Here is a 52337-nt window from a genome sequence, read left to right as displayed (position 1 = left end):
GACGGTCACCAACTCCCGCAGCGGGTACGCCGCGAGCACGGCATCGACCTCCGGCGTCAACGCCGCCGCGAGGCGGGTGGCGACCGGCAGTGAGTCGTCCCGGAGGGTCCGCGCGGCGGCCAGCACGACCTGGCGGGCCGCCCGTTCGGGGACGTCGTCGGCGGCCCGCTCGTACAGCCCGGCGCCCTCTTCGAGGACCAGTCCGGTGTCGATGCCCGCCGGAACCTTGATCCCGGCGACACGGCGCCAGGTGGTGATCGGGTCGCTCCACGCCTCGACGGAGTACGTCCACAGGCCCACGGCGTCCGGCGTGACATCGGCGCCCCAGCGATCGGTACCGGGGGCGAGTTCGCGCATCGGCGTCCAGGGGCCGGGGCGGCCCTGGGGATCCCTCAGCACGACATTGGCGGCGACCGCGTCATGGCCCTCACGGAACACAGTGGCCGTGACCTGGAACGTCTCTCCAGGGACGGCCTTCGCCGGACGCCTGCCGCAGTCCACCGCGGGATGGACGTCCCGGACCGGAATGCGGCCGATGGCCTCAGTCGTACTCATGGGTCTCACCTCCGTCGTACTCAAAGCCGGGCCCCTCGGCCCGGCTCGGGATCCTGCACCTGAAGGGGGCTAGCGCCCCGCCCGGGAACGCCGGCCCGCCGGGGGTCCCCGGCGGGGGACGCGGCCCGGACGTGGACGGCAGGTCTCGTCCCGCAGGTAGGTGGCCAGCGTGGTGCGCAAATAGCGCTCGGCCGCCTCGGCGGCCTCCCGTGCGCAGCGCTTCCCCATCAGCACGCAGAGGGTGTAGCCCGAGTCCTCGAAGCCGGTCCGCACCGCACTGTCGGCGGGGGCCGCGAGCATCGCGCGCTCCCAGGCCCGGTACCGCCGCAGCTGCCGGGTGACTTCGGCTCTGGCGGGTAGCAGCATGGCGCCGTTCACCTTCCGGGCGCTCGATGGGCACGTTCCCGACGGTCGGGCCGGCGGCCGTGCCCGCGAGGGAGCACGGATCCGTTACGGCGATCGAGGCCTTCACTCATGGTGCACGCACGACGACCCAGCGTCTTGTTAGAGCTTCAATCACCTCACCCGTTCGCTCGTGTTGCACGAATGGGCTAGCGCCCGCACTGTTGATGTGACTCAGAAGCGATAGGCATTCACGCTTCGTGTTCGGGGGGTCGGCCCGCTAGGGCGAGGGAGCAAGCGCCTCGTCGGTGAGGAGCCACGACGATGAAGACCGCAGTGCCCTGCTACTACCACCTCGACGTGGAAGTCAGCGCGGAACGCGTGGGACAGGTCAGCCGCATCCTCGCGGCCCACCTGAAGTACTGGGACCTGGAAACGCTCGTCACGCCCGTCTGCCGCAGCGCCGAGCTGCTGCTGAACGCCATCGACGAGCACGCGACGGACAAGCACACGTCGATCGAGATGTGGTGGAACGGCCAGCACCTGATCACCGCCGTCGGTGACAACGACCAGGACCTCCGCCCCGACCAGGATCTGCGGGCGTGCCTGGAGCACATTGCCGCGGTGAGCGACGGTTGGGGCTGCTGCGCCACTGACACCGGCAGCAAGGTCATCTGGTTCTCGCAGCGGGCCCGCGCCGGCCAGCGCGTCCCGCTGGTGCCGAAGGCGCCCGCGCCCAGCCTGCGCGAGGGGCTGCAGGTGCCCCGCGAGATCCCGGTCGCCGCCCTGGCCGCCCCGCCGAAGCCGGCCGACGGCGCCCTGGAGGACGCGCGGTGACGAAACAGCCGAACCGCAAGGACGGGGTGCCCGCGTGGAGCGGGCACCCCTACCCCTTGGGCGCCGCCTACGACGGCAAGGGCACGAACTTCGCGCTGTTCAGCGAGGTCGCCGAACGCGTCGATCTCGTCCTGGTCGACGACGGGGGCCGCCACCGTGACGTCCCCCTGACCGAGGTCGACGGCTTCGTCTGGCACGGCTATCTCCCCGACGTCGGTCCCGGCCAGCGCTACGGCTACCGGGTGCACGGACCCTGGCACCCGGCCGCCGGCCAGCGCTGCAACCCCGCGAAGCTGCTGCTCGACCCGTACGCCACCGCCGTGGACGGGCAGATCGACAACCACCCCTCGCTGTACGAACGCTCGGCGTCCGGCCCCGACCCGGCCGACAGCGCCGGGCACACCATGCTGGGCGTGGTCACCGACCCGGCGTTCGACTGGGGCGACGACCGCCCGATCCGACGGCCGTACGCCGACACCGTGATCTACGAGGCGCACGTCCGCGGACTCAGCCGTACGCACCCGGACGTGCCGCCCGAACTGCGCGGCACCTACGCCGGACTCGCCCACCCCGCGGTCGCCGACCACCTCACGTCGCTCGGCGTGACCGCCGTCGAGCTGATGCCGGTGCACCAGTTCGTGCAGGACGGCGTGCTCCAGGACCGCGGCCTGTCCAACTACTGGGGCTACAACACGATCGGCTACTTCGCACCGCACAACGCCTACGCCGCGCACGGCACCCGCGGCCGGCAGGTCGCCGAGTTCAAGTCGATGGTCAAGGCGCTGCACGCCGCCGGGCTCGAAGTGATCCTCGACGTGGTCTACAACCACACCGCCGAGGGCAACGAGAAGGGCCCCACGCTCTCCTTCCGGGGCATCGACAACTCCTCGTACTACCGCCTGGTCGACGGCGACTTCAGGCACTACTACGACACCACCGGCACCGGCAACAGCCTGCTCATGCGGCACCCCTACGTCCTGCAGCTGATCATGGACTCGCTGCGGTACTGGGTCACCGAGATGCATGTCGACGGCTTCCGCTTCGACCTCGCGGCCACGCTGGCCCGGCAGTTCCACGAGGTGGACCGGCTGTCGGCGTTCTTCGACCTGATCCAGCAGGACCCGGTCATCAGCAGGGTCAAGCTGATCGCCGAGCCGTGGGACGTCGGCGAGGGCGGCTACCAGGTGGGCAACTTCCCCCCGCTGTGGTCGGAGTGGAACGGCAAGTACCGCGACGCCGTACGGGACTTCTGGCGCGGTGAGGAGCACACGCTCGGCGAGTTCGCGTCCCGGCTGACCGGCTCCTCCGACCTGTACCAGCACAGCCGGCGCCGGCCGCGCGCCAGCGTCAACTTCGTCACCGCGCACGACGGATTCACCCTGCGCGACCTCGTGTCGTACAACGACAAGCACAACGACGCCAACGGCGAGGGCAACCGCGACGGCGAGAGCGACAACCGGTCCTGGAACTGCGGCGCCGAGGGCGACACCGACGACCCGGACGTGCTCGACCTGCGCGCCCGCCAGCAGCGCAACTTCCTCGCCACCCTGCTGCTGTCCCAGGGCATCCCGATGCTCTGCCACGGCGACGAACTCGGGCGCACCCAGGGCGGCAACAACAACGCCTACTGCCAGGACAACGAGGTCTCCTGGATCGACTGGCGGCTCACCGAGGAGCAGCGGGACCTGAGGGACTTCACGCGGTACGTCATCGCGCTGCGCGCCGCCCACCCGGTACTGCGCCGCCGGCGCTTCTTCCGCGGCGAGACCGTCACACACGCCGGGCAGCCGCTGCCCGACCTGGTCTGGCTGCAGCCGGACGCGACCGAGATGTCCGACGAGGACTGGCAGCGCTCCGACGCGCACTCCGTCGGCGTCTTCCTCAACGGCGACGCCATCGCCGAACCCGACGCCTACGGCCGACCCGTGACCGACGACTCCTTCCTGCTGCTGCTCAACAGCTACTGGGAGCCGGTGGACTTCTGGCTGCCGGACCGGACGTACGGGGAACGCTGGACCACCCTCATCGACACCGCCGACCCGCAGGGCCCGCCGGACGAGACCGAGCACAAGGCGGGCACCGGCCTCACGGTTGAGGCACGCAGCCTCGTCCTGCTGTCGCGCCCGTCGCGGAACCAGCCGCCCGCACGCAAGAGGGGCTGGGCGCGGGAACGCCGGTGAGGGCCGCCGCCCGGGACGCCCCTCACCGCTTCCGGCGCGCCGTCACCGTGAACTGCGCGCCGTCGGGATCCCGCAGCACCGCCTCGTCGGCGTCCAGACGCAGCACGCTGCCGCCGTGGTGCTCCGCCGCCCGCGCGCAGGCCGCCACATCGCCGACGGCGAAGTGGATCTGCCAGTGCGGCCGGATGGTCGGGTCGGGCGCCGCCCCCAGGGCGCCTGACTCGATGCGGGCCACCACATCGCCGCCACTGCGCAGGACGACCTCCTCGCCCTCGTAGTTGACCTCGCAGCAGCCGGGGCTCGCCGACGCCCACTCCAGGACCTCGCCGTAGAAGATCGCCGCGTCGAAGGCGTCTCTGGTGTGCAGCCGGATGAAGGCCGGCGAGGCACGGCGCCAGGTCTCCCAGTCGGTGACCAGCTCGCCCTCCCAGATGCCGAAGGTGGCTCCGTCCCGGTCGGCGAGCAGTGCCGCCCGGCCGGGCGGCAGGGCGATCGGCCCGACCGCCGCCGTACCGCCGCGCTCCTGCGCCCGGCCCACCGCCTCGTCCGCGCTGCGCACGGCGAAGTACGGCGTCCAGGCGACCGCCATGTGCCACATGGCGGCGACCGCGGCGATCCCGGCGACCGGCGCGCCGTTCGCCAGGGCGATCCGGAAGTGCTCGCCGAGCTTGGCCTTCCGCCACTCCCAGCCCAGTACGGCGGTGTAGAACTCCTCGGTGGCCCGCAGATCGCGGCTGGTGAGGCTCACCCAGCAGGGCGCACCGAAGACGGTGTGCGTGGAGACGACGTCCGTCGTACGGGTCGTGGGTGTCGTGTCGTGTTGCATGGCAGTCGTCCTGGTCTCGTCGACCGGCAGCCACCGGTTCGACACCAGTGTCCAACCGGAACCGGTCATGGCGCCTGCCGAGTACCCCGGTGGCACGCGTCAGTCGCGGTGGGAGGATGTAAGGGTGGCACGAGTACCGCACGAGCCCGCGGGCGACACGGACCGCCTCCGCGCGCTGGAGGACGAGGTCGCCCAGCTCAAGGAGGCCATCAGTTCGCATGCCGTGGTCGACCAGGCCATCGGCATGGTCGTGGCGCTCGGCAGGGTGACGCCGGATCAGGGGTGGGCGGTGCTGAAGGAGGTCTCCCAGCACACGAACATCAAGCTTCGCACGATCGCGGAGCTGATTCTGATCTGGGGCCGCGACGGGGAGATGCCCCCGGAGATCCGCGCCGAACTGGAGGACGCCCTCGACCGGTACGGTCCGACGCAGATCCCCGGTGCACCTGTGGAGTGACTCGGGGCCGTCCTCAGCGGGGCGTGCCGGCCAGCAGTTCCTCGCGCAGCCGGGCGAAGCAGGCGCTGAGGAGCCGGGAGACGTGCATCTGCGAGATGCCGAGCTGCTGCGCGATGCAGCTCTGCGTCATGCCCCGGAAGAAGCGCAGGTAGAGGATGGTCCGCTCGCGCTCGGGCAGGGCCTGGAGACAGGGCGCCACGGCCACCCGGTCGACGACCACGTCGTAGCTCGGGTCGAGCCCGCCGATCGCGTCCGCGAGGGCGTAACCGTCGGTCCCCGGCATCTCCGCCTCCAGGGACAGCGCGGTGAAGCACTCCAGGGCCTCCATCCCGGTGCGCACCTCGCTCTCGCTGAGCTCGGCGTACGCGGCGATCTCGGCGACGGTGGGGGGCCGCCCGGGTGTCGTCTGCGCGAGTTCCTTCGCGGCGCGCCGCACCCGGTTGCGCAGGTCCTGGACGCGGCGCGGGACGTGCAGCGTCCACATGTGGTCACGGAAGTGGCGCTTGATCTCGCCGGTGACGGTCGGCACGGCGTACGCCTCGAAGGCGCGGCCGCGTGCCGGGTCGTAGTGGTCGACGGCCTTGACCAGGCCGAGGGCGGCCACCTGATAGAGGTCCTCCAGGGCCTCGCCGCGGCCCCGGAACCGCACGGCGATCCGCTCCGCCATGGGCAGCCAGACCCGCACCAGCTCGTCGCGCAGGGCCTTGCGTTCCGGGCCGTCGGGGAGCTGCCGGAGGCGTTCGAAATCCGCGGCCGTGTCGGGGGCGTCGTCGTGGGGGTGTTGCTTCGTTCTGCTGGCGGTACGCATGAGGCGCGCCTCCCTCAGCAGGTGCCGGTTGGACAGACACCGTGGGCGGCGCGCCCGGACCGCTCGGAGGAGTCAGGCGGGCCCGGCGTGCCTTGACCCACGGACGTGCCTCCTGTCCGAAGCACTTAAATGGGGATTCCCTGAACAAATAGGTACGAAACACTCTTCAGGTCTCCCGTGCCGTCCTCCGACGGGCTTGACCCTCCCTTGGGTCATTTAGCTCTGACACAGAGGTAATCTCGCCCGTGTGGACCAGGAGACCTTCCCGGAAGAGCTGGCCGACGCGCTCGTCGGAGTCCAGCGGCTGATCCGGCGGCGGGTGCGCGCCGAGATGCCCCTCCCGCCCTTGCGTGGCGCCGAGGTGGAACTGCTGGGCCTGGTCGCGGCCCGCCCCGGCATCGGCATCTCCGACGCGGCCAGGGAGCTGTACCTGGCGAGCAACTCGGTGTCGACGCTGGTCAACCAGCTGGTCCGGCAGGGCTACCTGGTCCGCGAGACCGACCCCGCCGACCGCCGGGCCGCCCGCCTGCTGCCCACCCCGGCGGCCGAGGCCCGGCTCGGCGCATGGCGGCGACGCCGCGCCGACCTCGTACGCAGGCAGCTCGCCCTGCTCGACGAGGCGGACCGCGCCGCGCTGTACGCCGCCGTCCCGGCCCTGCGGAAGCTGGCCGCCACCCTGCGAGAGGAGGCCGATCAGTCATGACCGGCGATGCTGCCGATGCCCTCACCTGCACCGGGCTGGCCTATGCGTTCGGTGCCACGAACGCCGTCGACGGACTCGACCTCACGGTCCGGCAGGGCGAGGTCTTCGGCCTGCTCGGTCCCAACGGCGCCGGAAAGACCACCGCGATCCGGTGCGTCACCACCCTGCTGCCGGTGCCCGCCGGGATGGTCCGAGTCTTCGGCCATGACGCGGCGAGGGACCAGATGGCGGTACGGCGGCTGCTCGGCTACGTCCCGCAGCAGCTGTCCGCCGACGCCGCCCTCACCGGACGGCAGAACGTCGCCCTGTTCGCCCGCGTCTTCGACGTGCCCCGCCGCGAACGCGCCGAACGCGTCCGGCAGGCACTGGCCGCCGTCGGCCTCGCGGACGCCGCCGACCGGCTGGCCGGCACCTACTCCGGCGGCATGGTGCGCCGGCTGGAACTCGCCCAGGCGCTGGTCAGCGCCCCACGGCTGCTGATCCTCGACGAGCCGACGATCGGTCTCGACCCGATCGCCCGAACGGGGGTCTGGGAGCACATCAACGCGGTCCGCGCGGCCACCGGCATGACGGTGCTGGTCACCACGCACTACATGGACGAGGCCGACCAGTACTGCGACCGGGTCGGCCTGATGCACCGAGGGCGGGTCAGGGCCCTCGGCACTCCGGCCGAGCTGCGCCAGGGCCTGCGCGAGCGGCTGGGGGCCGACGCGCTGCCCACGCTGGAGGACGTCTTCCGTGCCGTGGCCGGCAGCGGCCTCGACGAGAAGTCAGGAGAATTCCGCGATGTCCGAAGCACCCGCCGCACCGCCCGCCGCGTCGGCTGACCGCGACCACGACCTCGGGCTGCTGCTGCGCCCGCCTGGAGCGAGGCCCGGCTGGCGGCTGCTGCCCGCCCGGATCGCGGCGCTGTGCGCGGTCGAACTGCAAAAGCTCAGCCACGACCGCACCGAGCTGTACACCCGCGCGGTCCAGCCCGCCCTCTGGCTGCTGATCTTCGGCCAGACCTTCACCCGCATCAAGGCGATCCCGACCGGTGGCACCCCCTACGTCGACTATCTGGCGCCCGGCATCATCGCCCAGTCGGCGATGTTCATCGCGATCTTCTACGGCATCCAGATCATCTGGGAACGCGACGCCGGCGTCCTCAACAAGCTGCTCGTCACCCCCACGCCACGCTCCGCCCTGATCACCGGCAAGGCGTTCGCGTCCGGAGTGAAGGCGCTGATCCAGGCCGTGGTCGTGATCGTCATCGCCGCCGTGCTGGGCGTTGCGCTGACCTGGAACCCGCTGCGGCTGCTCGGCGTCGCGGCCGCCGTCGTCCTCGGCTCCGCGTTCTTCTCCTGTCTGTCGATGACCATCGCGGGCATCGTGCTCAGCCGGGACCGGCTGATGGGCTTCGGCCAGGCGATCACCATGCCGCTGTTCTTCGGCTCCAACGCCCTCTACCCGCTGTCGGTCATGCCGGGCTGGCTCCAGGCGGTCAGCAAGGTGAACCCCCTCAGCTACCAGGTCGACGCGCTGCGCGGGCTGCTGCTCGGCACGCCCGCCCAGCTCGCGACGGACTTCGCGGTGCTGGCCGTGGCCGCCGCACTCGGCATCGCCGCCGCCTCCTCACTGCTGGGCCGGCTGGCCCGCTGATCACGGGCCCGGACGTGATGTGCGGCACGCCCGCGAAGCCGTCGGCGCGGATTCTCCCTGCGCACGGCTTGATCACCGATCAAGTCGGGGAAATCCCTGGCCACAGCCCATTCCGCTCATTTGACACTGCGCTCGGGCCACGGATAGGAAGCACCTTCGAGAGGTCGAGAGGTGGAGCGTGTACGAGCCGAACGTGGTCGGGGACTGGCAGGAGTACGACGAGCATGCCGGTCTGCGCGTTCGCGTCCACTGCCTCGAACGGGCCGAGCCCCCGCGCGGACGTGACGACGCCGCCGAGGGGCTGACGTACTTCCGGTTGCGGGTGACCGTCGAGAACCGCGGTGACCGGCGCTTCGGCATCCACCTGGAGGACGGCCAGATCGACGTGCGGATCGGCCCCGACGGCGAGAGCGCGTTCCTGGACTGGCGCAATTCGCAGTTCATCGAGGGCTACGACGTCTACCCGCTGCGCCGGGCCACCGCCGTGCTGTACGCGGCCGGACCGGAGGTCGCCCTGGGCCAGGTGGCCGTCCAGATCCAGTTGCGGGTGGACGACGACTGGACCGACCGCCGGCTGTGGGCGGGCGGCATCGGACTGCACGAGGGCCCCTCCTGCGCCCCCGCCGGAGCCGGCCGGGAGAGCCTGGCCCACCAGGTGAGCAACTTCCTGCGCGACCAGGCCGAGGAGGGCACCGCCTGACCCGGAGGGTCAGTGCGGGATGCCGTCGATGATCTCGCGGGCGCCCTGCCGCAGCAGCGCCACGGCGACCGACGTGCCCAGCGTGGCCGGATCGAGGCGGCCCGCCCACTCGTGGGCGTTGAGACGGGTCTTGCCGTCCGGGGTGAATACGCAGGCCCGCAGGGAGAGTTCGCCGTGGTTGAAGCGCGCGAACCCGGCGATCGGGCTGTTGCAGTGGCCCTGCAGCACATGCAGGAACATCCGCTCCGCCGTCGCCTCGCGGTGCGTGTCCGGGTCGCCGAGCGCGCTGACGGCGTCGATGAGGTCGGTGTCGCCCTCACGGCACTGCAGGGCGAGGATGCCTGCGCCGATGGGCGGCATCATCACCTCGGGGGAGAGGACGTCGCTGATCACGTCCCGGCGTCCGATGCGCTCCAGGCCGGAGACCGCCAGCAGCAGCGCGTCCGCCTCACCGGCGGCGAGCTTCGCCAGCCGACGGTTGGCGTTCCCGCGGAACGGCACACACTCCAGATGCGGGTGGGTGGCGGCCAGCTGGGCGACCCGGCGCACCGACGAGGTGCCGATCCGGGTCCCGGCCGGAAGGGCGTCCAGGGTGAGCCCGCCCGGGTGGACCAGGGCGTCGCGGATGTCGTCCCGCTTCAGGAACGCCGCGAACACCGTGCCCGCCGGGAGCGGCCGGTCGGCGGGCACGTCCTTGACGCAGTGCACCGCGAGATCGGCCTCCCCGGCCAGCAGCGCCGCGTCGACCTCCTTGGTGAACGCGCCCTTGCCCTCGACCTTGGCGAGATCGCCCAGCCACTTGTCGCCGGTGGTCTTCACCGGCACGACCTCGGTTCTCAGCTCGGGATACCGTGCGGCCAACTCGGCCTGCACCCGCGCCACTTGGGCGAGCGCCATGGGCGAGTCACGGGAGACGATGCGGATCAGTTCGGGGACCGGCATGCGGACACGATAGACCGTCGCCGGCCCCCGCTGTTCCCGACAGCGCCGGTCAGGCGTTCGGGTCGAACGCGATCCCCGACGGCTTCGCCGAGGCCAGGTGGGAGTTGAAGCTGCCGTCCTTCAGGCCGAAGTTGGCGCTGCCGAAGTTGTACGACGTCAGCTTGTCCCGCACGCCCGCCGGGTAGCCGTTCCAGCCGACCAGCGGCGGGTACTGCCAGGTCCCCTTGTGGTTCTCCGGCGGCTCGTCGTTCGAGTTCGCCGCGCGGAAGCAGTGCGTGCTGATGCCGTCCTTGTGGTACACGATCTTCGCGTGCGTGCCCTCGAAGCGGATCGCCGAGGCGTTGTGCACCGTGAACGAGCCGTGGTTCGACGTCGAGACGTACTTGACCTGGTTGTCCTGCACCCACACCACGACGTGCTCCCAGTCGTGGCGGTGCCCGCCGATGCTGCTGCCCGGCAGGGCCTGGTCCTTCTCGAAGTACAGGCCGTACACGATGCCGCACCAGCCGTTGTTGCACTTGTAGCGCGAGTAGCTATTGGTGTTGTCCAGGTCCGAGGCGTCCCGGCAGTTGCCGTTGAGCGCCCCGGTCGGGTTGAGGCCGCCATTGACGGTGCCGTCGGCGCTGATGGCGGGCGTCGAGTAGCAGCCGTCCGTGTCGTAGTCGAAGGCCGGCTGGTAGGTCCGCTCCAGGCTGTCGGCGTTGGCGGGCAGCGCCGGCGGCGGGGCGGCGAAGGCGGTGGCGGGGAAGGCGACGACGAGCGCGACGGCTCCACCGACGACGGTGAGCCATCTCCTGCGGTGTAGGGCGGACTTCTGCGACGACACTGCGTCCTCCTCCTGGTCCGGGCGCAGCCCAACGGCTGTGGGGGGAAAGGCAGTTCAGCTTCCCCGGGATCTGCGTCCAGGCCAAGAGGTCACAGGCGTCCCGTTGGTGAAGGACAGCCCAATAGTTGTCTCCTGAAATACCGTCAGGCGAGGTGGTCCGGCAGGTCGGCCGTGGACTCCTCGGGCGTGAGGTCGGGCCGCAGCCGCAGCCAGGACGGCTGGCGCAGCAGTCCGGCCCTGGTACGGGTGCTGTAGCGGACCTCGCCGACCAGCCGGGGCAGCACCCAGCGCGCGCCCGGCGCCGGCGGCACCGGATCGAAGGGACAGACGTCACTCGCGTGCTCCCGCAGCAGCGCCGCGAGGTCCGTGCGTTCGGCCTCGCTCCAGCCGGTGCCGACGCTGCCGACGTAGCGCAGCCGCCCGGCGGCGTCGCGCTGGCCGACCAGCACCGCGCCGGGCAGGCCGGTCAGCCGGCCCTTGCCGGGCTGCCAGCCGCCCACCACCACGTCCTCGCCGCGCATGTTGCGGATCTTGATCCAGGCGCGCGAGCGCACACCCGGCTCGTACACCGAGTCCAGCCGCTTGCAGACCAGGCCCTCCAGACCGTGGTCGAGGGTGGCCTGCAGGGCCCGGGCGCCATGGCCAACCAGCGCGCCCGGCGTGGACCAGAAGGGCCCGGCGAGGCCCAGCTCCTCCAGCTGGGCGCGCCGGCGGGCGTAGGACTGCTCGATCAGGGAGCGCCCCGCCAGATGCATCACGTCGAACAGCACCAGGTGCACCGGGACCTCCGCCGCCCGGCGCGCCGCCCGCACCGGCGCGTGGGCGAGGCCCATGCGCGACTGGAGCAACTGGAAGTTGGCGCGCCCCTGTTCGTCCAGGGCCAGCACCTCGCCGTCCAGCACGGCGGGCGTGGTGCCGAGGGCGCCGCCGAGGGGCCGCAGTTCGGGGTAGGCGGCGGTGATCTCCTCACCGGACCTGGCGCGCAGCACCACGCTGCCGTCCCCGGGGAGATACACCACCGCGCGCTGCCCGTCCTGCTTGGTCTCGTACGCCCACCGCGCGTCCTGGGAGGCGGGCGGCAGGGTGCCGGGCGTGGCGAGCATGGGGGCGATCAGCGGCAGGGTCACGGCTTGAGATGTCGACGGTGCGGGGAGGCGCCACGCGCCCCGCCCGCAGGTTTCCCCTGAACGGAGGGTGGGGTCGCAGCGCCCTGGACGGTGGTGGCAACGGAGGGTTGGGTCTCGGTGCCCTGGACGGCGGCGGCAACGGAGAGCGGGGTCACAGCACCCCGGACGGCGGCGGCACGGCCCGTACCAGCCCGGACTGGTAGGCGATGACGACCAGTTGGGCCCGGTCCCGGGCGCCCAGCTTCGTCATCGCCCGGTGCACGTGGGCGCGGACGTCCGGCGGGCTGACGCCGAGCTTCTCCGCGATCTCCTCGTTGGAGTGACCCTCGGCCACCCGGCCCAGCACCTCGCGCTCCTGCGCGGTCAGCGCGGCGAGGTCCTCGGGCGCCGCGAGCCGGGAGTCCTCGGCGGGCGTGACCAGGAAGCGCGTGATCAGGGCGCGGGTGGCGAGCGGGGAGAGCAGGGCCTCGCCGGCCGCCACGGTCCGGATGCCGTCGAGCAGCACATCGGCGGTGACCTCCTTGCCGAGAAACCCGCTCGCCCCGGCCCGCAGCGCCTCGGCGACGTCCTCGTCGATCTCGGAGGTGGCGAGGACCAGCACGCGCGTCGCGGACAGCTCCGGGTCCGCGCAGATGGCGGACGTCGCGGCCAGTCCGTCGCCGCCGGGCAGGCGGATGTCCATCAGGACGAGGTCGGGCCGGTGGGCCCGGGCGAGCTCGATCGCCTTGGCGCCGTCGGGGGCCTCGCCCGCCACCTCCATGTCGTCGCAGGATTCGATCAGGATCCGGAAGGCGGCCCGTAGCAGGGCCTGGTCGTCGGCGAGCAGCACGCGGATGGTCATGAGGTGCGTTCTTCCCTTGCCTGGCAGGTGGGGTACGGCGGCAGTCGGGTGGTGACCTCTTACGGTGATCGTCGGGTGGTCGGAGTCCCCGGTGGGGGCCTGGTCCCATGGTGGGCGATCTCCACCGGGAAAGACCGGCGGTGGCGGCCCGTGTCACGCGACGGCGGCCGCACCCTGCTCGCCCGGGCGGCATGGCCTGAACACGCCGGGCGTTAAGTCAGTCGCTTGACTTAGTACGCCGTCCGGGTTTGCACTGGCAGTGCAGCGAACGCCTGACCCCAGGAGGGCCCATGAGCCCCAGTGACCCCGAGCAGCCGCTGACCTACCCGATGCACGGCCGTACGGCCCTGGCCGCCCCCGAGGAGTGGGAACGGCTCCGGCAGCAGTGCCCCGTCGCCCGCGTCACCCTGCCCAGCGGGGACGAGGCCGCCCTGCTCACCCGCTACGACGACGTCCGCCAGGTCCTCGCCGACCCCCGGTTCGGTCGGCAGCTGACCGCGGACGATGCCGCCCGGATCGCCGAGAACGAGTCCGGCGGCGTCTTCAACAGCGAGATGGCGACGGCCATCCCGCAACAGGGCGAACCCCACCAGCGGTGGCGGCGGATGGTGGGCCGGTGGTTCACCGCCCGGCGCATGGCCGCGCTGCGCCCCGGCATCGAGGCGATGACGGGGCGGCTCGTCGACGAGATGCGCGAGCACGGCCACCCCGCCGACCTGAAGGCGCACCTCGCCTTCCCCCTCCCGGTCCGGGTGATCTGCACACTGCTCGGCGTCCCCGACGCCGACCGCGACCGCTTCGCCCACTGGTCCGACACCCTGCTCAACCTGACCCGGTACACGCAGGACGAGATCGACACCGCGCAGACCGAGTTCACCGCGTACATGACCGCGCACATCGCCGAGAAGCGGAAACACCCCGGCGACGACCTGCTGGGCGAGCTGATCACCGCCGAGGACGCCGACGGCCACCGGATGTCCGAACGGGAGCTCGTCTACACCGGCCAGGCGCTGCTGGTCGCCGGGCACGAGACCACCGCCAACATGATCGGCAAGATGGTGGCGATGCTGCTCGCCGACCGGCGGCGCTGGGAACGCCTGCTCGCCGAACCGGCGCTGGTGCGCTCCGCCGTCGAGGAGGCGCTCCGCTTCGACGCCAACGCCGGCATCGGCATGCCCCGCTACATCGACGAACCCGCCGAGGTCGGCGGCACCGTACTGCCGCCCGGCACCACCGTGGTGTGCAGCATGGCCGCCGCCAACCGCGACGAGAGCGCCTTCGAGGCGGCCGACGAGATGGCCCTCGACCGAAGCCCCAACCCGCATCTCGCCTTCGGCGCCGGACCCCACTCCTGCCTCGGCCAGGCACTGGCCCGCACCGAGCTGACCACGGTCCTCGACGTGCTGTTGCGTAGGCTTCCGACCCTGGAACTCGCCGTCCCGGCGGCGGACCTGCGGCGGCTTCAGGGGCTGGCCGTCGGAGGGCTGAGCGAAGTCCCGGTACGGTGGTGATCATGACCGGCAGGACGGTACGGGCACAGCAGGCCGGCGCGACGCGGGAGCTGATCCTCACCGCGGCCGAGCGGCTCTTCGCCGAGCGCGGGGTCTACGCCGTGTCCAACCGTCAGGTCAGCGAGGCCGCGGGCCAGGGCAACAACGCCGCCGTCGGCTACCACTTCGGCACCAAGGCCGACCTGGTCCGCGCCATCGCCGCCAAGCACACCGCGCAGATCGAGGCGGACCGCGCCCGGATGCTCGCCGAGGCGGGCGAGTCCACCGACGTACGCGACTGGGTGGCCTGTCTGGTGCGGCCGGTCACCGGGCATCTGGCGGCGCTGCGCAGCCCCACCTGGTTCGCGCGGTTCTGCGCCCAGGTGATGACCGACCCCGCGCTGTACCGGATCATGGTCGAGGAGTCGCTGGCCTCGCCGTCGGTGCGGGAGATCCGCGACGGGCTGAACCGCTGCCTGCCCGAACTGCCCGCCGACGTGGGCGCCGAGCGCGCCGCCATGGCGCGCCACCTGATCGTGCACACCTGCGCCGAACGGGAGCGTGCCCTCGCCGAGAACGCCCCCACACCAAGGGCCAGTTGGCACGACGCGGCGACCGGTCTGATCGACGCGATCGTCGCCATGTGGGTGGCCCCCGTCACTCTCGAACTGCCAGGAGAACGACCGTGAAGGTCACCGTCCACGAGAACAAGTGCTGCGGAGCCGGCCAGTGCGTCCTGCTCGCGCCCGAGGTGTTCGACCAGCGGGAGGACGACGGGATCGTCCTCCTGCTCGACGCCGCACCCCCGGACGACCTGCTCCCGGCGGTCCGCGAGGCGGCGGCCGTGTGCCCGGCCGCGGCCATCGCCCTCGACGAGGAAGCGCGCGCAGCAAATTACTTGAGTTAGGCAACAAGATGGTAAAGTGGGTGCATGCCCACACCGCCGCTCCCCACGGGCCCCGTGTCCCCCGAGATCGTCGAGATCGAGCGGGCCCTGACCCGTATCACCTACCTCAACACCCGCGCCCGGCAGCACGACCGCCTGATGGCCCTGGCCGAGGTGCCCCTGGACCGCGCCGCCGTGGCGCTGCTGCGGCAGGTCGCGGACTCCGAGCCGCTGCGCCCGGGCGAGCTCGCCCACCGCCTCGGCGTGGAGGCCTCCCACGTCACGCGTACGGTGCAGCAGTTGCAGCGCGCCGGGTACGTCACGCGCGTTCCCGACCCCGACGACCGGCGCGCCCAGCGCATCGAGCTCACCGAGGCCGGGCGCAAGGCCATCGAGCGGATCCGCGACGTCGGGGCGCGCGGCATGCAGCTGGCCCTGGCCGACTGGTCGCCCGAGGAGCTGGTTCAGCTCGCGACGCTGTTCCACCGTATGGTCGACGACTTCCTCGCGATGGCGATCGACGACGACTCCGAACAGCGGGCCACCGCCCAGGCGGGCACCTCCTGAAGGCACCGGGTGCAGCCCCCGATGCGCCGCCGAGTAGGATCGCGCGGGCAGGCGACCCGAGGAGGAACCGTGGCCCCGTCCCAGCCGCTGGTCGGCGACAAAATCGAGGACTTCGAGCTGCCGGACGAGACGGGAACACCCCGCCGGTTGTCCGAACTGCTCGCCGACGGACCGGTCGTGCTGTTCTTCTACCCCGCCGCCCTCACCCCCGGCTGCACCGCCGAGGCCTGCCACTTCCGTGATCTGGCCGCTGAGTTCGCCGCGGTCGGGGCACGGCCCGTCGGTATCAGCGGTGACCCGGTCGAGCGGCAGGCGGAGTTCGTCGGACGGCACACGCTGGGCATGCCGCTGCTGTCGGACGTGGACGGCGCGATCCGTGAACTGTTCGGGGTGAAGCGGGGTTTCCAGATGGCCCCCACCAAGCGGGTCACCTTCGTCATCGCCCAGGACCGCACGGTCCTGGAGGTCGTGCGCAGCGAACTGCGCATGAACACCCACGCCGACCGGGCCCTGGCCGCCCTGCGCGCACACGGGGGCGCGGAAGCCGCTGACTGACGCCGGCCGCGTCCGCGATACTGAGCCCATGCGGCTGCGAGGCAAGGCCTGTGTCACCGTCTGTCTGGTACTGGCGGCCGCCGTCGGCTGCACGAACGGCGACGGCGACGCCACCCGTACCGACCCGCCCACTTCGGCCCCGGCCCGCACCGAGCGGCCGAGCCCCAGTGCGCCGACGTCGAAGCCACCCCACCCCGTGTCCCTCCCGGGCCTCATCGCCCGCGAGCACCGCGGCTCCGACCTCCGCCTGGGCGCCGTACGGACCCGGACCGACGCCTACACCCAGTACGCCGTCACCTACGAGGCCAACGGCCTGACCATCTCCGGCCTCATGAACGTGCCCGAGGGCAAGGGCCCCTTCCCGGCGCTGGTGCTCGCGCACGGCTACATCGACCCTGCCGTCTACACCACCGGCCGTGGCCTCGCCCGCGAGCAGGACCTCCTCGCCCGGAGCGGCTACGTCGTCCTGCACACCGACTACCGCAACCACGCCGGTTCCGACGACGACCCCGACAACGACGTCAACCTCCGCCTCGGCTACACCGAGGACGTCATCGCCGCCGTCAAGGCCCTGCGTGCCTCCGGCCGCCCGGAGATCGACGGCGACCGGATCGGCCTGCTGGGCCGCTCGATGGGCGGCGGCGTCGTGTACAACACGCTGGTGGTCGCGCCGGGCCTGGTGGACGCGGCCGTGGTCTACGCCCCGGTCAGCTCACGTCCCGAGGAGAACATCGACCAGTTCCAGCGCCCCGAACGCGACCCCATCGTCGCCGAGATCGAGGCCGAGCACGGCACCCCCGAGGACAACCCCGCCTTCTGGCGGGACGTCTCACCGATCACCTACGTCGACCGCGTGACCGAGCCGCTCCTCATCCAGCACGGCACCGCCGACGACACCTGCCCCCTGAAGTGGTCCGAGCAGACCACGGCCGCGTTCGAGGCGGCGGGCAAGGACGTCCGGCTCGTGAAGCAGCCGGGGGAGGGCCACACGTTCTACGCCCGGTGGCGGACCTCCATGGACACCACCATGGACTTCTTCGACCGCCACCTGCGCTGACGCCCACCCTCGCGGGTCAGTCCGGGCCGTCCGCCGCGACCTGGGCGAGCGTACGGCCGCTGCGCACCGAGCGGGCCCGTCGCGGATCCGGCGTACCCCGGCCGGCCCGCCGGTGCCCGGCCTTCACCAGCAGCCACGCCTCTGCCTCGCCCTGACCACCGCGGAACCGGGTGAGCGCGTACTCGCCGTGCAGCTTCGACCCGTTGAGCCGGAACGTGGCGTGCCCCCGCTCCAGCGACTCCCCGAAGTCGACCGGCCGCCCCTTGCGGTCATGGCTGAGCGGCTCGTACGTGCCGTGATCCCAGACGATCACCGTGCCGCCGCCGTACTCGCCCGCCGGGATGACGCCCTCGAACTCCTCGTACTCCAGCGGATGGTCCTCCGTCGGCACGGCGAGCCGCTTGTCCTTCGGGTCGGCGGACGGCCCCTTCGGGACCGACCAGGACTTCAGTACGTCGTCGACCTGCAGCCGGAAGTCGAAGTGCAGGGTGCTCGCGTCATGGATCTGCACCACGAACCGGGGTTGGTCGCCCGAGGTGCCCGCACGCCCCTCGGGTTCGCCGGTCCGCCCGAAATCGCGTTTGCCGCGGTAGGTCCGCAGCCGGTCGTCGTCACCCACCCCGCGACTCCTTCCGTGCGCCCGGCGCTCCGGGTACCCCGGGCCGCCGGGGTCAGAACTCCTCGTGGACCTCGGGGTCACCGCCGGTGCGCTGGGGGACACGGTCGGCGATGGCCATCATCTGCGCGGAGCCGAGGGTGAACCCGAAGATGTCGAGGTTCTGCCGCTGCCGCTCGGCGTCGGCCGACTTGGGAATGGGCAGCGCGCCCAGCTGGGTGTGCCAGCGCAGCACGACCTGACCGGGCGTCACACCGTGGGCCTCGGCGATGGTGACGACGACCGGGTCCTGGAGCAGCCCCGTGCCACGGCCGAGCGGCGTCCAGCTCTCGGTGACGATGTTCTTCTCGGCGTGGAAGGCCCGCAGCTCCTCCTGCGGGAGGTACGGGTGCATCTCGATCTGGTTCACGGCGGGCAGCACGCCCGTCTCCGTCCCCAGCCGCTCGATGTGCTCGACCGTGAAGTTGGAGACCCCGATCGACCGGACCAGGCCCTCCTCGCGGAGTTTGATCATGGCCCGCCAGGAGTCGACGTACTTGTCGACGCGGGGGAGCGGCCAGTGGATCAGATACAGGTCCACCTGCTCCAGCCCCAGTCGGCGCCGGGACTCCTCGAAGGAGGCGAGGGTCTCCTCGTAGCCGTGGTGCCGGCCCGGCAGCTTCGTCGTCACCACGATCTCCTCGCGCGGCACGCCGCTGCGGGCGATCGCGCGGCCCACGCCCGTCTCGTTGCGGTAGTTCGTCGCTGTGTCGATCAGTCGATAGCCCAGATCCAGGGCGGTGAGCACCGCCCGCTCCGCGTGCGCGTCGTCCAGCGGCCAGGTGCCGAGGCCAATGGCGGGGAGCGTCGTGCCGTCGTTGAGCGTGTGCGCCGGAATGCCGCTCACGGTCCACCCTTCCGCTCGTCTGTGCCGTACCGACAGTATGGGCGGGCCCGGTCATGCCCGCCGCCGCGGATAGGCTGAGGAGTGATCAACCGGACCGGCGGGGGAAGAGGGCAGCGGACGCCATGGCCAGGGCCGAGGACCAGCACACGACGGGACGACCCACGTCGCGGGACGTCGCCCGGCTCGCCGGTGTGTCGCACACCGCCGTCTCCTTCGTCTTCAACGGACGCGCCGAGGGCAACCTCTCGCCCGCCACCCAGGAACGCATCCGCCAGGCCGCCGCCCAGCTCGGCTACCGGCCCGACCCCGTCGCCCGCGGCCTGCGCCGCCGCCGTACCGCCGTCATCGGCCTGGTCACGGACGAGATCGCCTCCTCGCCGTTCGCGGGCCGGCTGCTGCGCGGCGCCATGGAGACCGCCTGGGACCAGGAGCACCTCGTCCTCACCGTCGACTCCGGCGGCGACCCGGCCAAGGAGGACGCGGCCGTCGCCGAACTCCTCGACCGGCGTGTCGACGGCATCATCTACGCGGCCATGTCCCTGCGCCGCGTCCGCGTCCCCGAGGGCCTGCACCGCACCCACTCCGTCCTCGCCAACTGCCTGCCCGAGGACGACTCCCTGCCCGCCGTCATCCCCGCCGAGCGCGCGGGCGGCCGTACGGCGGCCCGGTTGCTCCTCGATCAGGGGCACCGCCGGGTCGCGCACATCGGCGGCATGACCGACATCGCGTCGGTCGAACGGCTGCGCGGCTTCCGCGACGCGCTGCGCGCCGAGGGGATCACCGTGCCCAAGGAGTGGGTGGTGCGCGTGGGGGGCGAGATCTCCGGCGGGTACCAGGGCGCGCTGCGGCTGCTGGAGGGCGTCGCCCCGGACCGCCGCCCCACCGGGGTCTTCTGCTACAACGACCGGGTCGCGGCGGGCGTCCTGCATGCCGCGACCCGGCTCGGCATCGCCGTACCCGGCGACCTGTCGGTGGTCGGCTACGACGACCAGGAGCACATGGCGGCGTTCCTCGCCCCGCCGCTGACCTCGGTCGCCCTGCCGCACCGTGCGATGGGCGAGGCCGCGGCCCGGCTGCTCCTGGACGCCATCGACACCGGCCGCACCCCTGCGGCGACCACCAGGCGCCTGGCCTGCCCGGTCGTCAGCCGCGCGTCGGTGGGACCAGCTCCCACCCGGTGACGACGGCCCTGGCGTCCGTCACGATCGGTTCCGAAGTGTCCTCCGGGCGCCGGTGGACCGGCCGGGTCGCCGACGGCGGTCGTCAGGCGCGCGTGGGTGGGACCGGTTCCCACCCGGTGACGAGCGTTTCGCCTGCCACGTCCAGCTCCGTAGCGTCCCTCGGACGCCGGTGGACCGGCCGGGTCGCCGACGGCGGTCGTCAGCCGCGCGTGGGTGGGACCAGTTCCCACCCGGTGACGAGCGCCCCGTCGCCCGTCACGATCAGATCCGGAACGTCCCCAGGACGCCGGTAGACCCGCTGGGTCACCGTGGCCCGGTCCCCGACGAACACCTCGTACAACGAGCCGTCGACGAGGACCCGGACGGTCGGCTCCTCGCCGTGCGGCAACGGCACCACGACCGGGTCGGAATCCTCGTAACGCACGGTGGCCGTACGACCGTCCGGGTCCAGACCGATCGTCAGCCGCTCGCCGGACACGCTCACGGTCGTAAGCCCATGTGCCGCCGTGACCAGCAGGTCGTACGCCTCCGGCAGCCGCGTCCGGCCGGGTGCGGTGACGAACGGCTCGGCAGCGCGCAGCAGTTCGAGCTCCGGGGCGGGTACGACGCGCAGGGTGCCGTCGGGGCGGACGTCGACGACCCTCGGTGCGGTGAGGACACCGGCCCAGCCGGCCGGACGCGGGTCGCGTGCCTCCCAGGACCAGCCCCACATCAGCGTGCGGTCCGCCTCCTGGAGCAGGGCGGGGGCGTAGAAGTCACGGCCGTGGTCGAGTCGACCGCCGACGCGGGCCTCGAAGGTCAGGCCGTCGTCGTCGACGGACACCAGGCGACCCGTCAGATACCCCGTGGAACAGGGATCCCCGTCCCACAGCGACACCACCAGCATCCACTCCCCGCCGGGCGTCACACACAGCTGCGGGCACTCCCAGCCGACCGCCTTGTCACCGAACGCGTCCGCCGCCACCGGGTCGTCGCCGTTCACGAGCACCCCGGTGAACCGCCAGTCGGTCAGGTCCTGGCAGTCGTACAGCAGCACCGACGGCGTACCGTCGGCGTGTGCCGCGCCCACCAGCGCCCAGCGGCGGCCCGCGTGCCGGAAGACGAACGGGTCGCGGAACATCGTCACGTCCAGACCGGCGGGCGGACCGGACACCACCGGCGTGGGCAGCGGCTGCCACCCGATCAGGCCGGGGTCCGTGGCCCTGGCCAGGCAGATGCTGCCGAGGCCGGTGTGGTGGCGGTCGACCCCGGTGTAGACGGCGGTCGGCACGCCGTCGTCGTCGACCACACAGCCGGACCAGCACCCGGCCTCGTCCGGGCCGCCCGGCGTCGGCGTCAGCACGATCGGATGGTGCTCCCAGTGCACGAGGTCGGGGCTGGAGACATGGCCCCAGTGGACGTTGGCGTGCACGGGCGCGTCGGGGTTGTGCTGGTAGAAGAGGTGGTAGCGGCCCCGCCAACGGAACGGGCCGTTGGGGTCGTTGATCCAGTTGGCGGGCGGGCGGACCCGGAAGCGGGGGGCGTCGGGGTCCTGGACGGGAGCGGCGAGGCTCAACGGTTGACTCCTGCGGAGGTGATGCCCTCGCGGAGAGGGCGCTGGCCGACGACGAACACGGCGACGGCGGGGATCATGGACAGCACGACACCGGCGAGGACCACGGAGATGGAGCCGGTGCCGAGGTTGCCCTGGAGCGAGACCAGGCCCAGCGGCAGCGTGTAGTTCTGGCCGGAGGTCTCCAGGATCAGCGGGCGGAAGAACTCGTTCCAGTGGTAGTTGAAGGCCAGCACGCCGACGATCGCGAGCCCGGGCGCGGCCAGCGGGGCGTACACGGACCGGAAGATCCGCCACGGCCCGGCCCCGTCCAGCATCGCGGCCTCGCCCAGGTCCTTCGGCATGCCGAGGAAGTACTGGCGCATCAGGAAGGTGCCGAACGCGGTCGGGAAAGCCGGGATGATCAGGCCGAGCAGGGTGTCGGTGAGGCTCATCGACTTCAGCACCAGGAACACCGGCACGATGGTGACCTGCAACGGCACCATCATGGTTGCCAGGACGAGCGCGAACAGGGGCTTCTTGAACCGGAACTCCAGGCGCGCGAAGGCGTACCCGGCCAGCCCCGCGGTGATCATCTGGCCGACCGCGATCAGCGCGGTCACCAGCGTGGAGTTGAGTGCGAGCAGCCATACGTCGATCTGGTCGAAGACCCCGCGGTACGCCTCGGCGGTCGGGTTCGTCGGGATGATCCTCGGCGGCAGTTCGAAGGACTCGGCGGGGGTGCGCAGCGAGGTGGAGACCGTCCAGATGACCGGGCCGAGGGTCAGCAGGGCACAGACGGCCAGGGCGCTGATCCGCGCCCACGGTCCCAGGGAGTACCGCAGGCGGCTGGGGGAGAGGGTCGCTTGGCTCATGGGACTTCCCGGCTCACTGGTAGTGGACGAAACGCCGGCTGAGCCGGAACTGGAGGGCGGTGACCGCCATGATCAGCACGAACAGCAGCACGCCCACCGCGGAGGCGGTGCCGAAGCGGAGCTGCTCGAAGGCGGTCTCGTAGATGACCATCACGACCGTGCGGGTGGAGTCGCCGGGGCCGCCGTCGGTGAGGACGTACGGCTGCTCGAACACCTGGAGCGCGTTGATGATGCCGACCACCGACGCCACCAGCAGGGTGGGCGACAGCAGCGGCAGTGTGATGTGCAGGTGCTTGCGCAGGCCGGTGGCGCCGTCGAGGGCGGCGGCCTCGTGGACCTCCTTGGGGACGTTGTTCAGCCCGCCGACGAACAGCAGGAACGAGAAGCCGAACTGCTGCCAGACATAGACCAGGATCACCGTGGCCATGGCCCCGTTCTCCGAGGTCAGCCACGGCACCGGGGCGATGCCGACCAGGCCGATCAGCCAGTTCACGACGCCGAAGTCCTGGTTGAACAGGTACTTCATCACCACCGAGATGGACGCGGCGGACAGCACCAGCGGGAAGAAGAACGCCGAGCGGAACACCGACCGCAGCCACACCGGCATCCGCCCGTTCACCGCGAGCGCCAGCACCAGGGCGACGAGCAGTTGCAGCGCGACCGCGAGCACCATGAAGACCAGGGTGTTGCGGAAGGACACGAGGACGGTCGAATCGCCCACCAGCTCGCGGTAGTTGGCGGCTCCGGCGAAACGCGGGGAGTCGATCACGTTCCAGTGGAACAGGCTCAGCACCACCGACCCGACGATCGGCACGACCGTGAACACGACGATGCCGACGACGGTCGGGGCCAGGAACAGGGCCGCCAGCAGCCGGGTACCGCGGTCGCGGGTGGCGGGCCGCGGAGCGGGCACGGGCGACGGCGCCGGGCGCGGTCGTACGGCGGGTATCTGGGTGTTCGTCATACGTCACGCTCCATGGCCTGTTCCAGGTCGCCCTGCATCCGGCGCAGCGCGGGGCGCACCGAGCGCGGCGAGGACAGCGCGGTGCCGGTGTGCTTGAGCAGCACCTGCTCGACCTCGGCGACCTGCGGCGGCGCCGGGATCGGCGCGGTGTCGGGGAACCGGTCGAGGGTGTCGTAGAAGACCCGCCAGTGCGCCGGACCGGACTCGGCGTAGCGGGCGGCGTTGAGCATCGAGCGGCGGGCCGGGGTCGTCTGGTTGGTCTCGAACAGCCGGGTCAGGGTGTCCCGGCGGGCGGCGTACTTGATGAACTCCCAGGCCTCGTCCTGTCTTCTGGACGTGCGCAGCAGCGCGTAGCCCGCCGCGCCGAACTGCATGCGCTGGGTGCGCCAGCGCGGGAAGAACTGCACGTCGAAGCTCCCGGCCCGCATGCCCGCCAGATGCAGGCCGCCCGCCCAGAAGCCGCCCGCGGGGGTGACGCCGACTCGGCCGGTGGAGAACACGCCGATGAGGTTCTGCCCGTTGCCGCCCTCGGGCCGGGTGCACAGGCCCTCCTCGATGAGGGCGGCGAGATAGTCGTACGCCTCCTCCACGCGGGGCTGGCCGGCCTGCGGGGTGGTCCACCGGAAGCCGCCGCCACGTCCGGCCCGCTGGGCCGCCGGGTAGAAGGTGTCCCACAGCCAGGAGCCGCCGGGGGCCTTGGACTCGGCGAGCAGGTTGGTGTCGTTGGCGAACAGCCACGGGACTACGCCGCCCCAGAGCCGGTTGGTCCAGAAGTACGGCGTGAACCGGGAGCCGCTCGACCTCTTCATGTCCCGCAGCAGCGTGGTGAAGTCGTCGCGGGTCCAGTCGGCCGCCGGGAAGCCCGCGCCGGCCCGATCGAGCACCTGGTTGTTGAGGTAGATGTCGGCCGCGTTGAACTCGACCGGCAGCTGGTACAGGCTCCCCTCGTACATCATCGACTCCACCAGCGCCGGGTGGACGTCGGCGAAGTACTCGCGCAGCTCGGCCGCGTCCCGCTTGACCCACCGGTCCAGCGGCACGCCGAGCCGCCGCGCGAACAACTGCACGCCCTCGGTGGCCACATAGACGAGGTCGGGGGCGGTGCCCGCCGCGATCTGGGTGAGGATCTTCGCGAAGAAGTCCGACCAGTCGACGGCCTGAACCGCGTTGATCCGGACCTTGATGTCGGGGTGCAGCCGCTGAAACCCCTCGGTGAGGGTGCGCACGGCGGCGGGGCCGTACGCGGGTCCGAGGGTGGCGACGACGAGGGAGCCGTCGTCGCGGCCGGGGATGTCGGCTCCGGTGAGCCGGTCCCAGCTCGCGGCGGTACCGGCCAGCGCGGCGGCTCCCGCGCCATAGGCGCCGTACCGCAACAGCGCGCGGCGGGTGAGGTGCGAGTCGGTCATCGATGGGCCTAACTCGTGTTAGATCAGGGTGGATGCCCCAGATGATGGAAACCGCCCAACGTCCCTGTCAAGAGACGCGACGCCTTGACCTTTAACGAGTTAGGTCTACAGTCCTGGTCCACATGAGCCGCCGTTCTCGCGAGAGGAACGATGTGTGATGCGTGGAATGTCCAGGAGAGCGCTGTTCGCCGGTACGGCCGTGGGGGCGACGGCCGCGCTGCTGCCCGCGCCGCCCGCCGCAGCTTCCGCGCGGGCCGCGGCCTGCGCCCGGTACCGCGCGGCGTACCACTTCACGGTCCCCGACCAGTGGAAGAACGACCCGCAGCGCCCGGTCTGGATCGACGGCGAGTACCACTACTACTACCTCTACAACCCGGACTACTTCACCGGCGGCACCACCGCGGGCACCGCCTGGCGCCTGGCCACCAGCACCGACCTGGTCCACTTCCGGGACCGGGGGATCGCCGTACCCAAGGACACCACGCCCAACGGTGACGTCTGGTCGGGCTGCGCGGTGGTCGACACGGACGGCACGGCCGGGTTCGGCAGGGGCGCGGTCGTCGTGCTGGCCACCATGGAGCCGGTGGAGGGTGCCAACACCCAGGCCCAGTACCTGTACTACTCCACCGACGGCGGCCGCACCTTCACCCACCACGGCACCGACCCGGTCCTGCCCAACCCCGGTGTGCGCGACTTCCGCGACCCCAAGGTGATCCGCGACGAGGAACGCGGCCGGTGGGTGATGGTGCTCGCCGAGAACAACAAGGTCGGCTTCTACCACTCCGCCGACCTCAAGTCCTGGACGTACGTGGGCGGTTTCGTCAAGGACGGCATCGGGGTGCTGGAGTGTCCCGACCTGTTCCGCATCAGGGCCGACGACGGGACCGTCAAGTGGGTGCTTGGTGTGAGCGCCAATGGCAAGGGCTCCGGGCTGCCCAACACGTACGCGTACTGGACCGGCGCCTTCGACGGCACCACCTTCACGCCGGACGCGGCCGAGCCGCAGTGGCTGGACCACGGCTGGGACTGGTACGGGGCGGTGACCTTCGAGAAGCGGGACAGCAGCGGACGGCTCGACGAGGGGACGCGGTACGCGATCGGCTGGCTGAACAACTGGGACTATCCCAACACCACGCCCACGATCGACAGCGACGGCTTCAACGGCACCGACTCGATCGTCCGCGAGGTCACGCTGAAACGGGCGACGTCAGGCACGTACTACCTCGCCTCACGGCCCGTCGCCGCCCTGGACTCGTACGTCTCCCGGACGGTGCGGCTGGGTGACCTGGAAGTCGACGGGACCCACGTCCTCGACTACCGGGGCCTGTCCTACGAGGTCAGCTGCGAGATCACCTGGGAGGCGCTCACCGGCGCGGGTCTCCAGTTGCGCCGGTCCCCGGACGGGGTCCGCCACATCGACGCCGGTGTCTACGGCGACTACGCCTTCCTCAACCGCCGGACCACCGTGAACCCGGACGCCTCGGGCCGGTGGCAGGAGAGCAAGAGCCCGTTCGACCCGTCCGCGCGGCGCGTGCGGCTGCGGATCCTGGTCGACCGGACGTCGGTGGAGATGTTCGTGGACGACGGCCGGTACGTGCACTCGTCGGAGGTGTTCCCGTACCTCATCGACGACCGGCTCGCGCTGTTCACGATCGGGGGGCGGGCGGTGTTCCGGGACACGGTGATCCGGGAGTTCGCGATCTGAGAGGCGGTCACGTCGGGTTGTTCCGTGCCGACTCGGCGGCCAGTGCGGCCGCGATCCGCCGGTGTGTTTCCCGCTGTTGCGGTAGGGGCTCTTCCCGCGACGGCAGGACAATGCCGCGCAGTTGCAGCAGCCCGGCCGGCCGGCCGGGCGAGCAGCCAGAAGTGCAGCTGCGCGCTCGTGTCGCACCACCGGTTGATGTGGACGCGGGCGACGCCGTTCACCGCGCGCACGGCCCGCTCCGCCCGCAGAGCATCGGGCCCGGCTCGGCGGGCCGCTCCGCGGGCAGATCGGCGAGGTCGTGGTGGCCGCGCGGCTGGAGCGGCACGGCGGCGGGCAGGCCCGAGTCGGTGCCGATCGGGGTCGACCCGCCAGTGCTCGTCGGCCCACAGCGACTCCGTGCGGGCGAGGCGCTGTCGCCACAGCGGCGGATCGCTGTCACGATCTTCATGGAGCAGTTGGCGGAGCGACCAGGACGACCATCGGAGCGCGCATGACGACGGACAGGGCGATGGCGGGGGAGCGGACCTCGGGTCTTGAGGTGAACCCCGTCGCCGGGTACATCGGAGCCGAGATCACGGGTGTCGACCTGGCCGGTGAGCTGGACGACGCCCAGGTGGCCGCGATTCGGGAGGCGGTGCTGCGCTGGAAGGTGGTGTTCTTCCGGGGGCAGCGGCTGGACCACGCCGCGCATGTGGCGTTCGCACGGCGGTTCGGTGAGCCGGTCGTGCCGGCGCGGCGGGGGAGCGCCTCGCCGGCCGACTTCCCGGAGATCGAGACGACCGCCGACCGGCTGGAGCTGGGCGGGCGGTTCGGCATGGAGCACGAGGAGTGGTTGCAGCGCCGTCGGCACACCCTGCTGCGCGGCTGGCACTGCGACCACGGCGCCCGCGTCGACCCGCCGGCCGCGACCATCCTGCGCGCGGAGACCGTACCGCCGTACGGCGGCGACACCACCTGGTCGAATCTGGCGGCGGCTTACGCCGGACTGTCCGCGCCCGTAAAGGAGTTCGTGGCCGGACTGCGGGCCGAGCACCGGCTAGGCGTCGGCTACCAGCCCCGCCCCGGCGACGACGCCTACCTCCGCCACCTGCTGGACCACCAGGTCGCCTCGGTGCACCCGCTCGTGCGTGTCCACCCGGAGACGGGCGAGCGGGTGCTGTACGTCAACGGCTACTACGTCGAGCAGATCACCGACATCTCCCGGGCCGAGAGCCGGGCGATCCTGGAGATGCTGCTGGAGCAGGCCGTCCGTCCCGAGTACACGGTCCGTTTCCGCTGGGAGCCCGGCAGCGTGGCCTTCTGGGACAACCGCGCCACCATCCACCTGGCCCCCAGCGACAACGCCCACCTCGGCCACCCCCGGATCATGCACCGGGTGATGCTCGCCGGGGACGTGCCGGTCGGCGTGGACGGCAAGCCGTCGGAGCCGATCACCGGCACCGAGCCCGGACGCTGGTGACGGCCCTGGCTCACCTCAGCTGAAGCGTCAGTTGAACGGATCCAGCGTCAGATACGCCTGCTGCGGATTGCCGTCGTGGACGAGGGACTCGTGGTGGCCGACGTCGTCGAAGGCGAACGCGTACGCCTTTCCGTCGGCCATCCGGTCATGGATGATCCGGGCGTAGTGGTTGGTCACCGCGTCCTTGTAGAAGTTGGCCGACGAGGTGTCCGGCTGGTTCGGGTTGGTGAGCAGCGTCGAGCGGTTGAAACCCGCGCACAGGGTGCGGGAGATCGGGCCGCGCACCTGGTCGTTGGGGGCGTCGAGCAGCCGGTGGCAGCCGAAGACGCTGCTGGCGTCGGGCTTCTGGAAGCTGGTGACGACCGCGCCGGAGCCGTTGGTGAAGTTCATGACGCCGCCGGAGACACGCCCGTAGTACTTCGTGTTGGGCTGGTCGGCGAACGGCGTGACGGTGAGCGTCGTCGTGGCGTACTTCTGCCAGACCCGGTCGGTGTAGTCGTTCATGACCGACGCCGGAAGGGCCCCGGTCTCCAGTCCGTACAGCGGTGACAACGCGCGCAGCACGGTGCCGTCCGGACGCGTCTGGATCAGCCCGCCCCAGCCGCCCGACTGGGCCCGCAGCGCGTTGAACACCCCGTTGTAGCCGCCCGACTTGAGCCGCCCGGTGCTGCTCACGCTGCCGTCGGCGCGCTGTACCCCGACCGCGTACGGCGCCGAGAACATGTCGACCTGCGTGCTGTTGAGCCACAGACCGGAGTCGTTGAGGGTGTACTCGGACCAGTTGAAGAGGATGTTGCGGTTCGGGTCGCTCGGGTTCTGCACGGCCGGTTGCACCAGGCCGCCCGTGGTGAGGCGGAAGTCGAGCTTCTGGCCGTAGGAGAAGTAGATCCGGCCGGAGAGCTTGGGGATCCGGATCGTCTTGGACTGCCCGGCGGCCGGGCCGGGGATCGACGCGTCCGGCGCGGGGGTCGGTGGGTTGCCGCCGGCGGGCCAGGCGTGGAAGGTGCCGCCCGCATCGGCCCAGCCCTGCTGACCTGTCGTCAGCGAGGTGCCGAGCGTGTAGACGTAGACCGGTTCGCCGCGGCCGGAGTTGTTGGTGATCTTCAGGGGGATGGTGGCGGGCACCGCGGCGTCCGCGGGCGGTGACGAGCCGAATGTGAGCAGGGCGCCGAGCAGGCCGGCCGCCGCGGCGGCCGTGAGGAGCCGGTGTTTGAGGCTGGTGAGCACTCTCCACCTCCGTACGGTGTGGGGGGAGTTGGTCCGTACCTGTTTTTGAGAGCGCTCTCAGCGTTGCGCCGGGGCGCGTGCATGTCAATGCGTGTGCGCCGACGACCTATTCGTCTTCGGCCCCGCCGAGCCGCATGTTCCTTTAAATTAGTAATTAATATTGACAGCGTTTCGGCCACGAGACACAGTCTTCGCCGTGACGCCGTCGCCCCCGGCACCCGCACGGACGCGTCACTTCCTCCTGCTTCCCAACCTCCGGGAGAGGTACGTGACTTCACGCCCACCCGCACCAGGAATCCGACACCGACAGGCAGCCCGGCTCGCCCTCGCGGCCGCGATCGCCGTGGTCCTGACCGCGTCGGCCGTCCCGGCCGCGAGCGCGGAAACCGCCGTGGACCAGGGAGCGCCCGCGTACTACGACAGCGGCCTCGCACCGACGCCGTACATGGGCTGGAACACCTACTACGGGCTCGGCGCGCCCACCGAGAAGGAGGTCCGCTCGGTCGCCGACAAGCTCGTCAGCAGCGGTCTGCGCGACAGCGGCTACGACATCGTGTGGCTCGACGGCGGCTGGCAGGCCGACAACCCCCGTGACGCGCAGGGCCGGTTGGTGGCCCACCCGGACCGCTTCCCGTCGGGCATTCCCGCTCTGGTCTCCTACCTCCACAAGCGCGGACTGCGCGCCGGGATCTACACCGACGCCGGCACCTACGACGGCGGCAAGAGCTGCGGCCTGGGCAGCCGTGGCCACTACGAGGACGACGCGCGGCAGTTCGCCGGCTGGAAGATCGACGCCATCAAGGTCGACTTCCTGTGCGGCATCGGCGCGAAGCTCGATCCGGGGCCCGCGTTCAAGGAGTTCAGCGATGCCGTCGCCAAGTCCGGCCGCCGGATGCTGCTGAACCTGTGCAACCCGCTCACCGACGACTGGGGCCTGCCGCACACCCCCGAGCAGGACGCCCACAACACATACGCCTACGCGCCCACGATCGCGGACTCCTGGCGCACCGGCACCGACATCGCCTGGGGCACACCGAGCCCCGGCCAGTGGCCCAACGTGCTGCGCAACATGGACGCCAACGCCTGGCATCCCGAGGCGCAGGGCCCCGGACACTACAACGACCCCGACTACCTCATCCCCATGCGCCGCATGGCCGACGGCTCCCTGGAGCTGACCGAGGAGGAGTCCACCACCCAGTTCGTGATGTGGGCCGAGATGGCCTCGCCGCTCGTCCTCGGCTCGGACCCCCGCACCCTGTCCGCGTCGATGATCGCCACCCTGCGCAACCCGGAGATCATCGCCGTCAACCAGGACCCGCTCGCCGTCCAGGGCGTACGCGTGGCCACCGACTCCGTCGGTGACGTCTACAGCAAGGTCCTCACCGGGCACGGCCGACGCGCGGTCGTCCTGCTCAACCGCTCCGACCGGCCCGCCCAACGCACCGTGAACTTCTCCGACGTGGCGCTGGGCGGAGCGGTCAAGGTGCGCGACCTCAGGGCGCGCGCCGACCGCGGCACGCACACCGGCTCGTACACCGTGGAAGTCCCCGCCCACGGAACCGCGTTCCTCAAGCTCACCGCCGAGGACGCCCTGCCCGGCGTGAACCTGGGCCAGAAGGCCACGGCGAGCCCGGCCGTGGTGCGCGACGGCGACACGCTGACCACCTTCTTCCGCGGACCGGGCGGGACCCTGGTCCAGCACGTCGCCGACGGCGGCGGGACCCCGCGCAAGCAGGACCTCGGGGGCCCGGCCAAGGGCAGGATCCTCGGCCAGCCTTCCGCCTACGCCTCCGCCGGCGGCCGCATCGACGTCTTCGTACGCGGCGCCGACTCCCGGGCCTATCGGCGGGTCTTCTCGGGCGGGCGCTGGGGCGAGTGGCAGAGCCTGGGCGGGCGGTTGACCGACGCGCCGTCCGTGGCGTTCACCGACCCGGCGCACTGGACCCTCGTCGCCCGCGGCACGGACGGGCGGATCGTGCAGCGCGGCCCCTCCGCGAACTGGTCGTCGCTCGGCGTGCCCGGCGGGCGCACGACGTACGGCAGACCGGCTGCCACCGTCGACGCCCAGGGGCGCGTCCACGTGGCCGTGCGCACCGCGGCGGACGACGTGTGGACGCGGTCCCGCGACGCCTCCGGGGAGTGGTCGGAGTGGACATCGCTCGGCGGGACCGTGGGCGGCAGCCCGACCCTCGTCGCCGTGGGGGACGCCGTGGTGCTGTACGCGCGGGCGGGCGACTACACCCTCTGGCAGCAGCGGTACTCCGCCGGTGCCTGGCAGGGGTGGACCAAGCGGCATGAGTTCCCCAGCGCCGCCTTCGAGGGCGCTCTCGGTGCCGTCGCGGGCCCGGACGGCACGGTCGACGCGGTGTACCGCGGGGTCGACGGGCGCGTCCACCGAACCCAGTTCAAATAAATTAGTAATTAATCTTGACGTGGCGGAAGCGCCACGCGAACCTGGATCCGCCGCGAGCGGGGCCCGGCCGTCACGCGGTCCGGCCCCGCCGCGCGGATCCACAGGGAGCCCTCCATGACGAACCATCAGCCCGGCCGACGGCGCTTCCTCGCCGGACTCGGCGCCGCCGGGACGACGGCACTGCTCAGCGGCTGCGTCACGTCCACCTCGTCCTCCACAGGCGCGGTCACCCTCCAGTCCAACCTGTCCGCACCGCAGGCCAAGGCCGCCATGGAGGATCTGGTGGCCGCCTACGCCAAGAAGGGGTCCGGACGCGTCAGCCTGAACACCATCGCCGCGGAGACCTTCCGCACCCAGCTGCCGACCTACCTGACCTCCGCCAACCCGCCGGACGTGTACACCTGGTACCCCGGCTCGGTGGCCGAGGCCTACGCGAAGAAGAACCTGCTGCTCGACCTCGACGAGGTCTGGCAGACATCCCCCGACCTCAAGCGGTACTCCAAGGCCCTGCAGAGCCTGTGCACCGCCGGCTCGGGCAAGAAGGACTTCGTGCCCACCACCTACTACTGGTGGGGCATGTTCTACCGGAAGTCGAACTTCGCCAAGTGGGGCGTGAGCGAGCCGAAGAGCTGGGACGACTTCCTCGACCTGTGCGACAAACTCAAGAGCAGGGGTGTCGCCCCGATCGGTCTGGGCGCCGGCGGCAACACGGCCTGGGTGGCCTCCGCCTGGTTCGACTACCTCGACATCCGCATCAACGGCGCCGAGTACCACCGCCAACTGCTCGCCGGGCAGCACCGCTTCGACGACCCCGAGGTACGCAAGGTCTTCGACCGCTGGCAGGAGGTGCTGCCGTACTTCGACCCCGACGGCACCGCCGTCGCCTTCCAGGACGCCACGACCGCCCTGCTCAACGGCCGCAGCGGCATGATGCTGATCGGCACCTTCTTCGCCGACGCCGCCCCCAAGGACGCCCTCGACGACATCGACTTCTTCCGCTTCCCGGTCATCGACCCCAAGGTCCCGCTCGCCGAGGAAGCCCCCACGGACGGCTACTTCGCCAGTGCCCGCACCGGGCGCCGCGACCAGGTGCACGACCTGCTGAGCTACCTCGCCACCGCCGAGGCGCAGGAGATCTACATCAAGGGCTCCTCCGGCACCGCCCTGCCGTGCCACCCCGACGCGCAGGACGCCGGCACCCCGCTGGTGCGAAAGGGCCGCAAGCACATCGAAGAAGCAGTGGAGATCACCCAGTTCTTCAACCGGGACTCCAGCGACGCCCTCCAGCCCACCGCCGACACCGCGCTGATCAAGTTCATCGCCGAGCCGAAGAACATCTCCGGCATCCTCACCGACTGGCAGCGCGAGGCCGAGAAGATCTGGAAGGCCTGACGTGGCCGTCCTGACCCAACCCGCACAGAAGTCCCCCGCCCCGCAACTGCCCCGCAACCGGCGGGTCCGGGGCCCCCGCCGCACCCCTGCGCTGGTGCTCGCCTTCGTCCTCGTCCCGCTGCTCGTCGAGGCGCTGTGGGTGTTCTGGCCCGCGCTGCAGGGCTTCTACCTCGCCTTCACCAGCTGGGACGGCGTCTCGGCGCCCACGTTCATCGGCCTGGACAACTTCCGGGAGATGGCGCACGACGACGTCTTCCGCACCGCCGCCCTCGACACCGTGCTGTGGCTGGTGCTGTTCGGCGGCCTGTCCGCGGTCCTCGGCCTGGCCACCGCGCTGCTGCTCCAGCAGGAGCGCCGCGGCGTCGGCTTCTACCGGGCCGCACTGTTCCTGCCCGTCGTCTTCTCCCTGGTCGCCACCGCCCTCGTCTGGCAGGCCATCTACCAGCCCGACGGAGTCCTCAACCGCCTCCTGGAAGCGGTGGGCCTCGGCAGCCTGCGGCACGCCTGGCTCGCCGACCAGGACACCGCGCTGTACGCCGTGATCGTGCCCGCGCTGTGGCGGCAGATCGGCTACGTGATGGTGCTGTACCTCGCCGGACTCAAAGGCATCGACCCGGCCCTGTACGAGGCCGCCAAGGTCGACGGCGCCGGACCCTGGCAGCGCTTCCGCCATGTGACGCTGCCTCAGCTGCGCAGCGTCAACGCCGTTGTTGTGTCGGTCATCATCATCGACTCGCTGCGCTCCTTCGACGTCGTGTGGTCACTCACCCGCGGTGGCCCCTACCACTCGTCCGAGCTGCTGAGCACCTACATGTACTCCACCGCCTTCCAGTCCCTGCGCCTGGGATACGGCTCCGCCCTGGCCGTCGTGATCTTCGTGCTGGCCTTCGGCGTCATCGCCTCCTACCTCGTGCGCGCCTTCCGGGAGGCCGACTGATGGCAGCCCTGCGTACCTCCGCCGCGCTGCGGCGCCGACGTGCCGCCACGGCCGGATTCCACCTGGGCGCGGGCACGCTCGCCCTGCTGTGGCTGCTGCCCATCGCCCTGGTGGTGGTGACCAGCCTGCGCTCCTTCAACGACATCGCCGCCCACGGCCTGGGCAGTTGGCCGCGATCCTTCACCCTGGACAACTTCCGGCAGGCCTGGGTCGACGGCGGCCAGCAGCGCGCCCTGATCAACAGCCTGATCGTCACCGTTCCGTGCGTGCTGGTGACCCTCGCGCTGGCCGCCATGGCCGCGTTCGCACTCAGCCGCTACGAGATGCCCCTCAGGCGTTCCCTGCTGCTGCTCATGCTCGGCGGCAACCTGCTCCCGCCGCAGATCCTGCTCATCCCCGTCTCCAAACTCAGCGAGCTGATGGGCGTCCACGACACCCTGCCCGCCCTGATCGGCGTGCAGATCGGCTTCGGCGTCGGCTTCTACGTCTTCGTCCTGCACGGCTTCATGCGGGCCATCCCCGCCGAGATCCAGCAGGCCGCCGTCGTCGACGGAGCGGGGCCCTGGCAGATCTTCTGGCGGATCATCCTCCCGCTCACCCGGCCCGCCCTCGCCGCGCTCAGCGCACTGTCGCTCACCTGGGTCTTCAACGACCTGCTGTGGGCGATCACCGTGCTGCGCAGCGACACCAAGATGCCGATCACCGCGGCCCTCATCGGACTCCAGGGACAGTATGTGTCGATGTGGAACGTGATCGCCGCCGGTTCCGTCATCGCCGCCGCGCCCACGGTGGCCGTGTTCCTCCGTTTCCAGCGCCACTTCGTGGCGGGCCTCAACCTCGGAGCAGTGAAGTGACGTCGCACCAGCGCTGGACCCTGCGCACCCAGCACACCAGCTACACCGTCCGCCTGTCCCCGGACGGCCCCTGGGCGGAACTGGACGCCTGGGGACCGCACGGCGTCGAGACCGGGCCGTCGGCGCTGGACTGGTCGCACCGCACCCACTTCATCACGCCCGCCGACGCCGCCCCCGCGGAGTATCTCCCGCACGGAATACGGCCGTTCACCGGCGCCGACCTCGTCGCGAGCCGCCCGGGCCACGAACGCGGTACCTGGTGGACCTTCGAGGAAGCGGACCCGGACGAACACAGCCTGAAGCTGACCTTCACCGACGACCTCCTCGGCCTGCGCACCACCCTGTGCTACGCCACCGTGCCCGGCACCGACGTCCTGCACCGCTGGACCGAGCTCACCTGCACGGGCGACGAGGAACTGCGCCTGGAACGGCTCGACTCGGCCGCCGTGAACGTCCCCGTCACCGCCGGGGCCCGCCTGACGTACCTGTCCGGACAGTGGTCGCAGGAGTTCCAGCGCACCCAACTCCACCTGACCAGAGGCACCTTCACCATCGGCAGCACCCAGGGCGTGCCCGGGCACGCGTACGCACCCTGGCTCGCCGTCCAGGACGCGGCGGCACCGCCCGACGCACCCGCCCCCACCTACGGCGTGGCCCTGGAGTGGCCCGGCAACTGGCACATCACCACCGAGGCCGAACCCGGCGCCGCGGTGCGCGTGAGAGCGGGCCGCGTACCGCACGAAGGCGCCGTCCACCTGGCACCCGGCGACACCCTGACCACCCCCCGCCTCGCCTGCGCCTTCAGCGCGGACGGACTCGACGGGCTGTCCCGCGTCTGGCACCACTACGAGCGCCACCTCGCCGGCGAGCGGCTGCACCGCACCCGCAAGGTCCTCTACAACTCCTGGGAGGCCACCGGATTCGACGTCGACGCGGCGGACCAGCTGCAACTCGCGAAGACGGCCGCGGACCTCGGCGTCGAGCTGTTCGTCGTCGACGACGGCTGGTTCACCGGCCGCGCCGACGACACCGGGGGACTGGGCGACTGGTATCCCGACCCGGAGGCATTCCCGCAGGGCTTCGACCGGTTCGTCGCGGACGTCCGCGCCCTGGGCCTGGACTTCGGCCTGTGGGTCGAACCCGAAGCCGTCAGCCCCGGCAGCCGCCTGCACGCCGAGCACCCCGACTGGATCTACCGGATCGACGGCCGCCCCGCGCGCCTGGTGCGCAACCAGCTGCTGCTGGACCTGGGACGTACCGACGTGCAGGAGTTCGTGATCGCCACGCTCGACCGGCTTCTCACCGACCACGACATCGGCTATCTCAAGTGGGACATGAACCGGCCACCGACCGAACGCGGCCGACCGGACGCCGGACCCGCCGACCACCTCGACCTCGACGCCGGTCACGTCGCCGGATACCTGCGCGTCCTGGACCACCTGCGCCACGCCCACCCGGCGGTCACCATCGAGGGCTGCGCGGGCGGCGGCGGCCGTATCGACCACGCCACCCTCGCCCGCACCGACGTCGTCTGGCCCAGCGACAACACCGCACCTCTGGACCGGCTGCGCATCCAGTACGGCTTCCTGCACGCCCACGCACCGCACACCATGAGCTCCTGGGTCACCGACGCCCCCGGCGTGTTCGACCCGCGCCCGCGCAGCCTCGCCTTCCGCTTCGTCACCGCGCTGTGCGGCGTCCTCGGCGTCGGCGCCGATCTGCGCGCCTGGACCGGGGAGCAGCGCACCGAGGCGGCCGAGTGGATCGCCCGCTACAAACGGGTCCGCGACGTCGTCCACCACGGTGAGGTCCGGCTGCTCGGCACGCCGGACGACGCCACCTGCGCGGTGCAGTACGACGCCGAGGACGGACGCCGTGTCGTGGTGGCCGCGTTCAGCACCGGACGCCTGGACGGCGCTCCGCTCGTCCCCGGCCGCGCCGTCCGGCTGCGGCTGCGCGGCCTCGACCCGGCCGCCACCTACCGGGACACCGCGACCGCGACCACGTACAGCGGCGCCCACCTGCTCCACTACGGGCTGCCGTGTGCATGGAGCGCCGACCACGACGCCGAACTGGTCGTCCTGACACGCCAGTAGATCCACGACCCGCATATGTTCATACCGCGCCCGTCGCACCGCGGGCCACCCACACGAAGGAGCCGAACGCCACGATGGACCAGTCACGACGGTACGGTGCCCGCTTCACCGGCCGCACGGCCGTGGTCACCGGCGCCGCCTCCGGCATCGGAGCCGCCACGGCCGAACGTCTCGCGCGGGAGGGAGCCGCCGTGGTGCTCGCCGACATCGCCGCGGACCGCGGCGAGACGGTGGCCGAGCGGATCACCAAGGACGGCGGCCGGGCCTCGTTCGTGACCGCGGACGTCGCCGCGGAGGACGACTGGCGCCGCATCGTCGCCGCCGCCCACGCGTTCGGACCCGTGGACGTGCTCGTCAGCAACGCCTACACCGTCGACGTCACCCCGGCCCACGCCATGCCCCTGGAATCCTGGCAGCGGCAGCTCGCCGTCAACGTCACCGGCAGCTTCCTCGGCTTCCGGGCCGTACTGCCCGACCTGCGCAGCCGCCGCGGAGCGGTCGTCCTCACCTCCTCCGTCCACGCCCACAAGGGCATACCCGGACATCCCGCCTACGCGGCGTCCAAAGGAGCCCTGCTGTCCCTGTGCGGCCAACTCGCCGTCGAGTACGGGCCCGAGGTCCGCGTCAACGCCGTCCTGCCGGGCCCGATCCTCACCGCCGCCTGGGACAGGGTGCCGCCCGAGGAGCGGCAGCGCAGCATCGCCGAGACCGCGGCCCGCCGCTTCGGCACCCCCGAGGAGGTGGCCGCGGCCATCGCGTTCCTCAGCGCCGACGAAGCCTCCTTCATCACCGGCTCCAGCCTCCTCGTCGACGGCGGCTGGAGCGTCGTGAAGGCGTCCGCATGACCAGCGCGGCGCCCCCTCACCGGCGGCGGCTGGACCGTCGTAAAGGCCTCTGCATGACCACAGCGGCGTCCGCTCACCAGCGAGGGCGGCCGGAGTGTCGTAACGGCCTCCGCACGACCGCCACCGCGCTCTCTCACGACCAGAAAGGCTGTACGACATGACGCCCTACGCCCGCCGCGGCGTGCACGGCCAGACCGTGGAAGCCCTCGCCCGCCGCATCCTCGGCGGCGAGATTCCCGAAGGGACCACGCTCGACCTGGTGGCGCTGCAGAGCGAACTGGACGTCAGCCTCACCGCCCTGCGCGAGTCCCTCAAGGTACTGGCCGCCAAGGGCATGGTCGACGCCCGCCAGAAGCGCGGCACCTTCGTCCGGGCCCGCGCCGACTGGAACCTGCTCGACGCCGACGTGCTGCGCTGGCAGTTCGAGGGCGACCGCACCACCGAGACCGACCGCGCACTGCTGCGCAACCTCGCCGAGGTGCGCGCCATCATCGAACCGGCCGCCGTACGCCTGGCCGCCGAGCGCCGCACCGACGCCGACCTCGCGGCGCTGGAGAGTGCCGTGGACGCGATGCGGGACCAGGGCACCGACCCGGCCCACGCCGTGGAGGCCGACCTCGCCTTCCACCGTGCCCTGCTCGCCGCCACCCACAACGAACTGCTCCAGCGCATGGAGATGGTCATCGAGCCCGGCCTGGCCCACCGCGACCGCATCGTGCACAGCCACCCCCACCCCGAGGACCCCGTACCGGCCCACCGCGCCGTCCTGGACGCCGTGCGCGACCAGGACCCGCAGGCCGCCGAGGCCGCCATGCGCGCCCTGCTCGACCAGGCCGGCCGCGACCTGGACCGGATCGAGGGCCCCGACGACCCGAAAGGCGGCAAGTGAAGATCGCCCGCATCGAAACCTTCCTCGTCCCGCCGCGCTGGCTGTTCTGCCGGATCGAGACCGACGACGGCGTGGCCGGCTGGGGCGAACCCGTCGTCGAGGGACGCGCGGAGGTCGTCCGCGCCGCCGTCGACGTCCTCGCCGAGTACCTGATCGGCCAGGACCCACTGCGCATCCAGGACCACTGGCAGGTGCTGACCAAGGGCGGCTTCTACCGCGGCGGCCCCGTCCTGTCCAGCGCCGTCGCCGGCCTCGACCAGGCCCTGTGGGACATCGCGGGCAAGACCTACGGCGCCCCGGTGCACGCCCTGCTGGGCGGCCCCGTGCGCGACCGCGTCCGCGTCTACGCCTGGGTCGGCGGCGACGAACCCACCGAGCTGACAGAGCAGATAACCGCCCAGGTGGAGGCCGGTTTCACCGCGGTGAAGATGAACGCCGCCGGCGCCACCTCACCGGTCACCACCCCGGCCGAGACGGCGCAGATCGTCGCCCGCGTGGCCGCCGCCCGGGACGTCCTCGGCCCGCACCGCGACGTCGCCGTCGACTTCCACGGCCGCCTCACCGTCGCGAGCGCCCGCCGCGTCCTCACCGAACTCGCCCCGCTGCACCCGCTGTTCGTGGAGGAGCCCGTCGTTCCCGACCACGACCACCTGCTGCCCGGCCTGGTCGCCACGAGCCCGATACCCCTGGCCACCGGCGAACGCCTCTACTCCCGCACCGACTTCCTGCCCGCGCTCACCGCCGGCATCGCCGTCGCCCAACCCGACCTCTCCCACGCCGGCGGCATCACCGAGGTGCACCGCATCGCCTCGCTCGCCGACACCTACGGCGCCCAACTCGCCCCGCACTGCCCGCTCGGCCCCATCGCCCTGGCGGCCAGCCTGCAGATCGCGTTCGCGACGCCGAACTTCCTGATCCAGGAACAGAGCCGCGGCATCCACTACAACAAGGACGCCGACCTGCTGTCCTACGTCGTCGACCCCGAGCCGTTCCGGTTCGTGGCCGGGCACGCGCACCGAGGCGACGCCCCCGGCCTGGGCGTCACCGTCGACGAGGCCGCCGTACGCGCGGCCGACCGCACCGGCCACGCCTGGCGCAACCCCGTCTGGCGGCACGCCGACGGCTCCTTCGCGGAGTGGTGACGGGCGTGCTGGACATCGTCACCGACGCCACACATGGCGGACGCTGGACCTCCCTGCGCTCACCCGGCCGCGAATGGCTCTGGCACCGTCCGGCGCCGGACCGGGAACAGGCCGGACTCGGAGACGCGTTCGTCGACGCGGGCGGGCTGGAGGAGTGCATCCCCACCGTCCGCGGCCACCCCGACCACGGAGACGCCTGGGCCCGCGCGTGGACCCGCGAGGGCGCCGTCGAGCGGGTCCGGTGCGACCGCTTCACGCTCAGCCGCACCATACGCGGCACGGCCGCCGGAGCCGAGGCCGACTACACCCTGACGGCCGAGCCCGGCTTCCGCTTCGTCTGGGCGGCGCACGCCCTGCTCGACCTGTCCCCGGACGCGACCCTCGGCATGCCCTCCGGCGCGACCACCCGCCTCTTCCCGGAGGCCGCCGCCCTCCTCGACCAGGACTGGCCCACCGGGGCGCGCTGGATCACCGGCCCCTGGCCCACGCCGCACGGACTGCCCCTCGACCGGCTCGGCCCCGACGACGGCACCGCGGTGGGAGCCGTCGTCGACACGGAGGGGTGCTGTGTCCACGACGGCCACGACCGGCTGGCCCTGGCACTGCGCGCGGATGGCCAACCCGTGTCGATCGCCCTGTGGCGCAACCTCGGCGGCTTCCCCCAGCCGCATCCCTACCGCAGCACGGGCGTGGAGCCGATGCTCGGCCGCGTCTTCGACCTGGCCGAGGCCGGCCCCGACGACGCCGCCCGCGTACCGGCCTCGGGCGAGGTCCGCTGGCGACTCACCCTCACCGCGGCCTGCCGCTGCCCCTCAACTCCTGCCACAACCCCCGCGTAAAAGGAGCTCGTTCATGGATCTCCCCGCCGCCCTGGCAGCCCACCGGCTGCTCGCCATCGTGCGCGGCAGCGACGCCGACGCCGCGCTGCGCACCGTGCTCACCCTGGCGGAGGAGGGCGTGGAACTGATCGAGGTCTCGCTCACCGGTGCCGACGCCCTCACGGTGATCGCGCGAGCCCGGCAACGGCTCGGCCCCGAGCAGTTCCTCGGCGCAGGCACCGTACTCACCGCCGACGACGCCCGCGCCGCCCACCGCGCGGGCGCCACCTTCGCCGTCACCCCCGGGCTGGGCGACGGAGTCGGCGCCGCGCGCGACCTGGGTCTGCCGGTGCTCGCCGGTGTGATGACGCCGACGGACATCATCACCGCCCGGGCCCTCGGTGCGGCGGCAATGAAGCTCTTCCCCGCCGCGCAGGCCGGGGGAGCGGGGTATCTGAAGGCCCTGCGCGGCCCCTTTCCCGACGTGCCGTTCGTCCCGGTGGGCGGCGTCGACGAGGCGGTCGCCCGGGACTGCCTCGCGGCTGGAGCCGTCGCGGTCGGTGTCGGCACCCCGCTGGTCGGCGATGCCGCCGACGGAGGGAGCCTCACCGCCCTCAGGGAGCGCGCCCGCGCCTTCCGCACCGTCGTACGAGAGGCGGCACCGTGACCGCAGACCTCCGCCCCACCCGCCCCGACCGCCTGGAACTCGGCGAAGGCATCCGCTGGACCGGCACGCAGGTGGTCCTCGTGGACCTCCTCGCCGGGCGCCTGCTCACCGCCCCCGACGATCCGACGGCACCCCTGAAGACACTGGCCCGACTCCCCGTCCCCTTGGGCGCGGTGGCACCGGTGGCCGACCACCCCGGCGCCTGGATCGCGGCCGCCGGCACCGGCATCTGCCTCCTGAGCGCCGACGGCACCCTCGACTGGCTGGCACGCCCGGAGGACGACGCCGCGCTTCCCATGCGCATGAACGACGCCGTCGCCGACCCGACGGGCCGGTTCTGGGCAGGCAGCATGGCCTACGACGCCGACGAGTCGGCCGGCTCCCTCTACCGGGTCGACCACGACGGCACGGTCGTGCGTGTCCTGGACGGCATCACCGTGCCCAACGGGCCCGCGTTCACCGCCGACGGCCGCCTCATGTACCTGGCCGACAGCGCGCGAGGCGTCGTACGGCGCTACCCGGTCGACCCGGTGACGGGCGTCCTCGGCACACCGGAGACCTTCGTCACCGTGGACGAAGGGAGCCCCGACGGCATGGTGGTCGACGTCGAAGGCGCCGTCTGGATCGCCGTCTGGGGGACGGGAACCGTACGCCGCCATCTGCCGGACGGCCGCCTGGACCGCCTCGTACGACTGCCCGCGAGCAGGCCCGCCGGGGTGTGCCTGGAGGGCGACACCCTCCACATCACCACCGCCCACGTCGGCCTCACACCGCCAGGCCGCTACGACGGGGCCCTGTTCACGGCCCGCGTCGACGTGCCGGGCACACCGACACCCCCGTACCGGCTCACCGCGCCCCGCCGTCCCGCGGCCGCGGGGGAACCGTCATGACCACCTCGTGGCGCCCCGCTCCGGGCCCGGTCGTCTGCATCGGCGAGACGATGGCGGCACTGGCCCCCGACCCACCGAGTCCCCTCCAAAACGCCGCGCATCTGCGGCTCTCGGTGGCGGGAGCCGAATCGAACGTCGCCATGTACCTGGCCGACCACGGCGTCCGCGCCACCTGGCTCTCCGCCGTCGGAGACGATCCGCTGGGCCGCCGCGTCCGAGCGACCGTCGCCGCCGCCGGGGTGGACGTCTCACACGTACGCACCGACCCGCACCGCCCGACCGGCCTGCTGGTGAAGGACCCGGGCCCCGCGGGGACCCGCGTCCACTACTACCGCAGCGGCTCGGCCGCCTCCGCCCTCGGCCCCGACGCGCTGGACAGCCCGCCCATGCGCACGGCAGCGCTCGTGCACCTCACCGGCATCACCCCGGCCCTGTCGCAGTCGTGCCGGGAGCTGGTGACGCGTGCGCTGGCCACCGCGGACGGTGAACGGCGGTACGCGGTGAGCTTCGACGTCAACCACCGCCCGGCCCTGTGGCCGGACGGCACGGCCCCGGCCGTACTGCGCGAGCTGGCCGACCAGGCGGACATCGTCTTCGTCGGCCTCGACGAGGCACAGGGACTGTGGGGCGCGGACCTGACGGCAGCGGACATACGGGCGCTGCTTCCGCGTCCACGCATCCTCGTCGTCAAGGACGGCGCGAGCACCGCGACCGCCGTTACCGACGACGGCCAGTGCACCGTGCCGGCTCTGCGCACGACGGTGGTGGAGGCCGTCGGCGCCGGTGACGCCTTCGCGGCGGGGTTCCTCGCGGGCCTGCTGAAGGGCGCGACCACGGAACGCGCCCTGCGGCTGGGCCACATCACCGCCGTCTCCGCCCTCGAAGTCACCAGGGACCACGGCCCATTGCCCGACGAGAAGGAGACGGAGCGCCTCCTCGGCCTTTCGGCTCAGGAGTGGGCGAAGCGGGAGCGCTCCGTCGCAGTGTCGGAAGGGGCTGGTCAGAGCGTGCGGTGAAGGAGATCCAGCAGTGCCGCCCAGTGCCGCTTGTCGCCCTCCGCGTCGTACGACGCGGTGTCGGCCTGCGTGAAACCGTGCGGCGCGTCCGGGTAGACCTCGCAGCGGTGCCGTACCCCCGCCGCCGACAGCGCGGCCTCAAGGCGCTGAATCTGCTCGGGCGGCATGGACGGGTCCTGGTCGGCGTGACCGAAGTACAGTTCCGCGGTGACCCGGTCGGCCACCAGGTGCGGACTGTCCGGCGCGTCCGTCGCCAACTGCGCGCCGTGGAAACCGGCCGCCGCCGCGACCCGCTCCGGATACGTCCCTGCGGTGAGCAGGGACAGCCGCGCGCCGAAGCAGTAGCCGGTCACCGCGACCGGGCCGTCCGCCACCTCGGGGCGCTCCGCCAGCCAGCGCAGATACGCGCCGGCGTCGCGCATCGCGAGCTCGGGCGTCAGCGCCTGCCCCATCGGGAGGATCTGCTGGAACAGCCCGCCGCGGGACTCGTCGTCGATGAACTCGGGCAACTCCACGACCGGGGCGGGCCCGTGACGGTAGAAGACGTTCGGCACCAGGACGGTGTACCCCGCCTCGGCCAGCCGGTCGGCCATCGACCTCAGCTGCGGCCGCAGCCCGAAGGCGTCCATGTAGAACAGGACCGCCGGACGCGGGCCTCCGTCGCCCGGGCGGGTCAGATAGGCGTCGGCGGTGCCGTCCTCGGTGGGGATGTCAACGTCCGTTCCCTGTACGGCTGTCATGGCTGGGCTGCCTCTCTGCGTGGTCGACGACGAGGGGCCCGGCGGCTCGACGGGCCCGACGGCGGCCATCGTGACACGCGCGGGTAAGAGCCCTGTTGAGCGCCGCGCCCCGCCGACCCGGCTACTCGAACCGCGTGGTGTCACCCGCCCCGCGCCGTACGATCTCGGCCTCGCCCCCGGAGAAGTCGATCACCGTCGTCGGTTCCGTCCCGCAGTCCCCGGAGTCGACCACCCCGTCCAGGACGTGGTCGAGCCGGTCCTTGATCTCCCAGCCCTGCGTCATCGGCTCCTCTTCGTCGGGCAGGAGCAGCGTGCTGGACAGCAGGGGTTCACCGAGCTCGGTGAGCAGCGCCTGGGTGACGACGTGGTCGGGGATGCGCACGCCGACCGTCTTCTTCTTGGGGTGCTGGAGCATCCGCGGCACCTCCTTCGTCGCCGGCAGGATGAACGTGTAGCTGCCCGGCGTCGACGCCTTGACCGCGCGGAACACGTCGTTGTCGACCCGTACGAACTGGCCGAGCTGCGCGAAGTCCTGGCACACGAGGGTGAAGTGGTGCCGGTCGTCCAGCCGGCGGATGGACCGGATCCGGTCGATGCCGTCCTTGCTGCCCAGTCGGCAGCCGAGCGCGTAGCAGGAGTCGGTGGGGTATGCGATGAGCGCCCCCGACCGGACACTGTCGGCGATCTGGGCGATGGTGCGCGGCTGGGGGTTGTCGGGGTGCACGTCGTAGTACTTCGCCATCTGCCGAGCTTATGCCTGGGGACGGGGGTGGCCGAGCCGACGGGGCGGCCACCTGCCCGTTTCCCGCCCGTTTCGCACCCCCACCGCCCGGTCCACCTCGTGAAAGTCGCAGCGCACCCCGGCTGCCCTTGGGGTAACGTCCCCGACCGACGTGTCCGACCCGGGCGCGGAGTGCGGCGCAGGAGGGAGGGAGACGACGTGGCCGGCCGAGAGGGCGAGGGCCGTCGCGCGGACGGAGCCGACGGCGTGGACGCGACGTGGGCGCAGGAGTTGCTCGACCATCTGCGGCCGTCCGGGCGCGACGTCCGCAAGGTCGTCGCCTGGCTCGCCGACGCCGCACACGCCGACGTGGCGCTCCAGGACGACACCGGCGCCCTCCTCGCCGGTACCCGCACCCCCCTCGACGAGGCCCTGGTCGCCGACATCACCAACGGCCGGATCGCCTCCGCCGCACTCCAGGACCACGGACGCCACCTGAGGCTGGTCAGGGTCGACCTCCCGCACCCCGCGACGGCGGGCGTCCTCGCCGTCACCCGCCCCGCCCCCTTCGACCGGCGCACCGCCGACATCGTCACCCACACGGCCGGCGTGCTCGAACTCCTGCTGCGCGCCCGCGAGAGCGCGGCGGCCGGACAGCGCCTGCGCCGCGCCACGTCGGATCTGCGGCTGGCGATACTGCAACTGCTCATGGTCGAGGACACCGTCTCCGCCCGCCGGGTCGCCGCCGGACTCTGGCCCGGCCTCCTCGACACCGACACGGCCTGCGTCTACGTCGCCGAGAGCCGCCCCGAGGACCGCGACCGGCTCGCCGAGGAGTGCCTCGCCGCCACGTCGGAGCAGGCCCTCGTCGTGCGCTGCCCCGCCGTCGACTCGCATGTGATCGTCGTGACGCCCGGCGAGGCCGCCGCCGCGGAACTGCGCGCGCTGGTCGGCGGCCGCCCCGGCACCTTCCTCGGCGGCAGCGCCCGGCAGAGCCTCGCCCAGACCGCCACCGCCTACGGCCAGGCCGTCAGCGCGCTCGCCGTCGCGCACTTCCGCCCGGACAAGGCGGCGGTGTACGCCGAACGCACGCACCCCGAACGCCTCATGGACCCGGCCGCCCTCCGTGACTGGGCGGCCCGGGTCCTGCGTCCCCTCGACGCGCTGCCGCACCACACCCGCGCCGAACTCCTCGCCACCGTCCGCCTCGGCCTGGAGTTCACCGCCGTCAACGCGGCCGCGGTGCTCGGCGTCAGCCGCAACACCGTCCGCGCCCGCATGGAACGCGTCGAGGGCCTGCTCGGCACCGACCTGTCCGACCTCACCGTCCGGGCCGCCGTCCACCTGGCCATGAACACCCAGGCCGGCCTCGACCAGCAGCCCGGCGGCCACGGCGGCGCGGACACCCGGCTGGCCGACCTGCTGGCCGGGCCCGCCCTGCACACCTGGGCCGGTGAACTCCTGCGCCGCCTGGACAGCGACACCCGGAACCTGCGCCGCACCCTGCGCACCTGGATCGCGGCCGGCGGCAACGCCGAGCGAGCCGCGCACCTCCTCGGCGTCCATGCCCAGACGGTGCGTGAGCACGTACGCAGCGCCGAGCCCGTACTCGAACGGCAGCTGCTCGCCGGGGGCAGTGACCTCTACGAGGTCGTGCTGGCCCATCTGGCGCTCGGCGACCTTGACCAGCCCGCGCTGCACGGGGCGAAACCGGGCCATCCGGACGCACCTGTGCACGGTTGAGTCCTCCCGGCGCCCGAACGGGCATGAACACGGTTCACAATGAGCCGACCGTGCACGTAGGTTCGACGCGAGCCGCAGGGGCACGACCGGAACGGGGGACCGGTCGCGCCCCGGGCGGCACCCGGTCTCACCCCTGCAGCCGTACCGGCACTTCCTGCCAGCCGAACGCGATGAACGACGGCACCTGCCGCAACTCACCCTCGGCGAGCCGGATCTCGGGGAAGCGGTCGAACAGCGCGGGCAGCGCGGTCAGCGCCTCCATCCGGGCCAGCGGCGCGCCGATGCACCGATGCACACCGATCCCGAACGCCAGATGGTCGTCCGCGCCGCGCGTGGCGTCGAAGACGTCCGCGTCCGGACCGTAGTGCGCGGGATCGACCCCGGCGGCGGCGTACGTCGTGATGATGGCGTCCCCGGCCGGAATGGTGACGTCCCCGACCTTGATGTCCGTCACCGCGAACCGCAGCGGCAGTGAGGCGATGGACGGGTGCACCCGCAGCGTCTCGTCCACGACCGCGTCCCAGCCGATCTCCCCGGCCCGCACCGCCGCCAGCTGCTCGGGCCGCCGCAGCAGGGCGACCACCGCGTTCCCGATCAGGTTGACGGTCGTCTCGAACCCGGCCCCGATCACCAGCAGCAGCGTGTAGAGCAGCTCCTCGTCGCTGAGCCGGTCGCCGTCCTCGTCCCGCACCCGGATCAGCTCGGTGGTCAGATCGTCACCGGGGTGCTCGCTGCGGTGGGCGATCAGCGCGGGCAGCACCGTACCGATCTGCTGCTGCACGAACGCCGCGTGCTCCGGGCTCGGGTCGGACGTGTCCATGATCGCCGCGATCATCCGCGCGGTGTCGTCCCGCATCTCGTCCGGCACGCCGAACAGGTCGCAGATGATCCGCATCGGCAGCGGCTGGGCGAACCCGGCCTTCACGTCCACCACGTCACCACCGGTCCCGGCCGTCTCCAGCGCGTCGAGCAGTTCGGAGGTGACCGCCTCGACGCGCGGGCGCATCGCCTCGGTGCGCCGGTGGGTGAAGCTCGGCGAGACCAGCTTGCGCAGCCTGGCATGGTCGGCGCCGTACGTGGAGAGCATGTTGACCACGCCGACCCAGCCCAGGATCCAGCCCCAGGAGGGGTGTTCACCGATCTGGGGCCACAACCGCCAGTGCAGCCGCGGGTCCTTGCTGACCTGTGGGTCGAGGATCAGTTCCTTGAGCACGTCGTAGCCGGTGGGCGCCCAGGCGGGAATGCCGCCGGGCAGCTCCACGGGCACCACGGGGCCGAGGGCGCGCAGTCGGGCACTCTCGGCGGGGATGTCGGATCCGAACGGGTCGATGGCGAAGCGGTCGATGTGGTCGGGCACGGTCACAGGCGGTCTCCTGGCTGGTCGGGGGAGCGAGGGGTGAAACGCACGGGCAGCGCGGTCAGCGACCGGTGGAACGGACCCGGCCGCCAGGCCAGGCCCTCCCGGGGCAGAACGGGTTCGAGGTCGGGCAGCCACTGGGTGAGCCGCTCGATCGCCTCCGTGGCGATGAGCAGCGTGTGCTGCTTGACCGGGCAGGCGTGCGGTCCCGCCGACCAGGACAGGTGCGAGGCGTCCCCAGGATGCCGGGCGTCGCCGTGCTCCTGCTCGGCGAAGTACGCCAGCGCACCGTAGGAGATGACCACCGGCACCGCCGCCCGGATCCACACGCCGTGGAAGGAGTGGGGCTTGCGGGCGAAGTGGATGCCGTAGTTGGCGAGCGGTGTCTCGTGGTGCAGCACCTCCACCACCGCGTCCATCACGGGCCGGGCGCCGTTGGTGAGCGTCGAGTAGTAGTCCGGGTTGCCGAGGATCCGCGACAGCGCGTTCGACACCAGGTTGGCGGTCGGTTCGTGTCCGGCGCCGAGGGTGAGGAACACCTGCCAGGCGACCTCCTCCGGGGTGAGCCCCGCCGGGTGGTCCAGGAGCCGGCTCGGCAGGTCGTTGCCGCGCTGCTCGGCCTTCGCCGCGATCAGCTCGAGGACGTAACCGCTGTACTCCGCCTCGCCCTCGGCGGCATCGGCGCCGCCCTCCATCATCTTGCCGAGGGCGGCGTTGAGCCGTTCGCTCTGGCTGTCCGGCAGCCCGAACAGGCTGTTGAACACCAGCGCCATCAGCGGCCGGGCGAAGTCGCCCACCAGATCGGCCTCGCCGCGCGGCCCGAACCGGCTCACCAGCACATGCACCGCCCGGTGCACCCGCGCCCGCAGATCGTGCGGTTCGACCAGGTCGAAGGTGTCGATCAGCGTGGTGCGGTAGCGCACATGGTCGGCGCCGTCGGTGAACAGCGCGTTGGGCCGCCACCGCATCATGCCGAGGACGGGCGAGTCGTCGGCGACGGTCGCCTCCCACGGCCGCGGATCGTGCGAGAACGTCTCGGTGTCGTGCAGCAGATCCAGCGCGGCCCGCCGGTCGACGACGACGTACGCCGGTACGCCCGGCGCCAGTTCGGCCCAGCCGATCGGGCCCTGGGCGCGCAGGTCGGCGTAGTAGCGGTACGGATCCAGCGCGAAGCCGTCCTCCCACAGCCGCACGGGCGCCGAACGGGAGAAGGCCTGCTGGGCAGGGGGATAGGTGGTCACCGGCGCTCCGGGGGGTGGCGGTCGATCAGATGCTGGACCAGGGCGAGCAACGCGTCGATGGAGGAGTCGCGCTCCCGGGCGTCGCACGTCACCATCGGCGTGCCCGCGTCCAGGTCGAGGGCGGTGCGCAGCTGCTCCTCGGTGTAGTGGCGCGGGGCGTCCGGGAAGGCGTTGAAGGCGACCGCGTACGGCAGCCCGCTCTCCTCCACCAGCCCGAGCACGTCGAACGAGGCGTCGATCCGGCGGCTGTCCACCAGCACGAGCGCACCGAGCGCCCCGTAGGCGATGTCGTCCCACAGCGAGCGGAACCGCTCCTGTCCGGGCGTGCCGAACAGATACAGGACGATCCCGCCGGGCAGGCTGATCCGGCCGAAGTCGATGGCGACGGTGGTCGTCGACTTCTCCCGCACCCCGGCGAGGTCGTCCACCGTGGCCGACGCCTCGGTGAGGTGCTCTTCCGTGTGCAGGGGACGGATCTCGGAAACGGAGTCGATCAGGGTCGTCTTGCCCACCCCGAAGGGTCCCGCGACCAGGATCTTCACCAGTTCGCGGGCGCTGTCGGGGAGGTGGATGCCGCTAGGGGTGCTTGAGGGCGCGCAGGCCATCGGCCACTCTCTTCAGCAGGTCGGGGTCGAACCCTTCGGCGGGCGGGATGGGCGCGCGGGCGAGCACCAGGTTCCGGTCGACGAGACCGGCCGCCAGCACCCGCACGGCGGAGACCGGCAGCCGGAGCAGCGCCGCGGCCTCCACCACCGTCAGCGAACCGTCGGCCAGCTCGTCCAGCAGGGCCAGTTGAGCGGCCGGCAGATCGGCGGGCGGTGCCTCGCCGGTGCCGGTGAGCACGGAGAGCCGCTCCAGCCGGTCACGGCTCGGCCGGGCCACGCCGCCCGTCGACAGATACGCGGGAACCAGGGGACGGCCGCCTGGGCGGCCGGTCATGCCGACGGGCCGCCGTCGGCTCCTCGGGGCGCCGCGGCCATCGCCTTCTCACCGAGCCGCGCCACCTGCGAGTGCACCCGGTGCGCCAGCAGGTCCAGGCGCACCTCGGCGTCCCCGTACGCGGCGACGACGGTGCCGTGGTCCGTCGGCACGATCAGGACGTAGCCGTGGTCGGACTCGATGACGACCTGGCGCACCTCGGCCCGCTCCCGGTCGGCGAACGCCGCCGCGGCCGTCCGGCACGCGCCCTGGACGGTGCTGGTGATGGCGGCCACCCGCTCGGCCGACGGCTGCGACAGCGCGTCGGTGTACCCGGTGACGAGGCCGTCCCGGGTGAGCAGGACGGCGGCCACGACGTGCGGTACCTGCAGGATCGGTTCGAGCACCCACGCCGTGTCGCCCGCATCGCGGCTGGTCATCGAGCCGCTCCCCCTTCGTAGTCGGTCTGGTCGGTGTCGCTGGTCGCTTCGTCGGCCCGCTCGGGCACGCCGTCCCGGGCGACGGCCCGCGCCGCCGCCGTACCGGACTGCAGCGCGCCCAGCGCGGCCGCGGCCTCCTCGGGTCGCCGCGCCGGTCGGCGGGGCGCGGGCTCGCTGTCGGCGGTGGCCCGGGTACGGCGCCGCCGCTGCGGCAGCCCCCCGGCGTCCCGCGGTCCGTCGTGCCGGGATACGGCGCCGGAGGCGGCGTCGTCCGGTTCGGTGCCGTACGCGTGTGCCGGGGAGGACGTGGCCGGTTCGGCCCGGCGGGTCGAGCGCGGGGCGCCGGCGGCGGGTGGCCGCTCCTCGGGGTCGATCCGGCTCAGCAGGTGGCTGTCGACCAGCAGCACCGCGCGCACCCCGCCGTACGGGGAGGGCGAGGACAGGTCCACGCTCAGGTCGAACTGCCGGGTGAGCTGGCCGATCGCGGCGAGGCCCATGCGCGGCGGATCGCCGAGGTCGGTCAGCAGGATCGGCTCGGAACCGGCCACCAGCCGCTGGGCGCGGGCCCGTTCGTCCTGGGTCATGCCGAGCCCGGCGTCGTCGATCGTGACGCACACCCCGTGGTGCACATGCTCCAGGTTGACCGTCACGTCGGTGTCGGGCGCGGAGTGCCGCAGCGCGTTGTCCAGCAGCTCGGCGACGATGATCGCCACCGGTTCGACGGCGTGCGACACCAGGGCGGTGCCCGGCTTCAGATGGTTGTGCACCCGCACCCGGTGGTAGCCCGCGAGCCGGGCCTGACCACCCGTCACCGCGTCCACGAGGTGGGACTCCTCGCGGGCCAGTCCCACCCACGCCCCGCACACCACCGCGGCGACCTGCGCCCGGCGCAGCGACTGCTCGTTCTCGTGGTCGAGCTCGAACAGGGTCTGCGCCAACTCGGGGTCGTCGTAGCGCTGTTGCAGCGCCCGCAGGGCGTCCTGCAAGCGGTACAGGGCTGCCTGGATCTCCCGGGTGGCGCCCCGCATCCCGGCCTGCGCGGCCGCGTCGATGCGGGTGCGCTGCGCGGTCAGCTCCACGCGCAGCGCGGCCAGGACGTCCTCCAGGGCACCGCCCAGCGGGGTGCCGGTGAGATGCGGCTGCCGTGGGCCGGGCACCGTGATGTGTGGCCGGTCCAGCTGCCGGGCGGTGGCCGGCATGCGCTGTGCGGCGAGGTGTCCGACCTCCGCGGTGAACGCGTGCAGGGTGCCGTCGAGTTGGCGGCGCAGGGCGGCGATCTCGGCCCGCTGCTGGGCCTGTTGCCGACGGGACCGCATCAGCCCGCCACCGAGGGCGAGCGCGGACAGTGTGCCGGCGGTGAGCGCGCCGGCAACCAGGTCCGGTAATTCGATCATCGAAACGGTTCCAGGAGAGGTCGGGCAGGACGGAATCCGAAGCCCCGGTGGCGAGGCACTCGCAGCACAGTACAACCGGCGGCGACCGATCTCGCACGGAGTGATGAGACTTGGCTTCGAATCCGTCCGCTCTCTGTTCGCTTCCGTGGCAACTGTCTGAATTGCCGTGCAGGCGAGTGGAGTTGACGTCCTGGGTGAGTTGTTACGTGCCGCAGAGTGGCGCCAGCACCGAGAGGCTGCTGTTCGCCTGACGCAGTGCCAGCTCCAAGGTGGTCGGCGAGTGCAGTGCGCCCGTGCCGTCGGGCGGGATCAGCCACTCCAGGCACCGGGTGGACCGGTACGGCGGCGGCACCGCCACCCAGGACCCCCGGCCCGCGTGCCGCAGCCCGGCGCCGATCCACTTGCTGTCCGGGTCCGGCGGCAGGAAGAAGCCGACCCGGTGGGCGGCGGTGTCGACCAGCGTCGGGCCCGGCACCGGCAGCGCGGGCCGCCACAGCAGGTCCAGCGTGAGCAGGCCCAGCTGGTCGGGAACGCTCAGCACGTCCCAGAAGCGGCCCGCCTCCAGCAGGACGACGCCCTCGCCCCGGTCCCAGTCCCGCTTGCACACCCTGGGGTCGGGTGCGGCGGCCGCCAG

Annotated in this window: 54 protein-coding genes; 29 read left to right on the top strand and 25 right to left on the bottom strand. The window is 72.1% G+C overall.

Features of this window, described 5'->3' with window-relative positions:
* Together SSP24_RS29465 and SSP24_RS29460 are read right to left on the bottom strand one after the other, a co-directional pair.
* On the bottom strand, window positions 1-555 hold a 555-nt coding region (locus tag SSP24_RS29465; protein WP_141312889.1), incomplete at its 3' end, for a maltotransferase domain-containing protein.
* Between the two features lie 69 nt (window positions 556-624).
* Entirely contained in the window at window positions 625-921 is a 297-nt protein-coding gene (locus SSP24_RS29460; protein WP_141312887.1) for a DUF5133 domain-containing protein, read from the bottom strand.
* Between the two features lie 300 nt (window positions 922-1221).
* Here SSP24_RS29460 and SSP24_RS29455 point away from each other — a divergent pair, with 300 nt between their 5' ends.
* Both SSP24_RS29455 and glgX read left to right on the top strand, forming a co-directional pair.
* Window positions 1222-1734 (top strand): pep a2, encoded by a 513-nt coding sequence (locus tag SSP24_RS29455; protein ID WP_141312885.1) that lies wholly within the window; start codon window positions 1222-1224, stop codon window positions 1732-1734.
* 26 nt (window positions 1735-1760) lie between these two features.
* Window positions 1761-3914 (top strand): glycogen debranching protein GlgX, encoded by a 2154-nt coding sequence (glgX, locus tag SSP24_RS29450; protein ID WP_141312897.1) that lies wholly within the window; start codon window positions 1761-1763, stop codon window positions 3912-3914.
* A 22-nt stretch (window positions 3915-3936) separates the two neighbouring features.
* On the opposite strand, the gene SSP24_RS29445 is transcribed toward glgX, so the two are convergent.
* Window positions 3937-4740 carry a VOC family protein gene (locus tag SSP24_RS29445; protein WP_141312883.1) on the bottom strand — a complete coding sequence of 268 codons (804 nt, stop codon included), beginning with the start codon at window positions 4738-4740 and terminating at the stop codon, window positions 3937-3939.
* A 124-nt stretch (window positions 4741-4864) separates the two neighbouring features.
* Between SSP24_RS29445 and SSP24_RS29440 the strand changes: the two genes are divergently transcribed.
* Complete coding sequence (locus SSP24_RS29440) at window positions 4865-5197, top strand: ANTAR domain-containing protein (protein WP_229866309.1); 333 nt, start codon at window positions 4865-4867, stop codon at window positions 5195-5197.
* A 13-nt stretch (window positions 5198-5210) separates the two neighbouring features.
* Here the strand turns inward: SSP24_RS29440 and SSP24_RS29435 are convergent, their stop codons facing one another.
* Entirely contained in the window at window positions 5211-6005 is a 795-nt protein-coding gene (locus SSP24_RS29435; protein WP_141312881.1) for a SigB/SigF/SigG family RNA polymerase sigma factor, read from the bottom strand.
* A 247-nt stretch (window positions 6006-6252) separates the two neighbouring features.
* On the opposite strand from SSP24_RS29435, the gene SSP24_RS29430 reads away from it, so the two are divergent.
* The 4 genes from SSP24_RS29430 (at window position 6253) to SSP24_RS29415 (ending at window position 9049) form a co-directional block, all read left to right on the top strand.
* Window positions 6253-6708, top strand: coding sequence for a MarR family winged helix-turn-helix transcriptional regulator (locus SSP24_RS29430; RefSeq protein WP_141312879.1), 456 nt, complete (start codon window positions 6253-6255; stop codon window positions 6706-6708).
* Window positions 6705-7535, top strand: a complete 831-nt coding sequence (locus SSP24_RS29425; RefSeq protein WP_141312877.1) for an ABC transporter ATP-binding protein — start codon at window positions 6705-6707, stop codon at window positions 7533-7535. Before SSP24_RS29430 ends, SSP24_RS29425 begins: the two co-directional genes overlap by 4 nt.
* On the top strand, window positions 7495-8349 hold the full coding sequence (locus SSP24_RS29420; RefSeq protein WP_141312875.1) for an ABC transporter permease: 855 nt from the start codon (window positions 7495-7497) through the stop codon (window positions 8347-8349). Before SSP24_RS29425 ends, SSP24_RS29420 begins: the two co-directional genes overlap by 41 nt.
* A gap of 178 nt (window positions 8350-8527) precedes the next feature.
* Complete coding sequence (locus SSP24_RS29415; RefSeq protein WP_141312873.1) at window positions 8528-9049, top strand: hypothetical protein; 522 nt, start codon at window positions 8528-8530, stop codon at window positions 9047-9049.
* Between the two features lie 9 nt (window positions 9050-9058).
* On the opposite strand, the gene hemC is transcribed toward SSP24_RS29415, so the two are convergent.
* The 4 genes from hemC to SSP24_RS29395 all read right to left on the bottom strand — a co-directional run bounded on the left by hemC (window position 9059) and on the right by SSP24_RS29395 (window position 12785).
* Window positions 9059-9991: a hydroxymethylbilane synthase gene (gene hemC / locus SSP24_RS29410; protein WP_141312871.1), complete on the bottom strand. Its 933-nt coding sequence runs from the start codon at window positions 9989-9991 to the stop codon at window positions 9059-9061.
* 49 nt (window positions 9992-10040) lie between these two features.
* The gene (locus SSP24_RS29405) at window positions 10041-10817 is read right to left on the bottom strand and encodes an NPP1 family protein (RefSeq protein ID WP_141312869.1); all 777 of its coding nucleotides are present in this window, start codon (window positions 10815-10817) and stop codon (window positions 10041-10043) included.
* Between the two features lie 143 nt (window positions 10818-10960).
* Entirely contained in the window at window positions 10961-11944 is a 984-nt protein-coding gene (locus SSP24_RS29400; protein ID WP_141312867.1) for an ATP-dependent DNA ligase, read from the bottom strand.
* Between the two features lie 151 nt (window positions 11945-12095).
* On the bottom strand, window positions 12096-12785 hold the full coding sequence (locus SSP24_RS29395) for a response regulator (protein ID WP_141312865.1): 690 nt from the start codon (window positions 12783-12785) through the stop codon (window positions 12096-12098).
* A 290-nt stretch (window positions 12786-13075) separates the two neighbouring features.
* Between SSP24_RS29395 and SSP24_RS29390 the strand changes: the two genes are divergently transcribed.
* The 6 genes from SSP24_RS29390 to SSP24_RS29365 all read left to right on the top strand — a co-directional run bounded on the left by SSP24_RS29390 (window position 13076) and on the right by SSP24_RS29365 (window position 17340).
* Entirely contained in the window at window positions 13076-14296 is a 1221-nt protein-coding gene (locus SSP24_RS29390; RefSeq protein WP_141312863.1) for a cytochrome P450, read from the top strand.
* Between the two features lie 2 nt (window positions 14297-14298).
* On the top strand, window positions 14299-14964 hold the full coding sequence (locus SSP24_RS29385; RefSeq protein WP_141312861.1) for a TetR/AcrR family transcriptional regulator: 666 nt from the start codon (window positions 14299-14301) through the stop codon (window positions 14962-14964).
* Window positions 14961-15182, top strand: a complete 222-nt coding sequence (locus SSP24_RS29380) for a ferredoxin (protein ID WP_141312859.1) — start codon at window positions 14961-14963, stop codon at window positions 15180-15182. Before SSP24_RS29385 ends, SSP24_RS29380 begins: the two co-directional genes overlap by 4 nt.
* 24 nt (window positions 15183-15206) lie before the next feature.
* The gene (locus SSP24_RS29375; protein WP_141312857.1) at window positions 15207-15728 is read left to right on the top strand and encodes a MarR family winged helix-turn-helix transcriptional regulator; all 522 of its coding nucleotides are present in this window, start codon (window positions 15207-15209) and stop codon (window positions 15726-15728) included.
* A 69-nt stretch (window positions 15729-15797) separates the two neighbouring features.
* Window positions 15798-16283: a peroxiredoxin gene (locus SSP24_RS29370; RefSeq protein WP_229866310.1), complete on the top strand. Its 486-nt coding sequence runs from the start codon at window positions 15798-15800 to the stop codon at window positions 16281-16283.
* Between the two features lie 28 nt (window positions 16284-16311).
* Entirely contained in the window at window positions 16312-17340 is a 1029-nt protein-coding gene (locus SSP24_RS29365; protein ID WP_167529739.1) for an alpha/beta hydrolase family protein, read from the top strand.
* Window positions 17341-17356: 16 nt separating this feature from the next.
* Here SSP24_RS29365 and SSP24_RS29360 read toward each other — a convergent pair whose 3' ends face one another.
* Both SSP24_RS29360 and SSP24_RS29355 read right to left on the bottom strand, forming a co-directional pair.
* On the bottom strand, window positions 17357-17959 hold the full coding sequence (locus SSP24_RS29360) for a DNA polymerase ligase N-terminal domain-containing protein (RefSeq protein ID WP_141312853.1): 603 nt from the start codon (window positions 17957-17959) through the stop codon (window positions 17357-17359).
* Window positions 17960-18011: 52 nt separating this feature from the next.
* The gene (locus SSP24_RS29355; protein WP_141312851.1) at window positions 18012-18842 is read right to left on the bottom strand and encodes an aldo/keto reductase; all 831 of its coding nucleotides are present in this window, start codon (window positions 18840-18842) and stop codon (window positions 18012-18014) included.
* A 122-nt stretch (window positions 18843-18964) separates the two neighbouring features.
* On the opposite strand from SSP24_RS29355, the gene SSP24_RS29350 reads away from it, so the two are divergent.
* The gene (locus SSP24_RS29350) at window positions 18965-20023 is read left to right on the top strand and encodes a LacI family DNA-binding transcriptional regulator (protein WP_141312849.1); all 1059 of its coding nucleotides are present in this window, start codon (window positions 18965-18967) and stop codon (window positions 20021-20023) included.
* A 199-nt stretch (window positions 20024-20222) separates the two neighbouring features.
* Here SSP24_RS29350 and SSP24_RS29345 read toward each other — a convergent pair whose 3' ends face one another.
* The 4 genes from SSP24_RS29345 to SSP24_RS29330 are packed head-to-tail and all read right to left on the bottom strand — an operon-like array spanning window position 20223 to window position 24799.
* Window positions 20223-21578 (bottom strand): glycoside hydrolase family 32 protein, encoded by a 1356-nt coding sequence (locus SSP24_RS29345; protein ID WP_141312847.1) that lies wholly within the window; start codon window positions 21576-21578, stop codon window positions 20223-20225.
* Window positions 21575-22429: a carbohydrate ABC transporter permease gene (locus SSP24_RS29340; protein ID WP_141312845.1), complete on the bottom strand. Its 855-nt coding sequence runs from the start codon at window positions 22427-22429 to the stop codon at window positions 21575-21577. The genes SSP24_RS29345 and SSP24_RS29340 overlap by 4 nt, the downstream gene beginning before the upstream one ends.
* 13 nt (window positions 22430-22442) lie before the next feature.
* Complete coding sequence (locus SSP24_RS29335; RefSeq protein WP_141312843.1) at window positions 22443-23393, bottom strand: carbohydrate ABC transporter permease; 951 nt, start codon at window positions 23391-23393, stop codon at window positions 22443-22445.
* Window positions 23390-24799, bottom strand: a complete 1410-nt coding sequence (locus tag SSP24_RS29330) for an extracellular solute-binding protein (protein WP_141312841.1) — start codon at window positions 24797-24799, stop codon at window positions 23390-23392. The genes SSP24_RS29335 and SSP24_RS29330 overlap by 4 nt, the downstream gene beginning before the upstream one ends.
* A gap of 157 nt (window positions 24800-24956) precedes the next feature.
* On the opposite strand from SSP24_RS29330, the gene SSP24_RS29325 reads away from it, so the two are divergent.
* Window positions 24957-26504, top strand: coding sequence for a glycoside hydrolase family 32 protein (locus tag SSP24_RS29325; RefSeq protein ID WP_141312839.1), 1548 nt, complete (start codon window positions 24957-24959; stop codon window positions 26502-26504).
* A 217-nt stretch (window positions 26505-26721) separates the two neighbouring features.
* On the opposite strand, the gene SSP24_RS29320 is transcribed toward SSP24_RS29325, so the two are convergent.
* Window positions 26722-26952 carry a hypothetical protein gene (locus SSP24_RS29320; protein WP_141312837.1) on the bottom strand — a complete coding sequence of 77 codons (231 nt, stop codon included), beginning with the start codon at window positions 26950-26952 and terminating at the stop codon, window positions 26722-26724.
* 42 nt (window positions 26953-26994) lie between these two features.
* On the opposite strand from SSP24_RS29320, the gene SSP24_RS29315 reads away from it, so the two are divergent.
* A complete protein-coding gene (locus SSP24_RS29315; RefSeq protein ID WP_141312835.1) occupies window positions 26995-27963 on the top strand; it encodes a TauD/TfdA dioxygenase family protein in 969 nt (322 codons plus the stop codon).
* A gap of 27 nt (window positions 27964-27990) precedes the next feature.
* Here the strand turns inward: SSP24_RS29315 and SSP24_RS29310 are convergent, their stop codons facing one another.
* Window positions 27991-29190 (bottom strand): glycoside hydrolase family 64 protein, encoded by a 1200-nt coding sequence (locus tag SSP24_RS29310; RefSeq protein WP_141312833.1) that lies wholly within the window; start codon window positions 29188-29190, stop codon window positions 27991-27993.
* 268 nt (window positions 29191-29458) lie between these two features.
* Between SSP24_RS29310 and SSP24_RS29305 the strand changes: the two genes are divergently transcribed.
* The 12 genes from SSP24_RS29305 to SSP24_RS29250 all read left to right on the top strand — a co-directional run bounded on the left by SSP24_RS29305 (window position 29459) and on the right by SSP24_RS29250 (window position 43149).
* Window positions 29459-31603 carry a DUF8189 domain-containing protein gene (locus tag SSP24_RS29305; RefSeq protein ID WP_141312831.1) on the top strand — a complete coding sequence of 715 codons (2145 nt, stop codon included), beginning with the start codon at window positions 29459-29461 and terminating at the stop codon, window positions 31601-31603.
* 114 nt (window positions 31604-31717) lie between these two features.
* Entirely contained in the window at window positions 31718-32995 is a 1278-nt protein-coding gene (locus SSP24_RS29300; RefSeq protein ID WP_141312829.1) for an ABC transporter substrate-binding protein, read from the top strand.
* A 1-nt stretch (window position 32996) separates the two neighbouring features.
* Window positions 32997-33932 (top strand): carbohydrate ABC transporter permease, encoded by a 936-nt coding sequence (locus tag SSP24_RS29295; protein ID WP_141312827.1) that lies wholly within the window; start codon window positions 32997-32999, stop codon window positions 33930-33932.
* Entirely contained in the window at window positions 33932-34786 is an 855-nt protein-coding gene (locus SSP24_RS29290) for a carbohydrate ABC transporter permease (RefSeq protein ID WP_141312825.1), read from the top strand. Before SSP24_RS29295 ends, SSP24_RS29290 begins: the two co-directional genes overlap by 1 nt.
* Window positions 34783-36882: an alpha-galactosidase gene (locus tag SSP24_RS29285; protein WP_141312823.1), complete on the top strand. Its 2100-nt coding sequence runs from the start codon at window positions 34783-34785 to the stop codon at window positions 36880-36882. The genes SSP24_RS29290 and SSP24_RS29285 overlap by 4 nt, the downstream gene beginning before the upstream one ends.
* A gap of 74 nt (window positions 36883-36956) precedes the next feature.
* The gene (locus SSP24_RS29280) at window positions 36957-37727 is read left to right on the top strand and encodes an SDR family NAD(P)-dependent oxidoreductase (RefSeq protein WP_141312821.1); all 771 of its coding nucleotides are present in this window, start codon (window positions 36957-36959) and stop codon (window positions 37725-37727) included.
* Window positions 37728-37884: 157 nt separating this feature from the next.
* The gene (locus tag SSP24_RS29275; RefSeq protein ID WP_141312819.1) at window positions 37885-38616 is read left to right on the top strand and encodes a FadR/GntR family transcriptional regulator; all 732 of its coding nucleotides are present in this window, start codon (window positions 37885-37887) and stop codon (window positions 38614-38616) included.
* Window positions 38613-39758 (top strand): galactonate dehydratase, encoded by a 1146-nt coding sequence (gene dgoD / locus SSP24_RS29270; protein WP_141312818.1) that lies wholly within the window; start codon window positions 38613-38615, stop codon window positions 39756-39758. Before SSP24_RS29275 ends, dgoD begins: the two co-directional genes overlap by 4 nt.
* A 5-nt stretch (window positions 39759-39763) precedes the next feature.
* Complete coding sequence (locus SSP24_RS29265) at window positions 39764-40597, top strand: hypothetical protein (protein ID WP_141312816.1); 834 nt, start codon at window positions 39764-39766, stop codon at window positions 40595-40597.
* Between the two features lie 13 nt (window positions 40598-40610).
* The gene (locus SSP24_RS29260) at window positions 40611-41243 is read left to right on the top strand and encodes a bifunctional 4-hydroxy-2-oxoglutarate aldolase/2-dehydro-3-deoxy-phosphogluconate aldolase (protein WP_141312814.1); all 633 of its coding nucleotides are present in this window, start codon (window positions 40611-40613) and stop codon (window positions 41241-41243) included.
* A complete protein-coding gene (locus tag SSP24_RS29255; protein WP_141312812.1) occupies window positions 41240-42133 on the top strand; it encodes an SMP-30/gluconolactonase/LRE family protein in 894 nt (297 codons plus the stop codon). The genes SSP24_RS29260 and SSP24_RS29255 overlap by 4 nt, the downstream gene beginning before the upstream one ends.
* Window positions 42130-43149, top strand: a complete 1020-nt coding sequence (locus SSP24_RS29250; protein WP_141312810.1) for a sugar kinase — start codon at window positions 42130-42132, stop codon at window positions 43147-43149. Before SSP24_RS29255 ends, SSP24_RS29250 begins: the two co-directional genes overlap by 4 nt.
* On the opposite strand, the gene SSP24_RS29245 is transcribed toward SSP24_RS29250, so the two are convergent.
* A complete protein-coding gene (locus SSP24_RS29245) occupies window positions 43134-43889 on the bottom strand; it encodes a dienelactone hydrolase family protein (protein WP_141312808.1) in 756 nt (251 codons plus the stop codon). The genes SSP24_RS29250 and SSP24_RS29245 overlap by 16 nt on opposite strands.
* Before the next feature lie 121 nt (window positions 43890-44010).
* Window positions 44011-44631, bottom strand: a complete 621-nt coding sequence (locus SSP24_RS29240; RefSeq protein ID WP_167529738.1) for an L-threonylcarbamoyladenylate synthase — start codon at window positions 44629-44631, stop codon at window positions 44011-44013.
* A 198-nt stretch (window positions 44632-44829) separates the two neighbouring features.
* Here SSP24_RS29240 and SSP24_RS29235 point away from each other — a divergent pair, with 198 nt between their 5' ends.
* A complete protein-coding gene (locus SSP24_RS29235) occupies window positions 44830-46353 on the top strand; it encodes a helix-turn-helix domain-containing protein (RefSeq protein ID WP_141312806.1) in 1524 nt (507 codons plus the stop codon).
* A 127-nt stretch (window positions 46354-46480) separates the two neighbouring features.
* Here the strand turns inward: SSP24_RS29235 and SSP24_RS29230 are convergent, their stop codons facing one another.
* The 7 genes from SSP24_RS29230 to SSP24_RS29200 all read right to left on the bottom strand — a co-directional run.
* Window positions 46481-47716 (bottom strand): cytochrome P450 family protein, encoded by a 1236-nt coding sequence (locus tag SSP24_RS29230; RefSeq protein ID WP_141312804.1) that lies wholly within the window; start codon window positions 47714-47716, stop codon window positions 46481-46483.
* Complete coding sequence (locus SSP24_RS29225; RefSeq protein WP_141312802.1) at window positions 47713-48951, bottom strand: cytochrome P450 family protein; 1239 nt, start codon at window positions 48949-48951, stop codon at window positions 47713-47715. Before SSP24_RS29225 ends, SSP24_RS29230 begins: the two co-directional genes overlap by 4 nt.
* Window positions 48948-49556: a GTP-binding protein gene (locus SSP24_RS29220; RefSeq protein ID WP_141312800.1), complete on the bottom strand. Its 609-nt coding sequence runs from the start codon at window positions 49554-49556 to the stop codon at window positions 48948-48950. Before SSP24_RS29220 ends, SSP24_RS29225 begins: the two co-directional genes overlap by 4 nt.
* Window positions 49528-49890 carry a DUF742 domain-containing protein gene (locus SSP24_RS29215; RefSeq protein WP_141312798.1) on the bottom strand — a complete coding sequence of 121 codons (363 nt, stop codon included), beginning with the start codon at window positions 49888-49890 and terminating at the stop codon, window positions 49528-49530. The genes SSP24_RS29220 and SSP24_RS29215 overlap by 29 nt, the downstream gene beginning before the upstream one ends.
* Window positions 49887-50309 carry a roadblock/LC7 domain-containing protein gene (locus tag SSP24_RS29210; RefSeq protein ID WP_141312796.1) on the bottom strand — a complete coding sequence of 141 codons (423 nt, stop codon included), beginning with the start codon at window positions 50307-50309 and terminating at the stop codon, window positions 49887-49889. Before SSP24_RS29210 ends, SSP24_RS29215 begins: the two co-directional genes overlap by 4 nt.
* Window positions 50306-51703, bottom strand: a complete 1398-nt coding sequence (locus SSP24_RS29205) for an ATP-binding protein (RefSeq protein WP_141312794.1) — start codon at window positions 51701-51703, stop codon at window positions 50306-50308. The genes SSP24_RS29210 and SSP24_RS29205 overlap by 4 nt, the downstream gene beginning before the upstream one ends.
* 202 nt (window positions 51704-51905) lie before the next feature.
* On the bottom strand, window positions 51906-52337 hold a 432-nt coding region (locus SSP24_RS29200), incomplete at its 5' end, for a hypothetical protein (protein WP_141312792.1).

Source organism: Streptomyces spinoverrucosus, from assembly GCF_006539505.1.
GTDB classification, from domain to species: Bacteria; Actinomycetota; Actinomycetes; order Streptomycetales; family Streptomycetaceae; genus Streptomyces; species Streptomyces spinoverrucosus.
Note: the sequence above shows the minus strand (reverse complement) of the source record. Positions and strands in the feature narration are given on the sequence as shown.

Bases quoted from the DNA above. Each gene is read 5' to 3' on its own strand.
- SSP24_RS29460 (WP_141312887.1), bottom strand. From the start codon at position 921: ATGCTGCTACCCGCCAGAGCCGAAGTCACCCGGCAGCTGCGGCGGTAC.
- SSP24_RS29455 (WP_141312885.1), top strand. From the start codon at position 1,222: ATGAAGACCGCAGTGCCCTGCTACTACCACCTCGACGTGGAAGTCAGC.
- SSP24_RS29445 (WP_141312883.1), bottom strand. From the start codon at position 4,740: ATGCAACACGACACGACACCCACGACCCGTACGACGGACGTCGTCTCC.
- SSP24_RS29435 (WP_141312881.1), bottom strand. From the start codon at position 6,005: ATGCGTACCGCCAGCAGAACGAAGCAACACCCCCACGACGACGCCCCC.
- SSP24_RS29425 (WP_141312877.1), top strand. From the start codon at position 6,705: ATGACCGGCGATGCTGCCGATGCCCTCACCTGCACCGGGCTGGCCTAT.
- SSP24_RS29420 (WP_141312875.1), top strand. From the start codon at position 7,495: ATGTCCGAAGCACCCGCCGCACCGCCCGCCGCGTCGGCTGACCGCGAC.
- hemC (WP_141312871.1), bottom strand. From the start codon at position 9,991: ATGCCGGTCCCCGAACTGATCCGCATCGTCTCCCGTGACTCGCCCATG.
- SSP24_RS29395 (WP_141312865.1), bottom strand. From the start codon at position 12,785: ATGACCATCCGCGTGCTGCTCGCCGACGACCAGGCCCTGCTACGGGCC.
- SSP24_RS29390 (WP_141312863.1), top strand. From the start codon at position 13,076: ATGAGCCCCAGTGACCCCGAGCAGCCGCTGACCTACCCGATGCACGGC.
- SSP24_RS29385 (WP_141312861.1), top strand. From the start codon at position 14,299: ATGACCGGCAGGACGGTACGGGCACAGCAGGCCGGCGCGACGCGGGAG.
- SSP24_RS29375 (WP_141312857.1), top strand. From the start codon at position 15,207: ATGCCCACACCGCCGCTCCCCACGGGCCCCGTGTCCCCCGAGATCGTC.
- SSP24_RS29365 (WP_167529739.1), top strand. From the start codon at position 16,312: ATGCGGCTGCGAGGCAAGGCCTGTGTCACCGTCTGTCTGGTACTGGCG.
- SSP24_RS29350 (WP_141312849.1), top strand. From the start codon at position 18,965: ATGGCCAGGGCCGAGGACCAGCACACGACGGGACGACCCACGTCGCGG.
- SSP24_RS29340 (WP_141312845.1), bottom strand. From the start codon at position 22,429: ATGAGCCAAGCGACCCTCTCCCCCAGCCGCCTGCGGTACTCCCTGGGA.
- SSP24_RS29335 (WP_141312843.1), bottom strand. From the start codon at position 23,393: ATGACGAACACCCAGATACCCGCCGTACGACCGCGCCCGGCGCCGTCG.
- SSP24_RS29330 (WP_141312841.1), bottom strand. From the start codon at position 24,799: ATGACCGACTCGCACCTCACCCGCCGCGCGCTGTTGCGGTACGGCGCC.
- SSP24_RS29325 (WP_141312839.1), top strand. From the start codon at position 24,957: ATGCGTGGAATGTCCAGGAGAGCGCTGTTCGCCGGTACGGCCGTGGGG.
- SSP24_RS29320 (WP_141312837.1), bottom strand. From the start codon at position 26,952: ATGAAGATCGTGACAGCGATCCGCCGCTGTGGCGACAGCGCCTCGCCC.
- SSP24_RS29315 (WP_141312835.1), top strand. From the start codon at position 26,995: ATGACGACGGACAGGGCGATGGCGGGGGAGCGGACCTCGGGTCTTGAG.
- SSP24_RS29300 (WP_141312829.1), top strand. From the start codon at position 31,718: ATGACGAACCATCAGCCCGGCCGACGGCGCTTCCTCGCCGGACTCGGC.
- SSP24_RS29290 (WP_141312825.1), top strand. From the start codon at position 33,932: ATGGCAGCCCTGCGTACCTCCGCCGCGCTGCGGCGCCGACGTGCCGCC.
- SSP24_RS29280 (WP_141312821.1), top strand. From the start codon at position 36,957: ATGGACCAGTCACGACGGTACGGTGCCCGCTTCACCGGCCGCACGGCC.
- SSP24_RS29275 (WP_141312819.1), top strand. From the start codon at position 37,885: ATGACGCCCTACGCCCGCCGCGGCGTGCACGGCCAGACCGTGGAAGCC.
- SSP24_RS29260 (WP_141312814.1), top strand. From the start codon at position 40,611: ATGGATCTCCCCGCCGCCCTGGCAGCCCACCGGCTGCTCGCCATCGTG.
- SSP24_RS29250 (WP_141312810.1), top strand. From the start codon at position 42,130: ATGACCACCTCGTGGCGCCCCGCTCCGGGCCCGGTCGTCTGCATCGGC.
- SSP24_RS29245 (WP_141312808.1), bottom strand. From the start codon at position 43,889: ATGACAGCCGTACAGGGAACGGACGTTGACATCCCCACCGAGGACGGC.
- SSP24_RS29240 (WP_167529738.1), bottom strand. From the start codon at position 44,631: ATGGCGAAGTACTACGACGTGCACCCCGACAACCCCCAGCCGCGCACC.
- SSP24_RS29220 (WP_141312800.1), bottom strand. From the start codon at position 49,556: ATGGCCTGCGCGCCCTCAAGCACCCCTAGCGGCATCCACCTCCCCGAC.
- SSP24_RS29215 (WP_141312798.1), bottom strand. From the start codon at position 49,890: ATGACCGGCCGCCCAGGCGGCCGTCCCCTGGTTCCCGCGTATCTGTCG.
- SSP24_RS29210 (WP_141312796.1), bottom strand. From the start codon at position 50,309: ATGACCAGCCGCGATGCGGGCGACACGGCGTGGGTGCTCGAACCGATC.
- SSP24_RS29205 (WP_141312794.1), bottom strand. From the start codon at position 51,703: ATGATCGAATTACCGGACCTGGTTGCCGGCGCGCTCACCGCCGGCACA.